Consider the following 54,192-nt stretch of genomic DNA (forward strand, 5'->3'; position numbering starts at 1 on the left):
CTTCATACGGACGAAATGTACTTACATTTTGGAAGCAAACCATGAATGATTCGAGAATGATTTTTGGTATCGAGGATTTTTATGATATGTTTAAGATCCAAAAAAAGAAGCTAGATGCGATCTATCAAAATTGCGATATTATCATAACTCATGTCAATCCGTCGATAGACGACAAAGATACACCACCCAGCAAAAGAGACGACAAAATGAACGCATTTTACTCTTTTTGCGGCGATGAATGGCTTGATAATACAACCGCTAAGTATTGGATATATGGGCATAATCACGTTAATTATGAATACAAAAGAGATGGGGTCAGCGTAATTTGTAACGCGTTGGGCTATACTGAACAATTAAAAGATTTTAAGATAAGAACAGTTGAAATTTAGTAATACTCTCACTATTGATGTCTTCTTGAAATTCGCTATGATTTTAACATCTACAAAAAAGTCAGAGTAATTGTAATAGAGTATCGTTTCCTATGCCAGCTTTTTGTTGGGCCAAGAGACTGAGTGGGTTATATACCAATATTCCAGTCTCTTTTTAAATAGTTAACTTCAAGCATCTGCACACTCCTCACATCTTGTTTTAATCCATCCCTTGCTTTTTTGTGGTACAGCGGGTTTTCCACAATTTTCACAAATATTTTCACTCTCTTCTTCTGCTTTTTCTATGAGAGCGTCGATTTCTCGTCCCGTATCGCCGTGGGCATAAAACCTAAGACTGCCATACTTTTCTTTGACCTGCACGACCCGAATATTAAGCTCTGGATCACTGTCAAGTATCTTTTGGATGTCTTCCGACAATTTTGCAATAAGAGGAAACCATCCTCTACCGACTTCAAATCCAAAAGATAACAGCGACTTCATCGGGTCGTATGGTGGGGTTCCATATATTTGAGGATACTTTTTGATGATATCAATCGTTCTATATCCAAAAAGCTCAAGGCTGGCTTCATCTGCCTTGTCACTTAAATCTACAATGCAGTCAATATGTTCCAGCTCATCAACATCTGTGATGAGGCCTTGTTTTTGTTTTTCATCGAGATATTCTGCCAATCTTAGCGGATTTATAAATTCTTGTATCTCTTGAGCTATTTTTTCGCTTGAAGATATGCAATAAGTTCCAAAATACTTAATAAGCTCTTGGATCTCTTCTGAACCTTGATCTGTTTTTGCATTGATAATTTTTGTGATTTTCATTTTAAATTCCTTTTTTGTCTGTATGAACTTCGTGAAGTTTTGTCAAAAACTCTGATATGATAGAGATATACATTTTGATATACTAGTCTCTCTTCGAAATATCTCAATCTATGTCTCAATTCTATGCTGTTTTCATTAATCGACTATATCAGTTTATTCTAAATGTCGTTGTAAGAAATACTCTTTAAATATTATTTCTTGTAGGTATTCTGGTCTTCTTTTCGAACTAAATGAGGTCTTGCAGTCATTACAAAAATATCTCTTTATTCCTCTTCTTGAGCCTTTGGAAATAACATTTTTTGACTTGCAATTTATGCATATTTTAGAGCTTTTTTACAGCCATTTGTAAATAAACCTTTGTTTATTCCTACTATAGCATAGTTTGAGAGGTGTTTTAAGCACCCATATTTACTATTAAGTCACCTGTCATAAGATGATGTTTCGTTTGGATCAGTCTATCGTAAGCGTCTTTGATAGTAAAATTTTATTGTTTGGTTTTTACGCCTACTTTCTTTTTAATAGGTTTGCCGTTCTCGTCTCTGTAATTGATATAAAAAGCAGTATTACCGTTTTTAAGTTCGTTTATCCAAACGCCCTCATATCTTCCGCCTGCTGGTTTTAATGCCATTTATATACCTTTTAATATTATTGTTTTTTTGATATAATGCTTACTAAGAAACAAAAGAGGTGGAAATACGGGCATCCACGAGCCTTGCATCCTAGTTTGGGGCGTTACCGGTGCAGGATAAATGAGGGGAGTTGTCCTCCCTCCTTTTGTTTTATATAAAATCTTCAAAAATCTTCCTCTTCTTACTATTTAAAAATTGAATATGATTGTCACACTGCTTTAACAGTTTTCTTTTGTCAGTTTTAAAAAAAGTCCCTATATAGTTAAAATGGTTATTTGTAGATATTGAATATAAAAAGATATCATTGCTTACTATTGAAACAAAGTTATAAATAGAATCATCATGTTTATATGAGCATACACCTATCGTGCTATCTAAGATTATTTGAAAATTATTGTCATAAAGATAAAAAATGACCTGCTCATGTTTTTGTTCTATTTTTTTTAGCTTTGCTTTTGTGATATGAAGTTCTTTAGAGTCAAATACATTTCTGAGTTTATGCAAAATAAGATTTGTTAACATTGCTAAAAGTATTCTGTTTTTACTGCCCAAATCAAAACTGCCTATATGTTTAAGTTTTCATATTATACATTTTTTACTACATTTTTTACTACAGTTTTTACTACAACTTTTAAAAAAGAATGGATTATTATAAAAGAATATAAAAGGGGGAGAGGCTTTTTAAAGCCCGTAAAATAGAGGGTTTTAGGAGAGTTTATCATATTTTAATAAACTATAAAAATACCCGTTTTACTGACTGAAAATCACTGTGTCCTTGGTTCGATTCCGAGATTGGCCACCACCTCTTTTTTTAAAACTTCAATACAACACTTGTTAAACCGTTTTCTATAGAATTTACCTCTATGCCTATCTTATATCTTTTACAAACTCTCTTTACAATATCAAGCCCTATGCCAAATCCGCCCTCGTACTCATTTGCTCTGTAAAACCTCTCAAAGATCCTGTTTTGCTGCTCTTTTTTTATGCCTGCTCCGCTGTTGGAGATGCTAAACTCCTCTGCCGTGAGCTTTAGCTCCATCTTGCCGCCGTGCTTGTTGTACTTGATGGCATTGGAGATCAGATTGCCAAAGAGTCTCTGGGCACTTACCTCATCCATACTAAAAAATGCATCATCTAGCTCTTTATAGATAGAGATTGATTTTTTAAGCGCCAAATCTTCGTAGAGAGTGAGTTCATTCTCTACGATCTCTCTTAGATTGTTCTGTTTTAAATTCTGATTTTCACTCTCAAGCAACAGATATGTCAGATCTGAGTAGATCTTTTGCACTCTTTTTGCACTGATATCCACCCTTTTTAAGATCTTCTCATCGATATTCTCTTTTTTGAGTCTCTCAATACTCATAAGTATTGCAGTTATGGGAGTGTTAAGTTCATGCGTTGAGTCTTTTATAAATTTGTCTAGTTTTACTCTCTCGTTTTGAATAGGTTTTAAAAACATCTTTGAGAGAAAATAGCCCACAACAGCAACGACTAGAACCGAGAACATAGCTGTAAAGAGTATGCTTTGCAACAGCTTTTGCGCCTCTTGATCCTTTTTTTTGCTCTTAAGTACCAGATATTTAACGCCGTGGTGCATCTGCGGGCTCAAGTCTACAAAATAATCAAATCTTTTGTCTTTATAAAAGCCCTGTTCAAAGATGATATCTTCGGCTTCTTGGCCGTAAATCGGAATCTGATGCTCATCGTAAAGTGCTACTTCATACCCCTCTGGATTTTCAATATGCAGAGGCTCTGAACGCATGTAAGATGAGATGATCTTAGAAGAGAGGCTAAGCGCGATGTTTTGCATCTTCTCTTTTTTCATAGAGATAATGTTAGAGGATTCATAGCGATAAAAACTAACAGCTATAAAAAGAATCAGAAAGATTGACGAACTAAGATAAAGTCCTAAAAAGCCCCAAAAAGACTTTTTTTCACTGGATGTTAACTCTATAGCCGACTCCTTTTATGGTAGTTATAAAATCTTTGCCAAGGTGTGCTCTGATATTTTTTATATATGTTCTAAGCGTCGCATCACTCGGCACTTCGCTCTCAAACCAGATGTTTGCAATAAGCTGTGCATGTGATACGACACTCCCTTTTTGCGATAAAAAATACCGGGTTATCTCAAAATCTTTTTTAGAGAGTTTTACTCTATTACCGTTTTTGACAAGCTCGTAAGTCGTCTTGTCAAGATAGTTTTGTTCGTCGATCTTTATCTGTGAACTTTCTAAATTATTTACTTTTACAAGATGCTCTATTCTTGCGTCAAGCTCTAAAAGTTCAAAAGGTTTTTTGAGATAGTCATCACACCCCAAATCAAAACCTTTTTTTAATTCATGTGCAGAATCAAGCGAAGTGATAAAGATAGTGGGGATATTTACATACTGCTCTTTTAGAAGTTTTAAGAGCTCGAAACCGCTTAAAAGCGGTACGTTGACATCAAGAAGCATCAGATCATACCGTTTTTTGAGTATCATCTCATAAGCCTCTTCCCCGTCATAAACAGACGACACAAAGTAGCCTTTTTCGCTCAAATGCTCGTTAAGTATCTCCGATAGGATTACATCATCTTCAAGTAGTAAAATATTCATTTGAGTATTTTACTAGAACTCATCTTAGAAATCCGCGTACTTATTTTGCTTTGTGATTGTACAAATCATATATAATCATATTTAAGTTCTATATTATTTCTCTTAATATGCTCTAAAGTAAAATGGCTACTATGAATGAAATAAGATTTTTTAGCACCTATTTCATCCAAAACAAGAGTTGCTTCTTCATAGTTTAGGTGATTACCGTTTGAAAAGTTTGGTGCTAAACAAGCGTCAATATAGCACTCATCTATGGTACAGGAGAGCAAAAACTCCATCGATTTTTCTGATATTCCTGCACAGTCTGTTAAATAAGCTATAGTTTTATTTTTGGTTTGTATCAAATATCCCGTAGTGTTTTTAGAGTGCTTTAATGGAATTGGAGTAAATTTGAATTCATTTACTTCGATTGGATTAAAAGGGATGTTTTCCATGAAGTCTAAAGCTTTTGGATGCTTAAACAAATCTGCAAAACCATCTTTGTCTTTTGGGTGATAGCAAACTATTTTATCACTGCTATATCTGAGTCTTAAAAGACCTAAAGCATGGTCAGGATGAAAATGAGTTAAAAATATAGCTGCGATTTTCCCCCCATCGAAAATAGAAGCAATATCTTCTATACCTGCATCTAGTAAGATAATCTCGTCATTTTCACACTCTATATAGGCACTTGTAGCTAAGTTTTTTTTACCTTTTCGCCTATACTCTTCACAAATACTGCAATCACAATTATGTGATGGGATTCCTCCACTATCAGCAGTACCTAAAAATTTTAATTTCATGTCAAATTCCTTAACAATTCTAAAAATGTACTTTTTGATTCTTCTAAGGGCTTAGAATTATCAAAATAGGTATGATTTTTTGCTTTTATTTTTTGTTCACTTCTTTGGATTCTTTTTTTAATTGCCTCTTCATTCTCCCTGTCTCTTGATTTAAGTCTCTCATAGAGCATCTGTTTTGGTATCCCAATTTCTATAGTTGCAACATCTTCAAAAGTATTTTCAAAATCTTTGATAGCCTCTCTTGATATAGAGATAATATTAAGTCCATCTTTTATGGAAAGTTTTGATATACCGTAGATATTTCCATGAGCTTCCCATGAAGAGATAAAAAAATCACTTTTTATTAAATACAAAAAATCATCTTTGCCTATGTAATGATTTGATTCGTTGTTATCAGGAATTCTTGTAATATATCTAGTTACAAAATTCGCTTTTATATCATTTTGTATTGACTTAAGCAGAGTATCTTTACCAACTCCGCTTGCTCCTACTATTAAGACTATTTTTACCATCATTAGAACCTAAAGTTTTTTATTGCATTATATACAACTTCACCGTCTTTAAAAGTCATAACCACTTTTGGGATATGGGTCTCATCGATAATTACTATATCTGCTAGGTATCCTTCTTTGATTTCCCCTCTATTTTCAAGTCCAGCGAGTTTAGCAGGAGTAGAGCTAATCATAGCAAATCCCTCTTCAAGACTTAAATCTATATCTTTTTGAAGTTTATAAGGACTAAGAAGCATAGAAGCAGGATGATAATCACTACATAAATAATCACATACACCATTTTTGATGAGTTCTACAGCGGCAATATTTCCACTTTGAGATCCACCTCTTACAATATTTGGTGCACCCATACCTGTTTTTATACCCATCTCTTTTGCCACTTTAGCAACCTCAAGTGAAAGTGGAAATTCTGAAAAACTCACCCCTAAAGCTTTAAGAGTATTGAGTTTTTCCAAGCAATCATCATCGTGACTGAGAACCGGCAAACGATGGCTAATTGAAAAAGCCACTAAATCTTCCACGACTGATTTTTTATCTTTTGATGCTTTTTTTTCCAGATACTCTTGTACTTCATCTTCATTAATAGCGTAGGTTTTTAAAAAGTATTTTTTCCAAGCTTCAAGTGTTTTAAATTGCCCTTGCCCAGGGGAATGATCCATTATAGATAATAGATTAATTTTTTTTGCAATAATGAGTTCTTTAAGTGTTTCAAGCGAACTTTCACTTGTAATCTCAAATCTCGCATGGATAAGATTATCAACTCCTAAGTGTTGCGTATTAGCTTGATAGATCTCTTCTATTAGCTCACGAGACTGTTGTGTTCCTCTTCCTTTGCTTAGCTCTTGATCATTAAACCCAACTGCATGAAACATAGTAGTAATTCCTGCCATTGAGAGTTTTTTATCAAGTTCTACTACTGCCATAGAAGTTGGAAATCTGGCCCCAGGGCGAGGTTCTATCTCTTTTTCTATCGCATCACCGTGCAAATCCACAAATCCTGCTACCACTCTTTTATCTGCGAAATCTATAGCAACATCTAAGCTTTTGTAAGGGGCTATTTGAGAGATAGTATCTTTTTTAATAACAATATCAGCACTTTGAAATTTTCCATCTATGAGTATATTTGTACTTCTAATGACTGTCTGCATATCTTTTTTCCTTTATATCAAAAACTTTATCGCTAATAGCTTCCATTGCTTCTAAATCATGAAATATCCCGATCATAGCAACACCATCAGCTTTGATTTTTTGAAGTCTTTGTATCACTTTCATAGTATTGCTGTGATCTAGTGAAGCGGTCGGTTCATCAAGCAAAAGTACCGATTTTGGAGCGATGATTCCTTTTGCTATATTGACCCGTTGTTGCTCTCCGCCGCTAAAGGTAAGAGGAGAAACATTAAAAAGTTCCTCTTTGATACCCAAATAACTAAGCAACTCTTTGGCTGCCTCTTTGGCACTTTTTTCATCTTCGCCTTTATCTATCAAAGGCTGAGCGACAACATCAACTGCACCAATTCGTGGCAACACTTTTAAAAACTGCGACACATACCCAATCTCATTTTTTCGCAAATCGAGCATCGTACTTTCATCACAAGTTGCGATATTGATACTGTCGCCATTTTCTTTTGTAAAAATAATATCTCCGCTAGTAGTAGTATAGGTTCTATAAAGTGCTTTTAAAACAGATGATTTTCCCATCCCACTAGGTCCATAAAGAGATAAAAACTCCCCCTTTTTGACTTCAAAATTGATATTTTGATACCCTTGTATTTTGATACCGCCTCTTGTGTGTACCGTAAACTCTTTTGATAAATTTCTAACTTTTAATTTTTCCATAACCACTCCTACAATACACTTGAAACGAGCACTTGAGTATATGGGTGTTGCGGGTCTTCTAAAATCTGATCCGTTAATCCATACTCAACTATTTTGCCGTTTTTCATCACGATACAAATATCCGTTAAATGTTTTATTACACCCAAATCGTGCGAAACGATAACCATCGCAAACCCTATCTCTTTTTGCAACTCTTTTATTAAGTCTAAGATTTTGGCTTGAACCGATAGATCAAGTCCTGTTGTAGGCTCATCAAGAAGTAAAATTTTTGGATTGCTTGAGAGTGCTTTTGATATCTGAATTCTTTGTTGTTGCCCACCACTAAAACAATCAGGATAATCATCTATCCTCTGCACTGGAATTTCTGTTTTTTCTAAAAAATACAAAGCTCTAGCTCTTATCTCTTCATATTTTTTTGTTCCACTCATAATCACTTTTTCGGCGATATTTCCACCTGCACTAAATTGATAGTTCAGTCCAAGGCGAGGATTTTGATAGATCATAGACATCAACTCATCTCTTAAATATCCAAGCTCGTTTGCATTAGCTTCAAGGACATTTTTATATCCACCAAGAGCATCTACAAAAGTATCCATATGGATGATTCCGCTACTCGCTTTTTGGTCTTGATAGATGAGTTGTAAAAGTGTTGATTTGCCACTGCCGCTCTCTCCTACAATCCCTAGAATTTCTCCACGCTTAAGATGCAAATTGATACTGTTTACAGCAACGACACTTCCACAATGAGGACAAATAGAGCTTTCAAATTCTGCACCCGTACTCTCCAAGCACTTATCGCAAAATCTTCCATACACTTTATTGACATTTTTAAGGTCTAATATCATAGTTTCCCCTCTAAATTCTTATCACAATATGCCGTATCATTACAATAATATTTCACTTCGCCATCATTGGTATGCACTTCATCCATAAATACACCGCTTGCCCCACATCTTGTACACTTTTTATCAGCAAAGCTTTCAACTTTAAACTCTTTGTCTTCAAACTTCAAAGGCTCTACTTTTGTGTAAGGTGGTATTGCATAGATTTTTTTCTCTCTTCCTGCCCCTAAAAGTATGAGTGCTTTATTGTTATTTAATTTTTGAGTGTCATATTTTGGTATGGGACTAGGATCCATTGCATATCTATCATGTACCATTACAGGGTATCTATGCCCGATTCTACTATCTCCAAATTGAGCCGTATCTTCATATAAAAGCACCCACAATTTCGCATAGTCACTATTTGCATGCATCACTTTTTGTCTGTAACTGTCGGCTTCAACATTGGTTAAAACCTCAGGATAAGGGACTTGTAAAACTAGTGTTTGCCCCTCTCTCATAGGTTCTTCCGGGATTCTGTGACGACTTTGGATAATATCGGCTTCAAGGGTATCTAAAGTTGTTTGGTTGTCTGTAACTGAAACGATAAAGTTTCTGATATTAACAGCATTCACACTTCCATCACACCCTTGGTCTATCACTTTTAAGCAATCTTCTTCATTGATGATAGCTAGTGTCATTTGCAGTCCACCAGTTCCCCAACCTCTGGCAATAGGAAGTTCACGACTCGCAAAAGATACCTGATACCCTGGGATTGCTATAGCTTTGAGTGTAGCTCTTCTTATCTCTTTTTTTGCATCTTCATCTAAAAAACCGTATCTCATCTATTTTTTCTCCTCTTGATTAGAGTATTTTTTTGCATTTTCATATACTTGTAAATCTGCTTGAAATGTTACATAATGTGGGAGTTTATAGTGATTGGTAAAACCTTGTGATTCTATACCATCTATATGATGTACTATCATTTCAAAATTATCAGCAATTCCACCTTGGCCTATAGTGTGTGATTTGTTATAAAGAGTTGTATCGAGGATGCTCATGCTGATTGCTTTTGTTTCATTAAAACCAAAACAACATCCAAACCCTGTTGTAAGTTTCGTGCTTCCATCACTTTGTTTTTCAAAAGTAGCAGCTGCTTCACAAGCAGTGATATCGATCTCGCCGATTTTTACCTCATTTTTAGTAAAAGGGTGAGTAAATCTTACTTCACTCCTCCCAAGTCTAAGGTCGCCGATAGTAGGATGGACATCCCCATATCCTCTCATAGAGGTATAAGCAAAAGCCAACATCGAGCCACTCTCACCCCTTGCCATGATTTGCATTACGGCGCTTCGTGGATAGGGAGCAGATGGGAAAACTCTTGTGATGTCACTTATTTTTTCGTCTTTTGGCAAAGTTTTTATCATATTGGCATCTCTTAGAGGCTTTAGAGCAGACTCTACAAAAATATCATCATTTTTATAGTCATCCCAAACAGTTTTATCAACCGCTTTTTTCAAGATAAGTTTTACTTCATAATCGCTTGATGGTCCTAAAATCTGACCCCCTTTAATATCTTTAAAAGCTGAAGAGATTCTTCGTACCACTCTCATCTCATCTGTACAAATTGTTTTTGCGATGCCTGCTCTAGCACAAGAACTTCTATGAGCTCTTAGGAAAAAAGATGCATTAAGCAAATCTCCGCCTGCTTTTAGTATAGCCTGTGCGGAGAGTTTTTTAGAATACAAACTTCCCTCACTCATCACTTTGTCAACTCCATATCTTAAAGTATTTTCTATTGCCAGAGGATCAATCTTTTGGCTTAAATTTATCTCTTCTTCGTAAAAAGCTAAAGAGTTTCTGATGGCCTCTTCCCCGCCCTTAATTGCTACAAATCCCATTATCGCACCTCCACTTTGGTTGTTCGGCTAAGAGCTATTAGCTCACCAATACTATTAATGAAAAAAATCTCAATACCTAAAGGGTAGTCACTGTTTTTTTGCATCAAAATATCTATAAACTCTTTATTACAAGGTAAATTCACCTCTTTTTTTCCATCAATTCCGGGACCGCTTAAAAAGTATGTACAATTATTGAAATCTTCACATTTCAAAATCAAGGTTGCCGAAAAGTCAGGGTTGAGATAATCTCCCCTTTTTGCCTCATTTATTAGGCGAGTATCAATCACATCGCTTAAAATATAATCAGCCTCTTGCATGGTGGTTGCTTTTGGATTTGTGATGGCTTCTATTAAAGTAATGTCTTCATCACCGCTGTAATAATAAGTTACTTCATTAAAGAAAAGTACATTTGCAACTCCAAGTAAATACGAATCAAACACACTCTTTATTTGGGTAATTTTTCCAGGCATCGCCAACGCATCACTTAAGCTTTTAAAATTTTGTCTGTTTAATTGTTCTAAATCTACATTTTCCATCTTTTACCCTTGAGCCATAAGGTCAAAATTTACCCTTGTGGCATTGATTTTTTTATTGAGCTCTTTTTGTATTGTTTGTATATTTTGTACTGTTTTGGCAACCAAAGTTTCAATCTCTTCTTTGAAAAAACCGGCACCAAAACACCCATCACAAACGGCAATATAAAGGGAGAGCTTTTCGTTGTCGTCTTGCACCATTGCCCATCCTTTGCTTGATGAATCATTCCCCACTTGTATAATTGCAGTTGTGACCAGTAATTCTCCGGCATAAAACTCTCCTTTGCTGATTGGATCATAAATAGGCTGCAATAGTGTTTGTTGCACAGGAGATTGAAGCACTACTACCTCTAATTCATTTTTTATTTTGTTATACAGTTCTTCAAGTGCGCTAAATTCAGCCTTTTGAAGGATAAAGTTTAAATCTTCTCTTCTCATATCTTTAACTCCTATACTAATTTTTTTCTAAAGTATGATGAAACTTTAGAGATGATTGAAACAACGATGATGATAAGTAAAATAATCGTTGCCGTTTGTTGGTACTCAAAAAGCTTGATACTCATCACAAGTTCAAAACCAATCCCGCCAGCCCCCACAAGTCCCATTGTAGTAGACGCTCTTACATTTCTATCAAGCATATAAAGATTGTAGCTATGAAACAGAGGGACTATCTGTTTAAAATATCCGTGATAGAGTATGTGCAGTTTTGAAGAACCTGTTGAAGTCAATGCTTCGATTGGTTTTTCATCTATACTTTCTATAGTTTCTGCATAAAACTTTGCTAAAAATCCTGTTACATGTAAGGCGATCGCAAGAACTCCGGCAAATGGACTAAGACCAATAATAGATACTAAAATAATCGCAAAAAGCAGATCAGGCATTGCTCGTAAAAAATTGATAAACTCCCCCACAATAACCCTTGTCGGAATATTTACATTGATATTTTTTGCCAATACAAATCCAAGAGGCAGCGAAAAAACTATAGCTATAACGGTAGCGGCTATTGCCATTGCAATGGTTTCTAGCATTAAAAGTCCAAACTCTTCGATTCTTCCTAAATCAAGCGGGAAAAAACCTGCAAGTGTTTCATAGACTCTAGGAAGTCCAGTTATAAGCGAACCAAGCTCTAACGGTTTATATATAATCGCTACAACGCCAAGGGCGATAAACAAAATAGCGACAAATGTTTTTTTAAAGTACTCTTTATTATGTTTGCTTGAATGCAAGATGATTTCTCTTGCATAATTTGAAACTCTATCGATTAAGCTAAGTATGACAAGGATGCAAATCAGCATAGCAGCTACTTTGTCATAACTAAAATATCGAAGCTCACCGTAAAGCTCCATGCCAATCCCACCTGCTCCAACAAGTCCTAAAACCATAGCGATTCTTATGTTGTGATCTAGTAAATAAAGCGTATAGTTGCTAATAAGCGGGAGCGCTTGTTCAAAAATACCGTGTCGAAGCATATAGACATAACCGCTTCCCGTTGATCTTATAGCTTCAATCGGTTTCATGTCAATACTCTCAAAACTCTCAATATAAAACTTCGTCAAAAGCCCGATAGTTGCAAATACAATAGCAAGTATCCCTGCCAAACTCCCAACAGCAACAGAAACGACAAAAACAAGCGCATATACTATATCAGGGATTGAGCGTAAAATATTTGTTAACTCATTGATTAGAACATATACAATTTTATTTGGGGTTAGATTTCTAGCACCTAAAAAACCAAGCGGCAAAGATATAATTGTTCCGATTATCGTCCCCCATACGCCCATAGCTACAGTTTCACCCAAAAGCTCGACTATAGTGTCAAAGTTTTTAAAATTGGGCGGGAACATCTCTTTGACTAAATCTACACCGTATTGATACCCGTCCATCAGCGCAGTTATGCTTACTTGTGAGATTTGAAACGACCAAATAATTACAAAAAAAGCTATTGCCCAAAGGGCATATTCAACTCTTTTATTCATCGCCAAACTCTTCATCGTCTTCACTTGATTCCAAATCACCGTAAATAGAAGTCAAAATCTCATGTGTTAGTTCATCGGGATGACCGTCAAAAATAAGTTTTCCATTAGAGAGACCTACAACTCTATCAAAATACTTTTCACTAATAAGCTCTAACTGATGGATAACCGTAATAGTCGTAGTATGCTCTTTTTCATTAATCTTAGAAAAAAGTTTGAGTATTTTTTTACCAGTTTTTATATCAAGATTTGCCGTCGGTTCATCTGCTAGTAATATTTTAGGCTCTTGCATCAAAGCCCTTGCAATCGCCACTCTCTGTTTTTGTCCACCGCTTAGACTATCAACTCTTTCATCGTGTTTATCGGCTAGTTTTACAAACTCTAAGATATCTTTTGCTTTTTTCTTATCGCTTTTTTTGAAAAAACCTATGCCTACGGCTACGCTCTCCGACAAAACTCTTTTTTTTCCCAAAGTGCCGGTTAACACATTGTGTAAAACCGTAGTTCTCTCGATCAGATTAAAGAGTTGATAGACCATGGCAACTTTAGCTCTTAGCTCTTTTACCTCTTTTTTTGATCTATAATCTATTTTTTTGCCATCTACGATTATCTCCCCGTTATCAGGGGTTACAAAACCGTTGATACTTCTCATCAAAGTTGTTTTTCCAGAACCGCTAAGTCCAATAAAAGCTACTTTTTGACCTTGCTTAATGGTTAAATTTATATCATCTAAAACTTTTTGTTCACCAAATTTTTTAGATAAATTCCTAATTTCTATTTTCATTTTCTACCTTTGATTATGGACTGCATAAGCAGCCCAGTTTTACATTGTGATTATTTCACTTCATCAATTACTTTTTTCATATCTTTGATGATGTCAAACTCTTTATCATCTACTATTTTGTAGCCGGTTATTTTTCCATAACCCGTAACTATATTTTTTGGCACTTTTACAATAGCGTTTTTGATTTTTTCTTTTATATCACTATCCAGACTCCCTCTATAAGCCAATGGTGAGCCGGGAAGCGGAGATGATTCCCATATAACGATATTTGTCTCTTTTGAAATTTTGCCACTCTCTAGCATTTTTGGATACGAGATGTCGTTATCTGCCACAATATCCATGATCTTATTTTTTATAACGAGTTCAGCGGCATCATGAGTTCCTGTAAAAGATACTTTTTTAAATGTTTTTTTAGGATCAATTCCAGCTTTATGCATAAAATATCTTGGAGCAGCATATCCTGAAGTCGATGCAACATCGGTAAATGCCATTAGATATTTTCCGTTGTGTGGAGTCAATTTTGCATTAAGCTGTTTCATCCCATCAAGACCGACTAACGGCGTAGTTATATCCAAGGCTTTTGCAACTTCAGGCGTCGCTACAAGGTATGCTTTATAAGTTGTAGTGCCCTTGCTGTCCATACCGACTGCAAATGCTTCTGCACCGGCTCTCTGGGCCGCCATTGCATAGGAAAACGGACCAAACCAAGCGATATCTACTTTTTTTGCTCTCATGGCTTCGATAACACCCGTATAATCGGTTGAAGCTTTAAGCTCTATACATTGACCCGTCTCTTTCTCAAGCCACTGTGCCATCGGCTTATACTGTTCAAGCATTGCTTTTGGATCTTCCGCAGGGATAAGTCCCAGTGTCAAACACTCTTTTGCAACTGCCGCACTGCTTAATACCGATAACCCGATTAGTGTTGTGATTACAATTTTTTTCATTTTTTTCTCCTGTTTTAAAGTTTAATTTGGAAAGCTAAATTGATAAAATTTTGCGTAGGATGCGCTTCTTGCTCAACTTTTGGCTCAAATCTTTCATACGCAAGCTGAATTTTTGCATTGTGTCCCTTTAGGTAATAGTTTAACCCTGCCTGTAGTGTGTTGTAATCACCTTTTGCGTCGTCAGCTTTCCAATTTACATAACGGATAGAAGGCTGAAAATTACCCTTGCCTACTTTTTTGTTAATAAAATAACCGGTTTCAAGGTTATAGCCGCTTCCTTCAAACTCAGGTGCAAGCCCGCCTAAGTCAACAGCCATATATTCCGCTCGAAGAGTGGTTGAACCAAAACTATCCGGCAATTCGGCAAAAGCATCCAACTCATATTCATTGTAATCATAAGAAGCTTTAGAGATATCGGCAACTGCTACTTCAGCCTGCGCGTCGTACGATGCACCGATTCCCACTGTTTTTTTATTGCCCATGTATGTTGCACCTTGCTCATAGCCGTTCTCAGCATCCATAAAGTTCAATTGCACTCTTGCGCTGTATCGCATATTATTGTTTGGATTGATAGTATAAGCTAACTGCTCTAACGGTGCACTCGCCAATGGATTTGCAGCTCTTTTACCAGATTCTACCCCTGTGTGTACGCCAAAATAGTATTTACCGTGAAGATTATCATCAAAATCATGACTTCCCCATAATGTAATACCCATATCGACTTCATCGGCACGCGTAAATCCGCTGCTGTTGAGAACAGCTGCATCTTTAAATTTCATTCTGTTAAATCCATAGCGTGTCGCCAATCCTGAATTCATTGATGTTGATTGAAGACCGGAGCGATCTATCATCAACTGATCAAATGTTCCGTCTAGCAGTGTTCTATTGGATGGAGGAACATTGAGTCCTACGCGCATTTGAAGTTCTTGCTCCATTTTGTAGCCCAAAAAGCCTTCAATCAAATATGCACTATCTTTAAATTTATAGCCTTCGGGATTTTGATGTTTATCTTCTCCGATACCGCCATCATGAAGTTGTGCGCGAAATGTAACGGTATCATCTAATATACCTCCGGCAAGAAGTAAACGAAAACGACGGATAAAAAAATCGTTTTGTCCCCCTCCCTCCAAACCGCTGTTGCTAAATGACTCTCCCCATACCTGCAATCTCGGACTAAATGCCATCCAGCTTCCATCATCACTTTTTATTTTAAATTCAGCACTGGCATCGGTTACAAATAGTGCTAAAAATGCAGCAGCTACCACACTTGTTTTAAATCTCAACATTGGATTTCCTTTGTTTTTAATTTTTAGTTATAATCAGAATGAGTTTTAACTCAAAAACTAAAGCCGTCTATTTAGGTATTTGTCATGTTTAGATAGATGGCGGCTCTTCCTTTCTCTTTAGCTTAATTTGATGAGTTTTTTTGGATTTTTGCCTCCTTTGCCCGATTAAAATCAATAGAAATTTTTACTAAATCACTTCTAAAAAATGATTCGACATACTCTATGATTTTTCCACTCGTTTTATCTATTGAAGTGCTTGCAATTTTTATAAGCGGCAGAGTGTTTTGTATCTGAAGCATTTGTATATATTTTTCATCGCTGGGTATTATTTCAAGTTCAGAGTGATTTCTTGTTGGATTTAGCCCATATTCTTTAAAGGTTTTTGTAAATGAGGTGGTTGAAACTATTTTTAAATCGATATCGGGAGTTAATGTTGTATTAAGATAGCTATATCCAAGAAGAATAGGGATATCATCTGCCATTCTAACGAGTGTGACTTTCAATATGCTTTGATTTTCTTTGATATTAAATTTTTCCAAAAGAAAATTATTTGGGCTTATAGTCTCTATATCCAATATTTTAATGCTTGGAGTTTTGCCAAGCTTTAATATCTCGTTTGAGAAAGTTGTATTTTTTGAGAGCGTGTAGTTTATCTTTTGGGGAGCAATATAATTGCCTCCTCCCTGTTTGGAATATACAAGACCCTCATTTTTCAGTCTTGCTATTCCCTGTCTAACGGTAGTTCTTGTTAAATTAAAAAGTTTACAAAGTTCATTTTCAGAAGGAATTTTTTCATTCGGACTTAAATCGTTTTTAATCTTATCTTTCAAATATTCATAAATGATTTCATAATCAAATTTTTTTGTCATTTTTCATCCATTTTAAGTTGTATATACAAGTTTATGGTGAAATTCTACTGGCGATATATTACGAATAGGTTACACTTGTATAGATAAGTTAAACTCATCTTAAAAAGGAGGTGTTAACGGAGGAGTTAAATTCGGCAGATTTTCTTAAAAAATCTCTCAAGCATAAAGATAAATAAGTTAGCTTTTCCTTAGAGAGTATAAAACAGGTATGATAAGCAGCGTCAGAATCGCCGAGGTTACTAGGCCTCCTATCATTGGCGCTGCAATCCTCTGCATAACTTCGCTTCCCACTCCGTCTATATACATAATCGGAATAAGTCCGCCGAGAGTGGCAAAAACGGTCATTAGTTTCGGTCTTAAGCGTCCTGCCGCACCTTTGATGATAGCTTCTTCATGTGATGTGCCCTTCTCCCCCAGAGCTTCATCAAGATAGATGACCATGACTATAGCCGTCTCAGCCGCAATGCCAAGCAGTGCTAAAAAGCCCGCAATTACGGCGACGGAGAGGTTAAACCCTAAAAAATCAATATAGAGTAATCCGCCCAAAACGGCAAAAGGCAGAGTGAAAAATACGATAAGCGAATTTTTAACATCTCCAAGTGCGAAATAGATAAGTACAAAAATGCTTATAATCACTATAGGAACGATAAAACCGAGTCTCTTTTTTGCAGATTCCAAATACTCGCTCTGCCCAGCAAACTCGTAGTAGTAACCTTTTGGAAGTTCTATCTTCTCAAGAAGAGCAGCCGCCTCTTTTTTATACTCATCCACGCTTACACCGCTTTTGGGCGTGATGTAGACAAAAGAGACTTTCATCCCCTTTTCGCTCTTTATAACGCTCGCCCCCTCCGTATATTTTATATCCGCAAACATACGAAGCGGCAAAAATCCTGATTTTGTTTTGACTTTTAACTCTTTGATTTTATCTATATCGTCTCTTTGGTCAGCATCCACCCTCACTGAGATTGGGTGACGCTTAAGTCCGTCTATAAAGGTGCTCACACCAAGTCCGCCTACACCAAACGAGACGGTGTCAAGTATCTCCTGTTTTGAGATGCCATATCTTGAGAGAGCATCTTGTTTTATCTCTATATCGAGATAATAGCCGCTGTTTGATTTGTCGGCAGAGACACTGAGCGTAAGAGGTGTGGTTTTTAGCCTCTGCTCTATTTTAGATGCGACATCTTCCAAAACCTTGTTGTCGTCGCCGTAAAGTTTAATCCCCAAAGGTGTGCGGATACCAGTTAAAAGCATATCTATTCTGCCTCGTATCGGATATGTCCATGAGTTTATGAGTCCTTTTATTTTAAGCGCATTTTCCATCTCTGCCATAAGTCTCTCATACGTCATGCCCTCTCTCCAAAGAGATTCATCCTTAAATGTGATGATGGTCTCTATCATGGCAAGAGGGGCGGGGTCTGTCGCCGTGTTTGCGCGTCCGGCTTTTGCAAAAACGGTATCTACTTCAGGAAAGCTTTTTATGATCTTGTTTGTCTCATGAGAGAGCTCGTATGCAAGCTCAATGCTGATTCCGTAGGGCGTAACGGGCATATACATAAAATCCTGCTCGTTAAGCTGCGGCATAAACTCCCATTTTTGGCTGTTGTAAAGGGGATAGATATACGCTATGGCAGCTATAGACAAGACAATAACAAGATATTTCAGTTTTAAAAACAGTTTCAGCACAGGAGTGTATAAAAATGCAAAAAAGCGGTTTATGGGATTGCTCTCTTCTTTTTTTATCTCTCCTTTTATAAAAAGTATCATCAAAACAGGTACCAGTGTGATAGAGAGAACAGCACCAATAAGCATTGCAAACGTTTTTGTATAAGCAAGCGGCGAAAAGAGTCTGGCTTCCTGCCCCTCTAGTGCAAAAATAGGTAAAAAAGAGACAACTATAAGCATAAGAGCAAAGAAGATAGGACGCCCCACCTGCTTTGAAGAGTCTATGATTATCTCTACTCTGCTCTTTGAACCGTCGCTTTTAGCGAGGTGTTTATGCGCGTTCTCTATCATAACGATAGAAGCGTCCACCATAGCACCTATCGCAATGGCAATGCCTCCCAAACTCATAATATTTGAGCCTATGTCAAAGAGCGTCATCAGCCAAAAACTAAGCAGCACCGTCAAAGGAAGCACTATCACGACGACAAGTGCGCTTCTAAAATGAAAAAGAAAAAGAGCCGTGATGATGATAACGATGATGGACTCTTCAATCAACGTACTTTTGAGAGTATCTATGGCTCTGTCTATGAGTTTTGTTCTGTCATACGCCGTAACTATCTCTACATCTTCGCTCTTTAGAGAGTCGATTTTGGCTTTAATCTTCTGCAATACCTCATAAGTGTTCTCTTTGTAACGCACCAAAACTATACCGCCGACAACTTCTCCCTCTCCGTTAAACTCCGCAACTCCGCGTCTTGGCGTAGGAGACAAAGAGAGAGAACCTATATCGCTGAGTTTAAGAGGAACTACTCCGTTTACCTTGATGGTTATATTTTCTATATCCTCCACACTTGTGGCATATCCGCGTGCTTGAATGATATTTTCATATCCGTTTTGCAAAAGCACACCGCCGCCTCTGTCTTGATTATTCTTTTTAAGAGCAGCTGTTATTTCGCCGATTCCGACATTGTATTTGACCATCTTATCCTGATCGATGAGGAGTTGATAGTTCTTTACAAATCCGCCCACAGCCGCTACTTCGCTCACGCCGTCAACGCCCAAAAGACCATATTTTAAGTAGTAATCCTGATAATCTCTAAGCTCCGCAAGATTGAGTTTGTCTGATTTTAAAATATATTGATACGCCCAGCCTACACCAGTTGCATCGGGTCCCATGCTCACTTTTGCATTTGAGGGCAGAGTCGGCAGGATGGAAGAGAGCTGTTCTAAAATCCTGCTTCTGGCATCATATATATCCGTATCATCTTTAAAGATTATATAAACAAGTCCGTTTTCAAAACTGCTCATGGCTCTTACGGTATTTATGCCCGGTAGTGACATCAAAGAGCTTATAAGCGGGTACGAAACCTGCTCCTCTATGATTTTTGGAGACTGCCCCGGATATGAGATTTGAAGAATCACCTGAGGCGGCGAGAGATCAGGCAGCGCGTCAAGCGAGATATTTTTAAGACTAAAAAGACTCAGAGCCGTCAAGATTACGGAGGCGATAAGAACCAAAAATATATTTTTTGCACTTAAGCTTATGATTCTCTCAATCATCTCACTACCACTCTTCGCTCATGTATGAGCCGTTTGTCACCGCATCGCTATCAAGCAAAAAGAGTGCGTTTTGTGCCACTTCGCTGCTCTCATCTATACCTGATAGTATGCGATAGTATCCGCCGATATACTCTACCTCTATCTCTTTGGGTTCATATTCGCTCTGTGAGATTTTAGTAAAGACATAGAACTTATCTCCTCTTTTTATAACCGCATCTTTTGGAAGTGTGAGTGCTGCGCTGAGATTTTTGCTAAAACTCACTTTTGCAAACATGTCGGGAAATATTTTAGAGTTTGGGTTTTTGACATCCATCCTGACATTAAAAGTCAGATCCTCTTTGTTTATTTTTGGATAGATCTTGCCCACCTTTGCGACTATCGGCTCGCTTAAGCCCTCTACGTCTATAAGCGCGTTCATGCCCTTACTTACAAACTCAATATCTTTTTGATACACTTTAGCGATTACCCACATAGAGGAGTCGTCGACTATCTTTAAAAGCACTCCACCCGCTTTGGCATAAGAGCCTTCATAAATATTTTTTTGGATGATTTTACCGCTGTATTTGCTGAAGTGGGGAACTGCCGCAGCTTTAGAGTCGATCGCTCTTTTGTCCAGTTCATAGAGACTCAGCTTCTCTAAAATAGTTTCGTTTAATATTTGAAGATTTTTTGTAGACTCAAGCTCTTTTTTGAGAGTATATATCTCTTTGGAGTAGATGTCAAAAAGCCTCTCTCCTTTTTTAACACTCTTATAAAGCTCGTTTGCTTCCAAGTTTTCAATATTTCCATCAAAGCGCAATACAATCTCATATATCTTTTTTTCATCATAGGAGGTTATCGCATAGTAGCTTTTGGTGATTTTTTTCATCTGCATCTTTGGTTTTATAGTTTGGATATTAAAGGCTTGTTCAAACGTTTTTGCTTCAACAAAAGCAAAACTCAAAAGAACTAAAAGTAGCGTTTTCATTATATACTCTCTTTCGTGATATAAAAAAGCTCCAGCTTGGCGGCTTTTATCTCTAGTTTGTATTTTAATCTCTCTATCTCCAGATCAAAAAGCAGATTCTCATCCTCTATGCTTCTCTCAAGCGTGACACTGTTTCTTATGTTGGACTTCTCATAACTACTGAGCGCTCTGTATTTCTCTAAAATCACATCAAGATTTTCAACCCTTTTACTGAAATAGTCTGCTTTTTTATGGTTATTTTGAAAAATCATTGTTGCATTTTGCAGATAGTTCTGCGCGTTTTGTATGCTCTCTTGTTTTAAGTAGCGTGTTTTTTTTGCTTTTGCATCTTCGCTGCCGTAAATCGGGAGAGCGAAGGATGTTGCTACAGATAGATAATCATCAAAATTTTGACGGTGATTGTAGCTTAGAGAGAGGTTTATGTTTGAGTATTTTTTTCTCTCTTCAAGCTTTGCGGCAATCTCCAACTGTCTGCTGCGCAACTCAAAAATTTTATATTTCGGTGCTTTTTTTATCTCTTCTTCTATAAACTCTTCGCCGATTTGTGCTCTTTGCATCGGGATAAACTCTTGATTTGTAAGGTATTTAAACTCATTTTTGGCTCTTTGAACACTCTCTTGAAGCTCTAAGATTTTGTCCTCAATAGCAAATATCTTTTTTTGAAGTTCGACGCTTTTTCTAAAACCGCTCTCAACGCTTATGCTCTTTTCATAGTAATCTGTCAATATCTCCAAGTTTACTTTTTTTCTCTCTAAAAGCTCCAAAAGATTTGAAAATGTAGTTATCTTCTCAACAATGAGTGCAGTTTTTTTGTACAAATCAAGCTTCAAATCTTCCAGTTCATACTCTAAAACAAGGGTACCCGTTCGAAGTATTGCCTCTTTGAGATCAAGTTTGCCGAATGTTTCAAACTCTTGGGTTATTCCTATAAAGTTCGTCTGCATAGGCTCGATATCTCTTTTTAAAAAGTTCTCATTTAAAAGCAGATCATTCGCACCTATGGAGATGACCGGGTTTTTATATACCGCTTCGCCTTTTATAGCCTCATGTGAAGCTAAAATCTTTTCATGTTTTGCACGCAAAAGAGGCGAACTTAGAGCCGCTTTTTCAAAAACCTCTCTAAACTCCGCACTAAAACATACAAAAGGAATCATAAAAAGAGTCAGCATCTTCATGACAAACTCCTAGTGACGATGCGCTGAAGAAGCTTGACCCAGATTGACACTCCCTTTGTGTTTATAATCCTTGCCCTGCTCATCTTTTACAAAGAGCTGATACTGCCATGTTCCGCCCATAGGGAAATTGACGTTACACTCAAAAAAGTTCTCTATTTTTTTACAGATATCTTTTGACTCCATATAAGGCATTCCGGGCATCTGAGGCATAAAAAACTTAACTCTTACATCCTTTGCATCGACAACTTTACCGCCGTGACCGCCTCTGTTTAGTTCTATCTTGATTCTGTTCTGCCCCTCGCTTAGGACTCGCTCACTTGAGAGCATTACATGCAGATCACCGCTCATGCCCATATCCATAAACCCGCCCGCAAAAGAGAGGGTCGCTAAAACTGCTATTGATGAAAAAATCTTTTTCATTTTAATACTCCTATATTTTATTTTAGAGTATATAGTTTTTAACGTGTAGTGATCGTGTAAGAATTGTAATATTTTGTGAAATTCTTTTACTTTTTATTTACAATATTTATGTTACAATTCTACTCATGGGGCTGACCTGGTTTCGACGGGATCAAGTAGCTTCTAATTGCATGTCGGACTGAGCATTTCCGTTACGCGGCTCAACTTGCTTAAACGCAAACAATACAAATTACCGCCCAGCTTACGCAGTAGCATAAGTTTTACCCCCTCGCAAGAGGACGGGCTGCTTCACCTGTTGACTCTAGATAGGCAGGATTCGAAGTATAACCCTTATGTAGATATATTTTATGTACGCCTCGAACATAAAATGAACCCTAGAGGCTCGTCTTGCGTAGCTTTGCAAGTTGTGTGAAGCAAGATTAAACCTAAACGACTTTACTAAACATGTAGACGTTAGGAGTAGCGTGGTTTCGGACTGGAGTTCGATCCTCCACAGCTCCACCAACACATAAAAAATTAAATCCTATAAATTCTTACATTAAACCCAATAATCAAGAGCTTTATTGATATTTTTGATAAAGCGAGGCCGAGCTTTTATAGAATATATTCAAAATCTAATATGCTATAATTACTTTATTAACAAACTAAAAAAGGTTTCTTTGTGACAAAGTCTAATATTATTGACTATCTTAAACAACACTACAATGAATTTCATTCAAAATATAATGTCGAAAAAATTGGTCTATTTGGAAGTTATGCCAGAGATGAAGCAACAGAGGATAGCGATATAGACATTGCAGTATCTATGAGTCCTAAGCTTTTTGATATGATGTCTATTAAAGAGCAAATTGAGAATGATCTCCATAAAAAAGTTGACATAGTTAGATTAAGACCAAAAATGAATACATACCTAAAAGAGCGCATATTAAAGGACGGTTTGTTTGTTTGATAAAACCTTAGTATTGGACATACTAAATCAGATCATAAGCGCTATAGAAACAATTGAAGAAAGATGTGCTTTTGCTAAAACGCAAGATGATTTTTGTGATACAAAAGAAGGACAAGAAAAATTAGATGGCATCTGCATGAAGCTTATAGCAGTAGGTGAGAGTTTAAAAAATATAGACAAAATCAGTGATAAAAAACTACTAGAACAATATCCTTCTATAGAATGGAAAAAAATTAAAGGTATTAGGGATTTTATATCTCATCACTATTTTGATTTGGACTCAGAAGTTATATTTGATATTTGTCAAAATGAAATATCAAAGTTACTCTCGGTACTAAAACAGATAAAAAAAGACTTGTCTAAATAATTTTATTTGTACAACTTTGAGTACAACTTAGATATATTTTAAAAATAAAGGGGGTGTTAGAAATCTTCTCTAAATCACCCTTTTCCAATGTTAAATATCTCTTTGATAAAGTAGTACAAAAGAAATAAAAAAGCTAACGGCAGAAGCATTGTCTGAAATATAAATACGGTTATAAGATCGACCACATACTCACTGGAATTGTCGGCTGCATTTTTATACTCCTCTATTTTTTTATTGTAGTAATTTGAGTCAAACTTCTCAACCACTTTATCAAAAAAAGAGCTCTCTTCCTTTTGCGCAATAGTCTCATTTGTCACTCTGCTTATCTCATCTTTTGTCTTGATTATATGTTGATTTAGTCTCTCTATATTATATTGGGGCTTTACAAAGTTATCATACGCCAGCTCGTTTACAAATCCCATAAGCGGTATTGCAAATCTCAGAAATATCAAAACTATCGTTATCTTGAAGAAGAGAGATCTTGCTCTCTCATCCTTTTTAAATCTAAAAAAAAGCCAGATATTTAAAACGACAAGAGAGATGGCCAAGATTATATTGTAAAGTTTGCTTATCACCACTCCCATCAATATTTTTTGAATACCCAAAGATGTCATACTTGCAAGCATAACAAGGGAGAACTGCTCGACAAGATCGTTGATGGGGTCTAATATCTCACCGATTGCTACCGTCAAAAAAGGGAGGTTTACCTCTGTTCCCTGAGCAAGTGATATGACTGCATTTAGGGCTTTCGCGCTCCCAAATACAATGATCGCCTGAGCCAGAGACTCATCTATAAGCTCTTTTGCTTTTATATCTACGGCAAAAGTAAAGGCCAGAATGATGATTACAGCGGAAAATGCAACGATAACGATCTTATTCCAATCTTTGCTAAATGAAATCATACTCTCACTTTAAAATTATATTTATCTTTATTGTACCACAGAAAAAATGATTGTCTCTCCTCCGAGAGTGGAGGAGAATAGAAGGAGGAAGAAGTAGTTGTTGCTTTGTATATGATGAATTACATCATACCTGGCATACCACCCATGCCGCTCATATCAGGCATTTCAGGTTTTTCTTCAGGCAGTTCATATATTGCCGCTTCCGTAGTTAAAAGAAGGCTTGAGATAGAAGTAGCATTTGTGAGAGCTACACGTCCGACTTTAAAAGGGTCAATGATTCCTGCTTCAAACATGTCTACATATTCGCCTGTTGCAGCGTTAAAACCGATGTTTTCATTTGTCGCACTCTCAACAGCATTTACTACTACACCTGCGTCATAACCTGCGTTTGTAGCAATCTGCTTTAGTGGAGCTTTGATTGCGCGAAGGATTATTTCACAACCAATCTTTTGATCACCCGTTAGGTCTAGTTTTACTTTTGCGCCTGCACGAACGAGAGCAGCTCCGCCGCCGATTACTATTCCCTCTTCAACTGCCGCTTTAGTAGCTGAGAGTGCATCATCAACACGGTCTTTTTTCTCTTTCATCTCAGTCTCGCTTGCCGCACCGACCTTAATGACTGCAACACCGCCGCTAAGTTTCGCCAAACGCTCTTGAAGTTTCTCTTTATCATATTCGCTAGAAGTCGCATCTATCTGAACTTTGATCTCAGCGATTCTTTTTTGTACGTTCTCAGCTTTTCCGGCACCGTTTACTATAACAGTGTTGTCTTTGTCTATCACGACGCGAGAAGCTTGCCCTAGGTGCTCTAAAGTAGCCCCGCTAAGAGTGTGACCCGTCTCTTCAGAGATAACTGTTCCTGCAGTAAGTACCGCTATATCTTGAAGCATCGCTTTTCTTCTGTCGCCAAAGCCCGGAGCTTTAACGGCAGAGATATTTAAAACACCGCGAAGTTTATTTACAACCAGTGTTGAGAGTGCTTCACCCTCTACATCTTCTGCAATTATAAGAAGCGGGCGTGAAGTCTTTTGAACCTGCTCTAAAACAGGCAGAAGATCTTTTAATGAAGTGATTTTGCTATCAGCCAGTAAAATCCAAGGATTTTCGATCTCAGCCGTCATCTTCTCAGTATTTGTGATGAAGTACGGGCTCAAAAATCCGCGGTCAAACTGCATACCCTCGACAACATCAAGCTCATCAACGATACCTTTAGCTTCTTCAACTGTAATAACGCCGTCTTGACCTACCTTTTCCATAGCTTCAGCGATCATATTTCCGATCTGCTCATCAGAGTTTGCAGAGATGGTAGCAACCTGAGCAATATCTTTTTTACCGTTTACAACTTTGCTAGATGCTTTTAGGTTTGCCAAAATAGCTTCGCAAGCCTTGTCCATACCGCGTTTTACTTCGATAGGATTCGCACCCGCCGTGATGTTTCTAAGACCCTCAGAGAAGATAGCATTTGCCAAAACGGTCGCAGTCGTTGTTCCGTCTCCCGCCTCATCGGCAGTTTTTGAAGCAACATCTTTTACAAGCGTAGCACCCATATTTTCTAGTTTATCTTTTAGCTCTATCTCTCTTGCAACGGAAACACCGTCTTTCGTTATAACAGGGTTACCGTAACTCTTTTGAATAAGTACGTTACGTCCGCGAGGACCCATTGTAACCTTTACTGCATCTGTTAGTTTCGCAACACCGCGAGCTAACGCATTTCTTGCATTGTCTGAAAAAATTATCTCTTTTGCCATTTTGTATTCCTTATCTTAGTTTATTTTTTTATGATTCCAAAAATATCTTCAGTCTCTATTACTAGAAACTTCTCGCCATCAAGCGAAATCTCACTACCGGAAAACTTTCCAAAAACGACCAAGTCCCCACACTTAACTTCGCTCACTTCGGAGCTAACAGCGACTACTTCACCACGTGAGGGCTTCTCTTGTGCATTATCAGGAATAATGATACCACTGCTAGTAGTATTTGCCTCTTCTACTCTTTTTACTAGGACTCTTTTGCCTAATGGTTGAAAATTCATTTAAACTCCTTAAATAATATGATTTACGAGCGAAATAGTACCCCAAAATGGTAACAAAGTCAATACTCTTAGTCTACAAGACTAAACTATCTTTATACCTAGTGGGCAGATATCTTGATACAAACTATTAGTTTTATATTTAATTATATAAATTATTAATATTCTTGAATTTTTCTCTTCTTAGCTTATTTAAAGTTTTAAAGAAGTATAATTCTGCCTCTTAAAAGATGTCAGGGTAGCTCAGCTGGTTAGAGCACTGGTCTCATAAGCCGGGGGTCGCGAGTTCAAGTCTCGCCTTTGACACCATTTTTAAGATTCCGGATTAGCTCAGCGGTAGAGTAGGTGACTGTTAATCACTTGGCCACTGGTTCGAATCCAGTATCCGGAGCCACTACATTTAAAACCCCAAAAATACTAACTTTTAAGAACCTGTAATCTTCAAATTTAAATATACTTAGTTGATGACTTTCAAATGCTTCACAACTGCATCAACAATGATCTCATACCCTTTTTCATTAGGATGAATATAGTCGATCTTCAGCTCGTTTTTTGACAGCACTTTTGAGAGGACATCCTCTTCAAAAAAGACCTCTGTCTCTTTAGCGACCTCAGCATATATGGAGTGTGTATTAAATCCCAAAATACCGAAGTTTGGAACTCCGACAAGCAGAACCTTTGCTCCGCTTGCCTTTATGGTCTCTATCATCTGGGTGAGGTTGGCTTTTAACTTCTCATCTGAACGCTTGCGGATAATATCATTTCCGCCGTGGCATAGTATTACCAAGTCCGGTTTTTGTTCTAAAAGTTTGGGAAGGCGCTCTAAAGCCTCAGATGACTCTTCACCTGAAACGCCGCCGTTTATGACACGAACGCCTACTCTTTTTTGAAGCTGTGCGGGGTAACTCTCTTCCTCTGCAACGCCGAAGCCGTAAGTGATACTGTCACCAAAGGCAAGTATCGTCGCATCACTCTGTAGCTCGATTTGTGAGGAGCCTGAGTCTCTCTCTTTTGTAATTATTGTAAATAGCATAATTGCGCCAAGCAGAACAGTTATGACTTTTATCTTATTCATTTAACTGTCCGTAAAATAGTTACGCGCTAAACATCATCTTTGCCAAAACTACTATGAAAAATCCCAAGACAAGAACGACTTTGTGAAAATGCTCTTGCATAAAGTGAGGTTTTTTACGACCGGTAAATTTTGTAAAAAGATTAAACAGAACTCCAAGCGCGATGATAAGTGCGAGAACGATTTTAATAACTAGCAATTTTTGCAGATCCGTCTCAAAAAAGCCTGCATTTGAGTTGATGTATCTTGACATCATCATGCCGCCCGTTAAAACTATAATAAGCAGTGAAATAGGGAAGATCTTAAAGCTTTTAGAGCCTAAAGTCTGGTTGATCTTCTCATCCGTCTCTTTGCCGAACTTGTTTTTGAGTGCAGAGATCATAAATACGTCGGTAAAGACATAACCTAAAAATATGATAGCTAAAACTAAGTGGATTATATGTGCATATGGATAGACTGCTTCCATTGTTGCTCCTGTGTGAAATTAGCGTAATTATATCAAAGATGCCAGTTGAAAAACTTGCATATTGAGTTAAAGCTCTCATCTAAAGGCGCTTTAATAATAAGCATCTCATCGGTGTGTGGATGTTTTATTTGTAGTGTGATTGCGTGCAGAAGCATTCTGTGGCAGTTAAACTCACTGCGTATCAACTTGTTATGCTCCCCTCTTCCATACTTTGTATCGCCCAAGATATGGTGAGAGATATGTTTCATATGGCGGCGGAGCTGATGTTTTCGCCCTGTTTGCGGCTCTAGCTGTACAAGAGAGTATCTGCTCTTGTCATATTTTCCCACACTGTAAGGAACCTCAACCGTTGCAAGCCTCTTATAGTAGGTTGTCGCATCTTGAGCCTCTTTATCCTCAGAGCTGTCCTTATCTGCGATCTTATCAAGCTTTACGCTAAGAGCGTGCTCGATCACTCCGCTCTCATCTACATAACCGCGAACAACCGCAATATAGCTCTTTTTTGTCTCTCTTGACATAAACTGCTTGCCCATTAGCTTTGCGCTCTCTTTATCAAGCGCAAAAAGCAAAACTCCGGATGTCGGCTTATCTAATCGGTGAACGGGGTAGACGAACTGCCCTATCTGATCTCGAAGTATCTGCACGGCAAACTCTGTCTCATGTCTGTCAATTGGGGAGCGATGAACCAAAAGACCTGATGGCTTGTTTATTGCCACCAGATACTCATCTCTGTATAAGATCTCAAGCAATATGGATTAACCGCGCTTTGTCGTTTTTCTTTTTTTTGTAGTTACGGGCTTTTTATAGCTCTCGCCTTTTTCGCTCTTTTGGACTTTTTGAGGTTTTTTGTAAGGTTTTTTAGCTCTTTTAGTCTCTGCTTTTTTATGCTCGCTCTTTAGATTTAGCTCATCCTGGTCTTTTCTTCTAATGGTCGGATCAGGCTCAAAACCCTCCACCGTCTCTTGCGGTATCTTCATCCCGATCAGCTTCTCTATGGCTTTAATATCATACTTCTCATAGATGTCGATTAAACTTATCGCCATCCCCTCACGTCCTGCACGACCTGTTCGCCCTACTCTGTGGACATAGTCTTCTGGGATTGACGGGAGTTCATAGTTTATAACAAAAGGGAGCTCCTCTATGTCAAGTCCTCTTGAAGCGATGTCGGTCGCGACCAGAACTTTGGTTTTTCCCTCTTTAAAGTCATTTAAAGTCTTTAATCGGTTTGCCTGAGTTTTATCTCCGTGAATTATTCCACACTTAAGACCATCTTTTTTAAGCTCTATTACAAGCTCATCGGCACTCGCTTTTGTTCTTGTAAAGACAAGTACCTGTCTAAAGTTTCTAGAGCCGATCACATAAGCCAAAAGTTGGGCTTTTTTGTCGGTGTCTACCAGATAAGCTACCTGATTTATGGTATCGACGGTTGAGTTCTTCTTTGAAGCCTCTATAAATGCAGGCTTTGTAAGAATAAGTTTTGAGAGTTTTCTAACCTTCTCGCTGTAAGTAGCAGAGAAAAGAAGAGTCTGATGTCTCTTTGGCAAAAGAGGATGGATCCTTTTTATCTCTTTTACAAATCCCATATCCAGCATTCTGTCCGCTTCATCAAGCACAAATATCTCTACATTTGAGACATCCAGACCCTTATCGATATGCTCCAGCACTCTTCCCGGTGTTGCAATAATTATATCGACACCCTCTTTTAGAACTCTCTTTTGATAATCCAGATCTTTTCCGCCCACCAAAACGGCAATATTGAGAGGCATCTTTTTCGCAAAGCCCTGCATGTCATCGTAAATCTGCAAAGAGAGCTCTCTTGTGGGAGAGAGGATAATTCCTCTGAGCACTCTGTTCTCGTCAGCCGATGTTTTTCTTAGTCTTTGGATCATAGGAAGTCCAAAAGCTGCGGTCTTGCCCGTTCCTGTCTGAGCGGTTGCAAAAACATCGCTTTTTGCCAAAACCAGAGGAATCGCTCTTGTTTGGATACTTGTAGGTTGTTTGTAGCCCAGATCTTCTATGGCGCTAAGAAGTTGCTTTATAACTCCCAGTTTTTCGAATGACATCGCTTACCTACTTTCATATTAATAGTGCAATTTTAGCACATTATTAAAAAAATAAGTTTTTTATGGCTATAATCACCACAGATTTCAAAACGGCATAACAAAATGATTAGAAAAACATTTAAAAATTTAAGCGCAAGTGAAAAATTCAAAACTTTTATTCATAAATATAAAGTGCCTACCGAATATTTATCCGCTAATAGAAAGATGGTCTCAAAGGCAATTTTTATAGGGCTTTTTATTGCCTTTATCCCTATGCCTATGCAGATGCTCGCAGTTCTTGCTTTTATACCTTTTACAAGGTTTAACGTCCCCATCGCTCTGGCAATGTGCTGGCTAAGCAACCCTTTTACGATGCCTTTTATGTACTATTTGGAGTATCAAACCGGAAGTTTTCTGCTTGGGATGGAGACTACGCCTGCCCAGATGACCTTAGAGTGGTTTAGCGACAATATAGGAAATATTTTTATTCCGCTTTATGTAGGGACTGCTTTTTACTCGATCTCGGTCTCATCTATTGCCTATTATCTTATTAACCATCTCTGGAGAAGCTCGGTTAAAAAAGACCAAGATTCACGCAAAAACGGCACTTACAAAAGATGGACAACCAAAGAAGATAAAGCTTCTGAGCAAGAAGAGCCTAAAGCTTAACGCTTCTTTTTTTAAAATATACCCACGCAATAACACCCAGCAGACTCATAGCCAGGCTCATAACCTGCCCTTGTGTTATGAAGTTGCAGCAGACGTAACCTATCTGAACATCTGGTGCGCGCCAGATCTCTGCTATCGCTCTGAATGCCCCGTAGCTTATACCGTAGATCAAGATAAGCTCTCCGCTATAGCTCTGGAGCCTTCTAAAGAGATAGACCACTATAAAAACACCAAACCCCTCTAATATCGCCTCATAGAGCTGTGAGGGATGGCGAAGGAGACCATCTACCAATATCCCCCAAGGCACATCCGTCTCACGACCAATAAGCTCTTTGTTTAAAAAGTTTCCTATACGTCCGAAGACAAATGCAAGAGGTACGCTTATAGCCACCAAGTCCATTATCTTGCCGATCTTTATTTTATGCTTTTTGGAGTAGAGATATGTCGCAATTAAAAAGCCGAGCACGGCTCCGTGATAGCTCATACCTCTTATGCCTACAAATTCATCCCCGACAAACGGGTTGAATATCTGCCAGGGATGAGATAGATAATAGAGCGTTTGAGGATCGTAAAACAGTATATAACCGAGTCTGGCTCCTAAAATAACACCTATCTCTACATAGATAAAATAGATATCTATGCCTTGTTTGCCAAAATCAAGGCCATCTTTTTTTATAAAATATTTACCGATATAAAGAGCACTTAAAAGTGCCAAAACATACATAATTCCATACCAATGTACGGGAATTGAAAATATATGAAACGCTACGGGATCAAACGTCTCGTATATGTTATTCCATGCCGACATTACTCTTTTAATGCCTCTGCAATTAGCTCTATAGGGTTTTTAAAGACCGTTTTAGTATCGGTATAGCCGAGTGAAGCGTTTATCTGCATTCTGCACGCGCTGCACTCTGAACTTACCACATCCGCTTTTGTCTCATTTATCATGGCAGCTTTAGGCGCTCCGGCAGCTTTTGCAAAGTGGTACTTCTCGCTCTGCATCGTTACACCGCCAAAACCGCAGCAGCTGTTAGGGTCGCTCATCTCAACTATGTCGTAGTTCTTACCTATGAGCTTTCTAGGCTCTTCATAAATACCCTGCATCTTTCTTGCGTGGCAAGGGTCATGGTAGGTCACTATTTTTGGATCTTTTTTCTTGGATGCTAGTATCTTGCTAAGCTCGGTATGCTGTTCAAGCCACTCCGTAGCCATAAATATCTTCTCTCTAAGCGCAACAGCTCTTGCCTTCCACTCAGGCTGGTCATGGAAGAAGTGCTCATAGTCGATCTTTATCATCGCCGAACATGTTGCCTCTGGAATAATTATAGCCTCGACATCTTTGCTAAAACTCTCAAAGTACTCTATGTTGAATTTTGCATTGTGATCGACCGTATAAAAATCGCCCGTAAAATAAGCGGGTGCTCCGCAGCACTTCTGATCTTTTGCCAAAAATGCGTCAATCTCCAAATACTCCAAAATCTCCAAAAGCGAGTTTCCGACATTTACATAGTTGTAGTTGCCCAGACACCCTATAAAAACAGCAACTTTTCTTTTGCCACCGTTGTCTATGTTCTCTTTATGGGAGTTTAAAAACGACACTTTTTTAAGGCTCGGAAGAATCCTGTCAGCCTTTAACATAGGCAGATTGAAACGCGAGGTCATAGAGTCCTTGTTTGCCTGGATCTTGAACGAACATGTCTGAAATACCCAGCCGAGCTTAAAAGCCAAGTCGTTAAGCCAGCGATGGCGAAGAAGCAAAAAGAAAGCTCTCTTATACCATGCAATACCGAACTTCTCGCCTATGTCTGCGCGCACCTGCTCTATGACCATATCTGTAGGAAGCGACTTTGGACACACCTCAACACAAGCCGTACATAAAAAACAGCTCTCAAAAATATCTTTTGCATTTTTATCCAGCTCTAAATTGCCGCGCTGATAAGCACCCAAAAGGTCCAAAAATCCTCTTGGAGAGGTGACTTCATCTGCATTTACGTTATGAATTGTACAGACCGGAATACATTTTCCACACTTTATACACTCATCGGTCGTAGCGCCAAAGTTAAAGATTTCTTGCGCAGTTTTGCTCATTGCTAAACCGTTTTAGAGAATGTTTTAGAGCTTGCCGCATGTTTTTTCATATAAGCGTCAAACGGCATTGCAATATTTCTAATAAGAAGAGTTCCCGTCTCGGAGCACTCTATAAAATCATCATTTATCGTTAATAGACCATCTTCTTCAAAAGGTTTAAGTGCTTCAATTGCGTCTGCAAAATACTCTTTAAAGCTAGTGTTAAAGAGCTTCTCAAATCTCTTGATATCAAGTTTAAAGTTGCTCATAAGCTCCATGATCACATACTGTCTGATCTGGTCATCATCGTTTAGGACAATACCTCTCTCAAACGGCAATTTTCCGGCATCTATAGCCTCTTCATAATCTCTCATCTCTTTGAAATTTTGAGCATAGTGTGCAACTCCTTCACCGATAGAGGTAAGGCCTACTCCTATAAGATCAGCGCCGCCTTTTGTAGTGTAACCCTGGAAGTTTCTATGTAACTCACCTTTTTTTATAGCTTTGAAAAGCTCATCTTCAGGCTTGGCAAAGTGGTCCATTCCTATCATCTTGTAACCATTCGAGGTAAGAAAATTGATGGTCTCTTGCATAATGCGCAGTTTCTCATCAGGAAGAGGAAGCGTTGTCTCATCGATCTTACGCATTGTTTTTTTCATCCAAGGCACGTGGGCATAATTAAAGACCGCAAATCTATCCGGGTCCAGTGTGATGGCAAGGGCGAGCGTCTCTTTAAAAGTCTCAAGAGATTGATACGGAAGCCCATAGATTAGGTCAACGTTTACCGAGACCATATTGTATTTTCTAGCCAAATCCATGGCATTTTTTGTGATCTCGTAAGGCTGTATCCTGTGGATGGCGTGTTGAACTTTTTCATTGAAGTCCTGAATACCGAAACTTACACGGTTAAATCCGTTCTCAGCCAGAACTCTCATCTGATCTTCGTCAATATGGCGCGGATCTATCTCACAGCTGACCTCTGCATCTTTTACAAAGTTAGGAAAAAAAGATTTTATCTCTTTGATGACCTCTTCAAGCTGCGCTGCGCTGAAAAATGTCGGAGTCCCGCCGCCAAAGTGCATCTGGATCACTTCTCTATTGCAGTTTACATGTGAAGAGAGAATTTTAAGCTCTCTTTTGAGATAGTCGATGTAGCGAAGCATCTTGTCCTCTTTGGAAGTAAAGACAACGTTACATCCGCAAAAATAGCAAGCATTCTTGCAAAAAGGAAGGTGAAAATATAAACTCAAAGGACGAGAAGAATCTTGCTGTTCAAGCTTTTGTATATACTCATCATAACCAAAAGAGTCGCTAAACTCCAATGCCGTCGGATAGCTCGTATAGCGAGGTCCCGGTTTTGAGTACTTTGTGAATTTTGCAAAATCTAGCATATGCGTCCTTATTACTATTGTTTATATTTAAAAATAGAGCGATTATCTCTAAAAAGTGTTGAAATTCTCATTAATTTAACTCTCAAAGCGCCCTGCCAACTTCTGGTAGACATCGCTGCTCTCTAAAAGTTCAGCGTGGTTTCCGCTTGCGATTATCTTGCCTTTTTGCATTACCAAGATCTTATCTGCGCTCTCAATTGTGCTGAGTCTGTGAGCGATCGTTATAGTGATCTTATCTTTTGTATACTCGTGCAGAGCGTTTTGGATCCTCTTTTCGCTCTCATTGTCCAAAGCAGAAGTCGCCTCGTCAAAAAGCAGAAGCGAGGCATGTTTGTAGATGGCTCTTGCAATCGCTATACGCTGTCTTTGACCGCCTGAAAGATTTGAGCCGTACTCCTCCATTTTTGTATATATTCCATTCTCCAAAGAAGCTGCAAACTCATATGCATCCGCAAGTTTTAAGGCTTCTATGACTTTTGCTTCGTCAATCTCTTCCTGTCCGTAAGCCACATTTGCCGCAAGAGTGTCTTGAAAAATATAGATTCTCTGTGTTACAAGCGAGATGTGATGCTTAAGAGAATCCTGCGAAAACTCTTTTATATTAGTTCCGTTTACCAAAACTTCGCCGCTATCAGGGTCATAAAAACGCAAAAGCATATTTATAAATGTACTCTTTCCGCCTCCGCTGTCTCCGACAAGCGCTATATTTTCGCCCTGTTTTATATCTATGCTAACATCGTCAAGCGCATAAGAGTCGTCATACTTCAGCTTTACATGCTTGAACTCTATGTGTGTGATGTCCTCTTCTAAAACTTTTATTCCGTCAATAATCCTGTTTTCTCTATCAAGAAGCTCAAAAACTCTCTCACTTGCGGCCACTGCATCCTGAATTTTTGAGTATATAGAACTAATGCGGCGAATCGGCTGAAAGACAAGTCCCACGGCGGTAATAAATGCCGTAAACTCACCCACACTCATTCTGCCATCATAGACCTCTTTTCCCCCTACAAAAATAACCGCTGCCAGTCCCAGCGCTCCGACGATCTCCATCATCGGTGAGACTATGTCTCCGACATAAACCGACTTCATATTTATTTTAAAAAACTGCCAGTTCTGAACACTGAATCTACCCAGTTCAAACCTTTGTGTAGCGTTTGCTTTTATGATCTCGCTGTTGTTAAAAACTTCGGTAAGACGGCTTACGACATCGGCATTTTTCTCCTGAGAGCGCAGAGAGTACTTTTTAAGTTTTTTTCCTATTAAAATAATCGGATAAACCACGACAGGGAGCACGACTAGAGAGTAGAAAGCTAAAAGCGGATTCAAGTATATAACGTAGCCTATAAGAGCTATAACTGTCAGAGACTCCCTGAAAAGCTCAGGAAGCATATTTGATACGAAATACCTTATGCGCTCTATATCGTTCGTGACCCTTGAGATGAGCTCGCCGCTTCGGTTAATATACAAAAACGTCATGTCAAGATTGATAATTTTTTCTAAAAGTATCTCTCTAAATCTGGTAATAATATGCTGTCCGATGTAGTTCATAAAGACCGACTGTATGTATCTTCCGGCTGATTTGAAAAAGTATATGACCACAAGCCCCAGAGGGATGTAGTAGAGCATCTCCTCTTTCTTCTCTATGAACATCTCATCCATCAAAGGCTTCATTATATGCGCTGTTGCGGTTGTTGCACTGACTGTAAAAATTATACCTACGAGTACCAGAAAATACTCAAATTTGTACTCTTTTATATAGGGCCAATAACGTTTTAAAATTTTTTTCAATAACTCTTCTTTAAACTCTAAACTACTATTTTTCGGAGAAATTTTATCCAAAAAACAAAAACAAGCACTGAATAATCTAAATTTCATTATACTTTATGTAAAATCCAACATTACAATTAATTAACGGGTTTTAATGAAAAACAAAGATATGACTATTGCTGAAATTTGCTTAAATGATGCGTTGGGAGGGCTAGAACTCACTGCCGCAAACTGTTTTGAGTATTTTAAAAATAAAACAAACTGCTATGCCATAGTAGCTCCTGATACGAAATTAGACAAACTTATAGATAATAAAAATAAATTTACTGTTAAACGAAATAAAATACTCCCGTTAATACCGGCTTTCAAGTTGGCAAAACTCATAGACAACAATAATATTGATATTTTACATTTTCACTTAGGAAAGGACATAATACCAATAGTTTTAGCAAAAATTATAAGTAAAAAAAAGCCAATAATAATCTACTCTAGACACATGAATATGACAAGATTTAAAAATGACATATATCACAGATGGCTCTATAAAAATATAAACATGCTCCATGCAGTCTCAAGACAGGTAAAAGAGCAGCTTGAAAAATATATTCCAAGCAGTGCAAGGCCACCGATCGAACTTGTTTATCTTGGTACAAAAGAGAGCAGTATCGATGAGAACAAAATTGAAACTCTAAAATCAAAATACAATCTTGAGAACACATTTGTTGTCGGCATGATTGGAAGAATTGAAGATGAAAAGGGACAGCACATCCTCATAGAAGCCATCTCGAAGTTAAACAATCCAAATGTTAAAGCTCTAATCATAGGGAGTGCTCCTCGTGAGGAGTATATGAAAAAACTCAAAGAGATGGTTAAATCTTTAAATATTGAAGACAAGGTAATATTTACTGGATTTACAAAAGAGGTAAATGAGCATATGAAACTTTGTGATGCGTCTGTTTTAGCTACAAAGAAAGAGACATTCGGTCTTGTTGTAATAGAGTCTATGAGAAACAAAGTCTGTACTATTGCTACAAATAACGGTGGTCCATTAGAGATAATAGATGACAATATAAACGGGCTCCTATTTGATAGAACTCCACAAGATTTGGCTTCTAAAATAGAGTATCTTTACAACAATCCTGATATAAAAAATTCTCTTGCCAGTTCTGGGTATGAAAAAGCAAAAAGAGAGTTTGACTATGAAACTCAAATGCAAAAACTTTACAATGCCATACAAAGCGTATAGATGAAAATATGCATAGTAAAACTCTCGGCAATGGGTGATATCATACACGCAATGGTGGCACTCCAGTTTATAAAAGAAGAGCTTCCCTCTTCTCAGGTGGACTGGGTAGTCGAGAGTGCCTTTAAAGGTGTACTAGAAAATAATCCGCATATAGACAATATTTTAGAGGTAGATCTAAAATCCGTCAAAAAGAAAAAAAGCGAAATTTTCACTCAGTATAAAATTTTAAGAGAGTACTCAAAAAACAACTATGACATCGTTATAGATGCACAAGGGCTTCTGAAGTCTGCGATAGTATCCAGAATCATAGGGGCAAAGGTCATAGCAGGTTTTGACAAAACCTCGATCCGAGAGGGCATCGCATCTTTTTTTTACAACAAAAAAGTAAGTATTGCTTATGATGCAAACACAATAGACAGAAATGCGACCGTTATCTGTGAACCGCTCGGTATTAAAGTTACAAGTGAAAAGATCATAAATAAAGAGAAGTTTCTGTTCTGCGCCTCGTATGAAGAAAATCTGCCTGAGATTTTTAACATTTTTGTTATCGGCTCAACATGGGAGAGCAGGAACTATCCAAAAGAGAAGTTCGTAGAGATAGCGAAGGCTTTAAAAACTCCAACCTATATAGTCTGGGGAAGCGAAGATGAGCACCAAAAGGCACTCTGGATGCAGGAACAGTCAGAGTTTTTACATATACTGCCTCGCGGCTCTTTGGATGAATTAAAGTATGTCATCTCCAAATGCTCTCTTCTTATAGGAAACGATACGGGACCTACTCATATGGCTTGGGGACTAAACGTGCCATCCATTACCATTTTCGGACCTACTCCTACAAATCGTGTCTATGTCACGCCGATAAACAAGGTAGTAAAATCAAAAAGTGAAGTTAACCACTATAAGCTTGATAAAAACGATTTCTCTATACGAGAGATTAATGCGGAAGAAATTATACAAATATCAAAGGAACTTTAAATTGAACTTACTTATACTTGCTTCAACAGATACAACCTACAACAGTGTAAGACCTGAGGCTGAAATATATATTTCTCTTGCAAAATTGGGATATAACTTGACAGTCATGACCGCAAAAAATAGTGTGTATTCGAATATATTTATGCAGCAAGGCATCAATATCATAGATGCCAAATTTAATAAAAAAATAAATATTAAACTCATATCTTTAATAAGAAAGACTATAAAAGAAAAGAAGATAGATTTCATATATGGAACAAATTCTAGGGCTATATCAAATGCCATCATAGCTTCTTTTGGTTTACCTTCAAAGTTAATAATATATCGAGGAACAACGGGCGGGCTATACAGACATGACCCAAGTTCATATTTAAATGCTCTTAATCCTAGGGTCGATGGTGTAATTTGTGTATCTGAAGCTGTCACAAAACATGTAAAAAAACAGGTATTTGACAAATCAAAAAAAATTGAGACTATATATAAAGGTCACGATGTTTCATGGTATAACCAGCAGCCTATAAACCTTGAAGAGTTTGGTACAAACAAAAATAACTTTAATATCGCTTTTATTGCAAATATACGACCTCATAAAGGGCTCATATATGTTCTACAAGCTGCTCATATGCTGGCTGACATTAAGGATTTACACATTCTTCTTATTGGTGACAAAGTTTCAAAAGAACCATATTTATCTCAGATTAAAAACAGCGGTATGCAAGAGAGAATTCATGTAACCGGCTATCGCAATGATGTAACAAACATCATTACTGCATGCGATGTCTTAGTTCACGCTTCAACCAGAAAAGAGGGGCTGCCAAGGGTTATTTTAGAGTCTTTGGCAAGCGGGACTCCTGTTATAGCATCTGCAAACGAGAGCTCTTTAGAGATAATAGAAGATGGTGTAAACGGCTTTATAGTCCCAATAAAAGACGCAAAAGCGATAGCACAAAAGATAAGAGAGTTGCACGACTCTCCTCAGACTCTGCAAAAGTTAAAAGAACATGCCAAAGATGTCATAAAAAACAAACTATCCCACACTCAAACAGTTAAAAAGTTTGATGAGTACTTTAAATCATTTAAAAAGATATCTTAGGGCACCTTTTATAAACTTTGGATGATACCAGGAGCTAGGCAAAGCTTTGGTCATATATTTTTTTGCCAACTCTTTTTTATTTGCTTTTACTAGTTGTACAAAAGAGTAAAGATAGTGTCTATTGATGGCTTTTTTGTACATTGGTTCATCTGAATAGTCATTTAACATTTTCTCCATCTCTTCAACCATAAACTCTGAGTTTTTACTCATATTACTATCGTGATCTCTGTAATATACTAAATCTTCATTTAAATATAAAATTTTATATTTTTTGCTTATTTTTAGCCACATCGGATGATCTTCTATTTTGTACTTTGTTTCATGACCTCCTATCTCATTCAAAACGCTTTTTTTTATAAAAACAGTTGGTCCTGTTATAAAATTTCTAAATAGAAGATCATTAAATATATAACCTGACTTATTGTACTTGGTCGTTACTCTGCCTAATATATTTGACTTATTGTCAACTCTTATCATATTGCCGTAACACATTGCATGCTCATAGTTTTTTTCTAGAGCTTCTACTTGCTTTTCTATTTTTGTGGGTGCATAAAAATCATCTGATGCTAATCCTGTTATATAATAACCTTTTGCAAGTTGCTCAATTTCTTTAATTGTTGTAATCAATCCTCTGTTTTCTCGACTAATATACTCAAATCTCTTAAATCTATTTTTGCATTCATCATAAAGTTCCATTATTTTTTCATGCGTTTTATCTGGAGAGCCATCATTGATAATTATCAACTCTATATTTTTATATGTCTGATTTATAACACTATTTATAGCTTCATGAATATATTGTTCATGGTTGTATGCAGGTATCCAGACAGTTACCAATTTATCTAAACTCATTCAAAACCTTTACTATTGTTTTAGTGTCTTCAAAGCTTTGAATACCGCTTATTGGTAGACTTAAAACTTCATTATGAATTTGTTCACTTACCGGATAGATTTCATTATTCCATTCTTTATAGGCATTTTGTTTATGCGGTGGTATTGGATAGTGGATAAGTGTTTGGATACCTTTATCTAAAAGGTATTTTTGTAGTTCATCTCTTTTATTTGTTCTTATAACAAACAGATGCCACACATGATTATTTTCAGCTCTTAGGGTTGGTAAAATGATATTTTCATTTTTAATAGTTTTTAGATAATAATTTGCTATCTCTCTTCTTTTATCAATCTCATTATCTAAATATCTAAGCTTCACTCTTAGCATCGAAGCTTGCATTTCATCAAGCCTGCTATTTACACCTTTGTAAAGATTTTCATATTTTTTGTGGCTTCCGTAGTTCCCTAGTGCTTTGATAGTATTTGCCAGCTCTTCATCATTTGTAGTAACTGCTCCACCATCACCTAAAGCACCAAGATTTTTCCCAGGATAAAAGCTAAATCCACTTGCATCTCCCAAGTTTCCACTTCTTTTATCTTTGTAGTAAGAACCGTGTGATTGGGCTGAGTCTTCTATAACTTTTAAATTATATTTTTTAGCTATTTCATTTATCTTTTCCATATCACAAGTTTGCCCGTAAAGATGTACTGGTAAAATAGCTTTTGTTTTGGAAGTGATTTTTTCTTCTATTTTAGATGGGTCTATAAGATATGTATTTATATCTGGCTCCACTAAAATAGGCACGAAATTGTTTTGAGAAATTGCAAGTATTGAAGCTATATAGGTATTTGAAGGTACTATAACTTCATCTCCATCTTTCATAAAATCTAGTTCTTTATAAGCTCTAAGTATCAAAATAAGCGCATCAAGACCATTTGCTACCCCTATGGCATACTTTACACCACAATACTCTGCAAACTCTTTGTCAAACTCTTTACATTCATTTCCTTGAATATACCAACCACTGTCTACTACTCTTGTACAAGCTTCTATTAATTCAGCTTTATATTGAGCATTTATGCCTTTTAAATCTAAAAATGGAATCATTTTATCTCCAATTCATAAAAATCTTGGACAACTGCCCTTGCTCCAAAACCTTCTTTTTGAGCGATTAAACCAGTATTTAAAAATCTACCGGCATCTTCATTTGATATTCCAAAATCAAAATATTTTTTATTTTTATAAACATCTTTTATCAAATAATCTATCAATAAATCCAATGCTCCAAGCTCTCTTCCCTCTTCACTATTTGCTAAATACTGAGTATGTACAATATTTTGATTCTCATAAATTAAAGCACCTGAAACTACTTTTTCATCTTTTTTTGCTAAAAAAAGTTTAATATTTTTTGGAAATAAACTAGCCAATTTCCTCATCTCTTCTAATGTATGTACTGGCTTTGCTTCATGATTTGATTCTAAAACTCCTGTTAAAAGTTCCCAAAAGGCTTTATAATCATTAGATTCAAAGGCTTCTATCGGTTCTTTTTTAGCTTTATTTATAGTCCATTTTCTACCCTTAGAATATCTAACTTGTTCGGTCAAATCTATAGTTGAAGTCACATCTCTTCGTATTAACTTTGCATTATTTCTAAAGAGAGCATATCTATCTTCTTCTGATGGTTTTATGTGATATATATATGGAATACATTTGTAAATAATCTTTTTTATATTTTGCTTTTTTGCATAATCTTTTAAAAATTGAAAAATTTCTAACATTGTTTCTGTTTTCATTTTATCATCTACTAAAAACCCGCCAAAAGTAAGCCCATGATGAGAATATAAAAAATTTTCTTTTATATTTGCAGGTAAAATAGCAATCAATTTATCCGTATCATCAAAAATCATAAGTGAAAAATCTTCAAATCTATCATTATGATATTCCATATAATCTCTGTCAAAAAAGAAATGACTGTTTTTTGAATTCTTTACAAATTCATTCCATAAATTTTTATACTCTGCTCTATATTTGATTATATTCATTTATTCCTCGATTAATTCTGCATAACCAAAACCATCTTCTCCCATATTATTACCATTATAAAACATATATGTTTTATCCTTTGTCTTTACGATAGATGGGTAGCTTAAATGGATACTATCCCAGCCTTCTTTAGATAATTCTATTCCTAAATTTTTATCATCTCTTTCCCACTTTATACCATCAAATGAAACTGCATGTCCTGCAATATATCTCCCATCTGTTGTACCATAAGTAAAATTCATAATATATAAGTTATTCTTTTTATATGTTCTTGGTCTACCTATTCTGTACTCAAAATTGTTTTTATTATTTTCTATACATTTAATTCCATTTTCTTTAAAATGAATTCCATCATACGATTCGATATAATTTATATCGTACTGAGGATAATCCACTCCATTTATAGTTTCCCAACCGCTACCTGTTGCATACCAAAACTTAAACTTTTTATCTTCATATATTACAGAATGTATAGCTCTAATATATAAAGCTTCATCTTCTCTATCCATAATTGGAGTATGTTTATATCTTGTAAAAGTTTCTCCATTATCTTCACTAATTGCTAAACCACTATATGCTAAAAACTTCGACTTTTTAACTAATTGAAATCCTACATAATACATATGAATTTTATTATCTACTCTAATTAAGTCCCCTAAAATCACACCATTATCATCAAACATACCATCTTTACCAATATCCAATACGGGTTTATCAGATATTTTCAATATATTTGAAGGATTATTAGCATCTACATCAACATATCCGATTCTCCCAACACCTTGAGAATCCCTAAAGCTCACATAAATTCTTATTGTCTTTTCGTCTAATAAAAAAGCTGTTGGTGTTAATGCGGAATTATCTCTCCAGCTATTATCTTTTGGAGGTTGATAAATTAGTCCTTTCTTTTCCCATTTCATCAATCTTCCTTTATTCTAAACAATCTATGAGTATTTACTTTTGATAATTCTGTTTGTTTTAATTGATAAAATTCTTTTTCATTAGTATCTTTTTGTATTAAAGCACCAGCACCTATAAAATTATCTTTAGCTAGTTTGGTATTGTCCTCAATAGTACAGTTAACACCTAAAAAAGAGTTTTCGCCAACTTCACAAAATCCTGAAATAACACAGTGCGAAGATATAAAACAATTATCTCTTATAATTGTATTATGTCCTATATGATTTCCACTCCATAGAGTTACATTATTTCCTATTTTTACAAAAGGCTGAAGTGTATTGTCTTCAAATATAAAGCAATTTTCACCAATCTCTACATTTCTCCATACAAAAGCTTTTGAACTGATATAAGTTGCACACTTGTACCCTTTTGCTTTTACTTCACTATAAACTTTTGTTCTATTTCTATTTAGTTTCCCTGAACTTATTGCAACATATACCTCATATTTATTTGGATTATATTTTTCTTCTAAAGTTTCAAATGGAATTACTGGTAAATCATTAACAATTGTTTCAGTAATATACTGTTCATTCACACTGAATGCCACAACTTCATATGCTGAGTCGAATTGAAAATATTCATAAGCTATTAAACCTGTTTCTCCACTTCCTACGATGATTAGTTTTTTAGTTTTTTCCATTTTCAACTTCCTTTATAAATTTATCATAATCTCTAATATAATCTCTTTCATCATAATGTTCACTTGCTAGCACAACCAAAACACAGTCTTGACTAAAATCTTTCATCTCTCTCCAAATGAGTCCTTCTATAAAAAGTCCTTGGTTTGGATTATCAAGCTTTACTTCTTCTCTTTTTTTCCCATCATCAAGTACAAAAGTACAAGCGCCTTTTACGGCAATGGCAATTTGTTTAAGGTTTATGTGAGCATGAAAACCTCTCTTAACCCCTTCTTTTGTATCAAAAATATAATAAACCCTTTTTATTTCAAATGGTGCATTGTACCCTTGTTCTATTGCTATTAAAGAGCCTCTTTCATCACCTAATGTTTTAAAATTTACTAATTTATAACTACTCATTTGATTATTCAATACTTTTCCAAATACCACTCAATTGTTTTAACGATTCCGCTCTCAAAGTTCTCATCTGCTCTCCAGAGAAGTTCATTTTCCAGTTTTGTTGCATCTATAGCATAGCGGCGGTCATGTCCGGCTCTATCCTCTACAAATGTAATGAGCTCTTTATATGATTTTTCTTTTGGAACTTGTTGGTCAAGAATAGTACAAATTCTATCTACTATTTGAAGATTTGTTCTCTCGTTTCTTCCGCCTATATTATAAACTTCTCCAGTTTTACCTGTGTGATAAACAATGTCTATTCCTTTACAGTGGTCAAGCACATAAAGCCAGTCACGAATATTTTTACCATCTCCGTAGATTGGAATTGGATTGCCTTGTAAAGCATTTCTGATAATAGTCGGAATAAGTTTTTCATCATGCTGTTTTGGTCCGTAGTTGTTTGAACAGTTTGTAATCACACAATCCATCCCGTAAGTCTCTACATAGCTTCGCACTATCATATCACTGCTTGCTTTGCTTGCACTATAGGGTGAGTTTGGAGCGTATGGCGTAGTCTCACGAAATAACTCTTTTGGGTCATCGCTTAATGTTCCATAGACTTCATCGGTGCTTATATGATGAAATCTGCAATTTTGATATGCCTCTTTTTTAGTAAAGGGCTTTTGCATCCACTGCTTGTATGCAACATCTAAAAGGGTAAAAGTTCCGTTCACATTTGTCTGCACAAATACTCCCGGGTTTTTAATGGAGTTGTCCACATGACTCTCCGACGCAAAGTGTATCACTCCGTGTATGTCGTATTCGTTAAAAATAAACTCTACTAGCTCACGGTTGCATATATCGCCTTTTATGAACTTGTATCTTTCATTTCCTTCACATTCACTGAGGTTTTCTAGGTTACCTGCGTACGTGAGTAAATCTAAATTTACAATATTATAATTTTCATACTTTTCTAAAAAATATGGTACGAAATTTGAGCCGATAAAACCTGCACATCCTGTAACCAGTACGGTTTTATTTGTATTGTTAAACATTCTCCTCCTTTACAAGATCATAAAGATATTGTCCATATCCATTTTTAGAAAGTGGTTTTGCAATTTCTAGTATTTTTTCTTTCTCTATCCATCCATTTTTATATGCTATCTCTTCAAGACACGCTATTTTGTATCCTTGCCTATGTTCTATAGTCTGTACAAATTGACCTGCCTCGATGAGACTGTCATGAGTTCCGGTGTCTAACCATGCAAACCCTCTTCCTAAAAGTTCAACTTTAAGTTTTCCTTTTTTAAGGTATTCCTGATTTACTGTTGTTATTTCAAGCTCTCCACGATGAGATGGTTTTACATTTTTCGCTATCTCAATAACATCATTATCATAAAAATAGAGCCCAGTTACTGCAAAGTTTGATTTTGGTTTTGTTGGTTTTTCTTCTATGCTTATTGCGCTTTTGTCTTTATCAAACTCTACCACACCAAACCTCTCTGGATCTTTTACTTGGTAACCAAATACTACAGCACCATCTTTAATTGAAGCTGCGCTTTTGAGTAGTGGCGTAAACCCTTGACCATAAAAAATATTATCTCCAAGAATTAAACAAACACTCTCTTTTCCTATAAACTCTTCTCCTAAGATAAATGCTTGAGTCAATCCGTCTGGGCTTGGCTGTATTTTATACTCTAAGCTTATGCCCCAATCACTTCCATCACCCAAAAGTTCTTCAAATTTGCCTATGTCTTGAGGAGTTGATATTATAAGTATCTCTTTTATCCCTGCAAGCATTAAAACTGAAAGTGGGTAATATATCATCGGTTTGTCATAAATCGGAAGTAACTGTTTACTGATGCTTCTTGTTACTGGATAAAGTCTTGTACCACTTCTACCAGCCAAAATGATTCCTTTCATTTGTTACGCACCTCATTTATTAATTAAAGAATTATATCTAATATTGACTAAAAACTAAATTTCAAACAATTAAGCATATTTAAGATAAAATCAACAAAAAATTATGGGTACAATAATGATGAATACTAATAACAAAGAAGCTGTTATAAATGATTATAAAATTGCTTTTTTTTGTATTTATCCCTCAGAGCGGAATAAACATGAACTTTAATTATATTGATAAAGAATATATTAATTTACTAAAAAATATACAAAATTATTTTTATGCTTCACAAAACTCAATTCATAAAGCAAGAAACGAGATAAAAATCATCGATTTTAACGGTGAGAGTCTTGTAGTAAAATCTTTTAAGACTCCAAATATTATAAACAAAATAATCTACACTTTTTTTAGAGACTCTAAAGCAAAAAAATCCTATGAAAACAGCATGAAAATTTTTGATTTTGTACCAAAACCGATAGGTTATATAGAGTTTCATAAATTTGGACTAATCGATGATAGCTACTTTGTAAGTGAAAAATTTGATTATGATTTTACAATTAGAGAGCCATTAAGAGACTATAATTTTGAAAACAAAAAAGAAATTTTTGAAGCTTTTGCACAATTTACATTTGAGTTGCATGAAAATAACATTTTTCATCTTGATTATTCACTTGGAAATATATTAATAAAAAAAGATGATGGTTCTTACATATTTAAAGTAGTTGACATTAACAGAATGGAGTTTAAAAAATTAAGCGTTGATGAGAGACTTAAAAACTTCTCAAAGCTTTGGGCAAAAGATGCAGATCTAAAAGTAATTATAAATGAGTATGCGAAACTCATTAAAAGCGATACTGATTATTGTGTTAAAATTGCATTAAAATATTCACAAGCTCACAAAGATAGAAAGAATTTAAAAAAGAGATTAAGGGGTCAGCAAGTTGTTGATTAGCCAATGATCAAAGCCCTGAAACAAAGGATAACAAGTAGTGAAAATTAGTATAATCGGCACGGGATATGTAGGCCTAGTAAGTGGAACATGCTTTGCAGAAATGGGCAATAGCGTAATTTGCGTGGATGTTGATGAACAAAAAATAAAAAAGCTAAAACAAGGAATTATCCCCATATTTGAGCCTGGTCTTGAAAATATGGTTCTTGAAAACTTCAATAAAGGAACTCTGATTTTCAATACTGATATTAAAGAAGCTTTAAAAACTTCAGAGATTTGTTTTATAGCAGTCGGAACTCCGATGGGCGAAGATGGAAGCGCTGATCTAAAATACGTTCTAGATGTTGCAAAAAGTATTGGTAAACATATGACTCATCATATGTATGTTGTTGACAAAAGTACGGTTCCAGTCGGAACGGCAGATAAAGTTAAAAATACTATCCAGAAAGAGCTAGATAAGAGGAGCTCTAATCTTACCTTTGATGTTATCAGCAATCCAGAATTTTTAAAAGAGGGAGCGGCTATTGAAGATTTTATGAAACCTGACAGGGTCGTGATCGGAGCTGACAATAAAAAAGCTTTTGACGTAATGCATGAACTCTATGAACCTTTTCTTCATAAGACAGACAGGTTTATAACAATGGACATAAAGAGTGCAGAAATGACAAAATATGCAGCAAATGCAATGCTTGCAACCAAGATATCTTTTATGAACGAAATAAGCCAGATATGCGAAATAGTTGGTGCAGATATTAATAAAGTAAGAAACGGTATAGGAAGTGACAGCAGAATAGGCTATAGTTTTATTTATCCTGGATGTGGATATGGCGGAAGCTGTTTTCCAAAAGATGTCCAAGCTTTGGCAAAGACTGCAAAAGACTTTGGTTATACTCCTAAAATACTTGATGCCGTAGAAGATGTAAATAACGCACAAAAAAAAGTTATCGCTACAAAAGTTATTAAAAGATTTGGCGAAGATTTAAGCGGCAAAACATTTGCTGTGTGGGGACTCAGCTTTAAACCTGAAACAGATGACATGAGGGAAGCAAGTTCTATAACAATAATAAATGAACTGACCTCAAGAGGAGCAAAGGTAAAAGCCTATGACCCTAAAGCCAGACATGAAGCAGAAACATTTTATCTGAAGGATAATCAAAACGTAGAGTATGTTGACTCGAAATATTCGGCACTTACAAATGCAGATGCAATGATATTGGTAACAGAATGGAAAGAGTTTAGAAGCCCGGATTTTGATGAAATGGCTATTAGGCTGAATAATAAAATAATTTTTGACGGAAGAAATCAGTATAAAAAAGAAAAACTAGAAGCAATCGGCTTCGAATACCACCAAATTGGAGTAAAATCATAATGAAGAAAAAAATATTAGTAACCGGTGGTGCAGGATTTGTGGGAAGCCACCTTTGTGAAAAGCTCTCACAAAACAAAGACTATGATGTTTACAGTCTAGACAACTACTTTACCGGCAGCAAAGAGAATCATGTTCCAAATGTAACATACATAGAAGGAGACACCGTAGATATCGCGAAACTCGTTACTTTTTATCCTGATATGGTTTACCATTTAGGAGAATATTCTAGAGTTGAACAGAGTTTTGATGATATAGAAAAAGTTTGGAAATACAATAAGGACGGCATTTTTGCTGTTCTAGAGTTTGTAAGACGGGCGGGCTGTAAAATACTATATGCAGGAAGTTCTACAAAATTCGGTGATGGGGGCCTTGGAAGAAGTGCCTCCCCATATGCCTGGACAAAAGCAAGCAATACTGAACTAGTGGAAAATTACGGCACATGGTATAACGTACCTTATGCTGTCACATATTTTTATAATGTATATGGGCCGAGGGAGATACAAAGCGGAAAGTACGCGACTCTGATTGCTCTTTTTAAAGAAAAAATGAAAAAAGGAGATGTTTTAACTGTTGTAAGTCCTGGAACTCAAAAAAGAAATTTTACCCACATAGACGATATTATCGATGGTCTTGTTTTAGTTGGTGAAAACGGCTATGGAGATGAATTTGGCATTGGAAGCCCAGAATCTTACAGCATACTTGAAATAGCCCAAATGTTCGGCGGTAAAATAGAGATGCTGCCTGAAAGAAAGGGCAATAGAATGAGCGCAGATGTCGTAACAGCTAAAACCGAAGCTTTAGGCTGGAATCCAAAGAAAAACATAAAAGATTACATAGAAAAATTAAGAAAAAACAACTGGGAGCATGAGTAGATTACTTCTGCTCATTTTCCTGCATCTCTATCATAATTACATACTTCATATAACTATTATAAGCAGAAGCAAAGGCAACATGCCACTCCTGAATCCCTCCGAATATTCCGCCTTTTAAAATAAGACCTTTAAAAAAAGCTGCCGCACCATGAACAAATGGATCGTACCAAGAAGCTCTCTTGCCCTCCGCGTATCGTACTTTTGCAAGATTTACGGCGAATCTGTCTGCTTTGGATACAAGCACACCAAAATTATCAAAAGAGTAATGAAGCATATCAACGTCTAAATTTTTATAATTTTTACACTCTACATATCCATGCTCACCCATGGTGTTGTATCCACACTTGGATTTATTGTAGAGTCTTACCACTCTATCCGGATACCACTGCTTTATAAACTTTTTTCCTATAAAGCTTTTGCGACGCAAAGAGTAAGCGTCAAACTTTTCATTTTCCAGATCAAGATTTTTTAGGTAATCTATGGCTTCATCTTCAAGTCTCTCATCAGCATCGATACTTAGTATCCACTCATTTGTAGCGAATTGTTCACAAAAAGCTTTTTGACCGCCGTCTCCAAGATATTTTTGCTTAATTACCCTTGCACCTAGACTCTCGGCTATTTCGCATGTTTCATCAGAACTAAAAGAGTCTACTACTATAACTTCACTGCATATTTTTTGAACATTTTGTATAACATCTCTAATATGCTTTTTTTCATTTAATGTTATAATCGTAGCTGTAATTTTTATTTGCATGGGCACTCTATTTTTTACGAAATTTTATCATAAATAAAAGGCACTGTATGAATCAACTAACATTTTTACAAAAAATAAGAAATAAAATTAGAGTTTATGGCAGAGATAATAAAATTTTTCTTGATAAAAAAAATAAAATAAAAATCTCCAAAACAAAAATAGTCATCAAAGGCTCAAACAACACTCTGCATATAAACAGCGGCGTAAAGATAAACGGTTCTTTTATAGAGATCGTTGGGAACAACTGCCGAATCACCATAGGCAAAAACTCTATTATCGGAGACGGATGCTATCTAAGCGCAAAAGATGAAAGTATCCATTTAATAATTGGCGATGAGTGTATGTTAAGCAGAAACGCAAAGCTTATGACCTCAGACGGACATCCAATATATCAAAACGGAGAAATTATAAATAGTGCTAAAGATATTACACTTGGAGATAAGGTCTGGATAGCAGACGATGTTACAATATTAAAAGGTGTAGAGGTGGGAGCGAACTCCGTTATTGGAATAGGTTCAGTGCTCACAAAATCTGTTCCCGCCGGCTCCATCGCAGTCGGAAATCCTGCAAAAGTTGTAAAAGAAAGCATAAGCTGGACGCACTAGAGCTCTAGCAGTTCTCTCTTTACCTCATCAATCAACTTTGCCCTTTTCTCTGTGTCACCCGGCAAACTAAAGTGCATTTGCAGCCCTTCATCCCCAACACTCTTCCATCTTTTAGAACTTGCAAAGAGGTTATCGGCGAAGAAGGTCATTGTCGGCGTTCCTACCAGTGAAGCGACATGATACGTACCCGTTGAAGTAGAGACAAAAAGCTTGAAATTACTTACAAGTTTTGCAAAATAGACAAGCCCTTCAAGCGAGAGATAAAAAACTATATTTACATCATAAAGCCTGTTTTGCATCTCTTCATAAAGCTCTTTCTCATCAGGTCCAAACGTAAGAACGACTTGATATTTGCCCTCTTTTATAACTTCACGGATTAAAATCTCATACTCATCAAGTGTGAAGTTTGCATCGCTTGAACCGCCAAAACCGACATGAAAAGCCACTACCTCTTTATCTATGTCATTATTTATACAAAAAACATCATAGATTTTCTTAGCATCCTCAAACTCTAAAAGCGGTTTTTTATACTCTAGATTTATACTGCTAAAAAGAGCCTTTGTGAGTTCTAAGTTGTACTCAAACTCTGCCATCTTCACTTCACTTCGTCTCTGAACTACTCTCTTTGTATAAAAGATCTGAGCGATTTTAGTCGCAGGTGCTATTCTCGTTGGAATTCGTGCCAAAAACTGAGCCATTGCTACGCGCGTATTTGAAAAAAGAGTTATGGAAGCGTCTATCTTTGCCTTTTTTAGTTTTGAAACCAGTTCAAAGAGACTTCCGCTATCATCTACTATCACCTCATCTATAAAGTCGCAAGACTGGGCAAGGGTTTTGTTAAGCGGGGCAACACATGCAATAATCCTGTTTTTTGGATCATGCTGTTTTAACACATACATAGCAGGAAGAGCAGTTATAAAATCACCTAGTTTATCTGTACGGACTACGAGAATATTCAAAAAAATTCCTAAATTAAAATTTAAAACAGTAGATCAAGAAAAACACTTGCCCAGACAATGACAAATAAAAAAATGCTCAAAAAAACTATAGAGCTTCCTACATCTTTTGCCCTGCCAGCCATCTCATGGTGTTCAAGTGTCACCAGATCCACAACTCTCTCTATCGCACTGTTTACCGCCTCTGCTATTAGCATAAACATCAAAGAGACAAACATTAACAACTTATTTGAAAGTGTGGTCTCAACAAATATCACTACAGGAATTAAAACTATAAAAACTACAAGCTCTATCCTAAACGATGATTCTGTCTTTATTAGATCCAAAAGCCCTTTAAGAGCATAATTAGTGTTTTTAAAAAAATTATATTTCGGCTGATTTCTCAACAATTATCCCTATTTCTCAATTTATGTTACTTAATAAAATTTTTAGAAGCAAGTGGCTGATTTTATCTTAAAAAGGCTATAATTCGCCTTATGAAAGAACCGTACAAGTGGGATAACTATTCCGATCAGCCATATCCGCTACAAGACAAAAACTACAAAAAGCAGATGCGAAAAAGCCAGATAGGCTCGCTGCTTAAAACTTTTTTGATCTCTATTGCAGTAATCCCGTTTTCACTGCTAATGACTCCGTTCGTGAAGAGAAAAAAGATAATCTCCAGCGAATTTTTCTGCCTTGGTGTCAATTTTGAACGCAATCCTAAAGAGACTCTTGAGATGATAGAAGAGCTAGGCGTAGAGAGAATTCTGTTGCGCATAAAACTTTGGGAGATGCAAAAACTTCCGCTTCTAAAAGATTTTATCCTAAAAACAAAAGATAAAAAAATAACGCTTAAAATACTTCAAGACAGAGAGCATATAGAAGATTTGAAGCTTCTAAAAAAAGATCTGGAGACAATTTTTAGTGCATTAGGTCAATATGTAGATATCTTTGAGATCGGTTCAACCATCAACAGAGCAAAATGGGGATTTTTCAGCGTTGATGAGTATAGCCGCTTCTTTCAAGTCGCTTATGACCTCAAGCTTGAAAAATTTCAAAATATAAAACTTATAGGAAGCGGTGTCATAGACTTTGAGTATCACTTTACTGCGCACACGCTCTTCAATACCAAAAAGTACCGTTATAACGGAGTCTCTTCACTTCTTTATGTAGATAGACGCGGTGCGCCTGAAAATATGCAGATGGGCTTTACTCTTCAGGACAAAATATCTCTTCTTAGCACAATGGTCTGGCTAAGTCCAAAAAGCAGTCATGAGCTTCACATCACGGAGACAAACTGGCCGATCAGCGGCACTGCTCCATACGCTCCGACAAGCGAATATGAGTGTGTGAGTGAAGAGTTATACGCAGACTACATGTTAAGATACTATCTGCTTGCTTTTGCCTCACAACAGGTTGACTCCGTATCGTGGCATCAGCTGATTGCTCCAGGGTATGGGCTTGTTGACAACAGAGAGGGCATTAAAAAACGCTCCGCATATAAAACATATAAATTTATGGTTAAAAATCTAAAAAATGCGCAGTTTTTAAGACTTGATATAAAACGAGGCTACTACATTCTTCAATTTTTAGTAGATAATAAGCTTCTTCAAATCCACTGGTCGCTAAAGACGACAACACTCAAAAAAGAAGATTTTTTTACACCATATTCGCGCGATGGAGAGAAGATAGAAGGCGAAACCCTATACATAGGTTCATCTCCAACCTACATATTTATCAAAGATGAAATAAAACCATCCTATAAAGAATAGCTTAAACCAATAGCTATTTTTTATAGACATAGATAATGTGTTTCATTATTTGAGTATTTAAAAAGTATAAATGCTCAGATGATCAAATACAAAGATATAACCACTATTTTAAAGGTTATGTTTTTTGGTCAGTGTTCATTAAAAACTCATTGTTTTCACAAGTGTTAAAACTAACCGTTTTAATATCATTTAGAGATTAAAACTCTTTTAGAGTTGTATGGTGTGTTGTATTTAAAAATTGAGTAGATAATTGTTGCTAGCTTTTTAGAAATAATTATCAAAGCTTCTTTTTTGCTTTTGCCGGCAGATACCTTATCTCGGAATACTTTTCTGAGTTCATCATTATGAAGCACAGAAGATACAGCTGCCATGTAAAGAGCATGCTTGGCTATGGGTATGCCTCTTTTGGCAAGCTTTCCGACAGATAGAGAGTTTCCTGATTGATACTGAGTAGGATAAAGTCCAAGGTAGCCTATAAAAGCCTTAGCAGATGAGAATCTTGTTAAATCTCCGCACTCTCCAAGTATCGCTGCAATAGTTTTATCGGCTACACCGGGGATAGATTTAAGATTTTCAATCGGAGCATCTAGCTTTTGAGATATACCAGATTCAATTAATTCATTTATTTTAGCTTCAATTTCAAGTTTTTCTTGACTTAAAAGCTCTAATATCTTAATATTAG

The 54,192-nt window shown here is 36.5% G+C and carries 59 protein-coding genes, 2 tRNA genes and 1 other RNA gene (1 of these 62 running past the window's edge); 15 read left to right on the forward strand and 47 right to left on the reverse strand.

Annotated elements, in window-relative coordinates; all coding sequences use genetic code 11:
* Positions 1–389 carry the 3' portion of a metallophosphoesterase family protein gene (locus FCU45_RS07595; protein WP_137013927.1) on the forward strand. It extends 421 nt beyond the left edge of the window, so the window shows 389 of its 810 coding nt (coding positions 422–810); its start codon lies beyond the left edge, outside the window; it ends in the stop codon at positions 387–389.
* A gap of 168 nt (positions 390–557) precedes the next feature.
* Here FCU45_RS07595 and FCU45_RS07600 read toward each other — a convergent pair whose 3' ends face one another.
* The 24 genes from FCU45_RS07600 to FCU45_RS07705 all read right to left on the reverse strand — a co-directional run bounded on the left by FCU45_RS07600 (position 558) and on the right by FCU45_RS07705 (position 22,456).
* A complete protein-coding gene (locus tag FCU45_RS07600) occupies positions 558–1,202 on the reverse strand; it encodes a hypothetical protein (protein ID WP_137013928.1) in 645 nt (214 codons plus the stop codon).
* Positions 1,203–1,355: 153 nt separating this feature from the next.
* The gene (locus tag FCU45_RS11900) at positions 1,356–1,523 is read right to left on the reverse strand and encodes a transposase-like zinc-binding domain-containing protein (protein ID WP_425471118.1); all 168 of its coding nucleotides are present in this window, start codon (positions 1,521–1,523) and stop codon (positions 1,356–1,358) included.
* Positions 1,524–1,686: 163 nt separating this feature from the next.
* Complete coding sequence (locus FCU45_RS11590; RefSeq protein ID WP_170175839.1) at positions 1,687–1,830, reverse strand: hypothetical protein; 144 nt, start codon at positions 1,828–1,830, stop codon at positions 1,687–1,689.
* Positions 1,831–1,981: 151 nt separating this feature from the next.
* Positions 1,982–2,383, reverse strand: a complete 402-nt coding sequence (locus FCU45_RS07605) for a hypothetical protein (protein WP_137013930.1) — start codon at positions 2,381–2,383, stop codon at positions 1,982–1,984.
* Positions 2,384–2,642: 259 nt separating this feature from the next.
* Entirely contained in the window at positions 2,643–3,656 is a 1,014-nt protein-coding gene (locus FCU45_RS07610; RefSeq protein ID WP_137013932.1) for a sensor histidine kinase, read from the reverse strand.
* A gap of 109 nt (positions 3,657–3,765) precedes the next feature.
* On the reverse strand, positions 3,766–4,425 hold the full coding sequence (locus FCU45_RS07615; protein ID WP_137013934.1) for a response regulator transcription factor: 660 nt from the start codon (positions 4,423–4,425) through the stop codon (positions 3,766–3,768).
* A gap of 65 nt (positions 4,426–4,490) precedes the next feature.
* Complete coding sequence (locus FCU45_RS07620) at positions 4,491–5,207, reverse strand: MBL fold metallo-hydrolase (protein WP_137013936.1); 717 nt, start codon at positions 5,205–5,207, stop codon at positions 4,491–4,493.
* Positions 5,204–5,719, reverse strand: a complete 516-nt coding sequence (locus FCU45_RS07625; protein ID WP_170175840.1) for a hypothetical protein — start codon at positions 5,717–5,719, stop codon at positions 5,204–5,206. Before FCU45_RS07625 ends, FCU45_RS07620 begins: the two co-directional genes overlap by 4 nt.
* A 2-nt stretch (positions 5,720–5,721) precedes the next feature.
* Positions 5,722–6,867, reverse strand: coding sequence for an alpha-D-ribose 1-methylphosphonate 5-triphosphate diphosphatase (locus FCU45_RS07630; RefSeq protein WP_137013940.1), 1,146 nt, complete (start codon positions 6,865–6,867; stop codon positions 5,722–5,724).
* Positions 6,851–7,555, reverse strand: a complete 705-nt coding sequence (gene phnL / locus FCU45_RS07635) for a phosphonate C-P lyase system protein PhnL (protein WP_137013942.1) — start codon at positions 7,553–7,555, stop codon at positions 6,851–6,853. The genes FCU45_RS07630 and phnL overlap by 17 nt, the downstream gene beginning before the upstream one ends.
* Positions 7,556–7,563: 8 nt before the next feature.
* On the reverse strand, positions 7,564–8,400 hold the full coding sequence (locus tag FCU45_RS07640) for an ATP-binding cassette domain-containing protein (protein WP_137013944.1): 837 nt from the start codon (positions 8,398–8,400) through the stop codon (positions 7,564–7,566).
* Positions 8,397–9,221 (reverse strand): alpha-D-ribose 1-methylphosphonate 5-phosphate C-P-lyase PhnJ, encoded by an 825-nt coding sequence (locus FCU45_RS07645; protein ID WP_137013946.1) that lies wholly within the window; start codon positions 9,219–9,221, stop codon positions 8,397–8,399. Before FCU45_RS07645 ends, FCU45_RS07640 begins: the two co-directional genes overlap by 4 nt.
* Entirely contained in the window at positions 9,222–10,277 is a 1,056-nt protein-coding gene (locus tag FCU45_RS07650; protein WP_137013948.1) for a carbon-phosphorus lyase complex subunit PhnI, read from the reverse strand.
* Positions 10,277–10,813, reverse strand: a complete 537-nt coding sequence (gene phnH / locus FCU45_RS07655; RefSeq protein WP_137013950.1) for a phosphonate C-P lyase system protein PhnH — start codon at positions 10,811–10,813, stop codon at positions 10,277–10,279. Before phnH ends, FCU45_RS07650 begins: the two co-directional genes overlap by 1 nt.
* A gap of 3 nt (positions 10,814–10,816) precedes the next feature.
* Positions 10,817–11,248 carry a phosphonate C-P lyase system protein PhnG gene (locus FCU45_RS07660; RefSeq protein ID WP_137013952.1) on the reverse strand — a complete coding sequence of 144 codons (432 nt, stop codon included), beginning with the start codon at positions 11,246–11,248 and terminating at the stop codon, positions 10,817–10,819.
* An 11-nt stretch (positions 11,249–11,259) separates the two neighbouring features.
* Positions 11,260–12,786, reverse strand: a complete 1,527-nt coding sequence (gene phnE / locus FCU45_RS07665; protein ID WP_170175841.1) for a phosphonate ABC transporter, permease protein PhnE — start codon at positions 12,784–12,786, stop codon at positions 11,260–11,262.
* Positions 12,779–13,567, reverse strand: a complete 789-nt coding sequence (gene phnC / locus FCU45_RS07670; RefSeq protein WP_137013956.1) for a phosphonate ABC transporter ATP-binding protein — start codon at positions 13,565–13,567, stop codon at positions 12,779–12,781. Before phnC ends, phnE begins: the two co-directional genes overlap by 8 nt.
* Positions 13,568–13,617: 50 nt before the next feature.
* Entirely contained in the window at positions 13,618–14,514 is an 897-nt protein-coding gene (gene phnD, locus FCU45_RS07675; protein ID WP_137013958.1) for a phosphate/phosphite/phosphonate ABC transporter substrate-binding protein, read from the reverse strand.
* 14 nt (positions 14,515–14,528) lie between these two features.
* Entirely contained in the window at positions 14,529–15,800 is a 1,272-nt protein-coding gene (locus FCU45_RS07680) for a hypothetical protein (protein WP_137013960.1), read from the reverse strand.
* Between the two features lie 122 nt (positions 15,801–15,922).
* Positions 15,923–16,669 carry a GntR family transcriptional regulator gene (locus FCU45_RS07685; protein ID WP_137013962.1) on the reverse strand — a complete coding sequence of 249 codons (747 nt, stop codon included), beginning with the start codon at positions 16,667–16,669 and terminating at the stop codon, positions 15,923–15,925.
* A gap of 177 nt (positions 16,670–16,846) precedes the next feature.
* Positions 16,847–19,894, reverse strand: a complete 3,048-nt coding sequence (locus FCU45_RS07690; RefSeq protein WP_137013964.1) for an efflux RND transporter permease subunit — start codon at positions 19,892–19,894, stop codon at positions 16,847–16,849.
* A gap of 4 nt (positions 19,895–19,898) precedes the next feature.
* The gene (locus FCU45_RS07695) at positions 19,899–20,861 is read right to left on the reverse strand and encodes an efflux RND transporter periplasmic adaptor subunit (protein ID WP_137013966.1); all 963 of its coding nucleotides are present in this window, start codon (positions 20,859–20,861) and stop codon (positions 19,899–19,901) included.
* Positions 20,861–22,036: a TolC family protein gene (locus FCU45_RS07700; RefSeq protein ID WP_137013968.1), complete on the reverse strand. Its 1,176-nt coding sequence runs from the start codon at positions 22,034–22,036 to the stop codon at positions 20,861–20,863. The genes FCU45_RS07695 and FCU45_RS07700 overlap by 1 nt, the downstream gene beginning before the upstream one ends.
* A 9-nt stretch (positions 22,037–22,045) precedes the next feature.
* Positions 22,046–22,456, reverse strand: a complete 411-nt coding sequence (locus FCU45_RS07705) for a FixH family protein (RefSeq protein ID WP_137013970.1) — start codon at positions 22,454–22,456, stop codon at positions 22,046–22,048.
* A 127-nt stretch (positions 22,457–22,583) separates the two neighbouring features.
* Between FCU45_RS07705 and ssrA the strand changes: the two genes are divergently transcribed.
* From ssrA to FCU45_RS07720, 3 genes are all read left to right on the forward strand, one after another.
* Positions 22,584–22,960, forward strand: a transfer-messenger RNA (tmRNA) gene (ssrA, locus tag FCU45_RS07710).
* A 157-nt stretch (positions 22,961–23,117) separates the two neighbouring features.
* The gene (mntA, locus tag FCU45_RS07715; protein WP_137013971.1) at positions 23,118–23,405 is read left to right on the forward strand and encodes a type VII toxin-antitoxin system MntA family adenylyltransferase antitoxin; all 288 of its coding nucleotides are present in this window, start codon (positions 23,118–23,120) and stop codon (positions 23,403–23,405) included.
* Entirely contained in the window at positions 23,398–23,772 is a 375-nt protein-coding gene (locus FCU45_RS07720) for a HepT-like ribonuclease domain-containing protein (RefSeq protein ID WP_137013972.1), read from the forward strand. Before mntA ends, FCU45_RS07720 begins: the two co-directional genes overlap by 8 nt.
* Positions 23,773–23,846: 74 nt before the next feature.
* Here the strand turns inward: FCU45_RS07720 and FCU45_RS07725 are convergent, their stop codons facing one another.
* The 3 genes from FCU45_RS07725 to groES form a co-directional block, all read right to left on the reverse strand.
* Positions 23,847–24,674 carry a hypothetical protein gene (locus tag FCU45_RS07725; protein ID WP_137013973.1) on the reverse strand — a complete coding sequence of 276 codons (828 nt, stop codon included), beginning with the start codon at positions 24,672–24,674 and terminating at the stop codon, positions 23,847–23,849.
* Positions 24,675–24,793: 119 nt separating this feature from the next.
* Complete coding sequence (groL, locus tag FCU45_RS07730; protein WP_137013975.1) at positions 24,794–26,422, reverse strand: chaperonin GroEL; 1,629 nt, start codon at positions 26,420–26,422, stop codon at positions 24,794–24,796.
* A gap of 20 nt (positions 26,423–26,442) precedes the next feature.
* Entirely contained in the window at positions 26,443–26,706 is a 264-nt protein-coding gene (gene groES / locus FCU45_RS07735) for a co-chaperone GroES (RefSeq protein WP_137013977.1), read from the reverse strand.
* A gap of 229 nt (positions 26,707–26,935) precedes the next feature.
* Between groES and FCU45_RS07740 the strand changes: the two genes are divergently transcribed.
* Both FCU45_RS07740 and FCU45_RS07745 read left to right on the forward strand, forming a co-directional pair.
* Positions 26,936–27,012: transfer RNA gene (locus FCU45_RS07740), tRNA-Met, on the forward strand.
* A 10-nt stretch (positions 27,013–27,022) separates the two neighbouring features.
* Positions 27,023–27,097, forward strand: a tRNA-Asn gene (locus FCU45_RS07745).
* 63 nt (positions 27,098–27,160) lie between these two features.
* On the opposite strand, the gene FCU45_RS07750 is transcribed toward FCU45_RS07745, so the two are convergent.
* The 4 genes from FCU45_RS07750 to FCU45_RS07765 are packed head-to-tail and all read right to left on the reverse strand — an operon-like array spanning position 27,161 to position 30,304.
* Complete coding sequence (locus FCU45_RS07750; RefSeq protein ID WP_246032270.1) at positions 27,161–27,778, reverse strand: arylesterase; 618 nt, start codon at positions 27,776–27,778, stop codon at positions 27,161–27,163.
* Between the two features lie 19 nt (positions 27,779–27,797).
* The gene (locus FCU45_RS07755; RefSeq protein ID WP_137013979.1) at positions 27,798–28,241 is read right to left on the reverse strand and encodes a hypothetical protein; all 444 of its coding nucleotides are present in this window, start codon (positions 28,239–28,241) and stop codon (positions 27,798–27,800) included.
* Positions 28,242–28,273: 32 nt separating this feature from the next.
* The gene (gene truC / locus FCU45_RS07760) at positions 28,274–28,990 is read right to left on the reverse strand and encodes a tRNA pseudouridine(65) synthase TruC (protein WP_188109219.1); all 717 of its coding nucleotides are present in this window, start codon (positions 28,988–28,990) and stop codon (positions 28,274–28,276) included.
* 6 nt (positions 28,991–28,996) lie between these two features.
* A complete protein-coding gene (locus tag FCU45_RS07765) occupies positions 28,997–30,304 on the reverse strand; it encodes a DEAD/DEAH box helicase (protein ID WP_137013983.1) in 1,308 nt (435 codons plus the stop codon).
* 102 nt (positions 30,305–30,406) lie between these two features.
* Between FCU45_RS07765 and FCU45_RS07770 the strand changes: the two genes are divergently transcribed.
* On the forward strand, positions 30,407–30,952 hold the full coding sequence (locus FCU45_RS07770) for a DUF2062 domain-containing protein (RefSeq protein WP_137013985.1): 546 nt from the start codon (positions 30,407–30,409) through the stop codon (positions 30,950–30,952).
* Here the strand turns inward: FCU45_RS07770 and lgt are convergent.
* From lgt to FCU45_RS07790, 4 genes are all read right to left on the reverse strand, one after another.
* Positions 30,942–31,760: a prolipoprotein diacylglyceryl transferase gene (gene lgt, locus FCU45_RS07775; protein ID WP_137013987.1), complete on the reverse strand. Its 819-nt coding sequence runs from the start codon at positions 31,758–31,760 to the stop codon at positions 30,942–30,944. The genes FCU45_RS07770 and lgt overlap by 11 nt on opposite strands.
* Complete coding sequence (locus tag FCU45_RS07780) at positions 31,760–33,043, reverse strand: (Fe-S)-binding protein (RefSeq protein ID WP_137013989.1); 1,284 nt, start codon at positions 33,041–33,043, stop codon at positions 31,760–31,762. The genes lgt and FCU45_RS07780 overlap by 1 nt, the downstream gene beginning before the upstream one ends.
* 2 nt (positions 33,044–33,045) lie before the next feature.
* Positions 33,046–34,413 (reverse strand): oxygen-independent coproporphyrinogen III oxidase, encoded by a 1,368-nt coding sequence (hemN, locus tag FCU45_RS07785; RefSeq protein ID WP_137013991.1) that lies wholly within the window; start codon positions 34,411–34,413, stop codon positions 33,046–33,048.
* A gap of 75 nt (positions 34,414–34,488) precedes the next feature.
* Complete coding sequence (locus FCU45_RS07790; protein ID WP_246032271.1) at positions 34,489–36,201, reverse strand: ABC transporter ATP-binding protein; 1,713 nt, start codon at positions 36,199–36,201, stop codon at positions 34,489–34,491.
* Between the two features lie 148 nt (positions 36,202–36,349).
* On the opposite strand from FCU45_RS07790, the gene FCU45_RS07795 reads away from it, so the two are divergent.
* From FCU45_RS07795 to FCU45_RS07805, 3 genes are read left to right on the forward strand one after another with little or no spacing between them, the layout of a single operon-like run.
* Complete coding sequence (locus tag FCU45_RS07795; RefSeq protein WP_246032273.1) at positions 36,350–37,426, forward strand: glycosyltransferase family 4 protein; 1,077 nt, start codon at positions 36,350–36,352, stop codon at positions 37,424–37,426.
* Entirely contained in the window at positions 37,427–38,401 is a 975-nt protein-coding gene (gene waaC, locus FCU45_RS07800; RefSeq protein ID WP_137013997.1) for a lipopolysaccharide heptosyltransferase I, read from the forward strand. It begins immediately after the preceding gene.
* 1 nt (position 38,402) lies between these two features.
* Positions 38,403–39,494 carry a glycosyltransferase family 4 protein gene (locus FCU45_RS07805; protein WP_137013999.1) on the forward strand — a complete coding sequence of 364 codons (1,092 nt, stop codon included), beginning with the start codon at positions 38,403–38,405 and terminating at the stop codon, positions 39,492–39,494.
* Here FCU45_RS07805 and FCU45_RS07810 read toward each other — a convergent pair.
* Genes FCU45_RS07810 through rfbA form a run of 8 tightly spaced genes read right to left on the reverse strand, consistent with a single transcriptional unit; the run spans position 39,474 to position 46,268 of the window.
* The gene (locus tag FCU45_RS07810; protein ID WP_137014001.1) at positions 39,474–40,346 is read right to left on the reverse strand and encodes a glycosyltransferase family 2 protein; all 873 of its coding nucleotides are present in this window, start codon (positions 40,344–40,346) and stop codon (positions 39,474–39,476) included. The two genes, FCU45_RS07805 and FCU45_RS07810, sit on opposite strands and share 21 nt — an antisense overlap.
* Complete coding sequence (locus FCU45_RS07815) at positions 40,333–41,433, reverse strand: DegT/DnrJ/EryC1/StrS family aminotransferase (protein WP_137014003.1); 1,101 nt, start codon at positions 41,431–41,433, stop codon at positions 40,333–40,335. The genes FCU45_RS07810 and FCU45_RS07815 overlap by 14 nt, the downstream gene beginning before the upstream one ends.
* Positions 41,430–42,368 carry a GNAT family N-acetyltransferase gene (locus FCU45_RS07820; RefSeq protein ID WP_137014005.1) on the reverse strand — a complete coding sequence of 313 codons (939 nt, stop codon included), beginning with the start codon at positions 42,366–42,368 and terminating at the stop codon, positions 41,430–41,432. Before FCU45_RS07820 ends, FCU45_RS07815 begins: the two co-directional genes overlap by 4 nt.
* Entirely contained in the window at positions 42,369–43,289 is a 921-nt protein-coding gene (locus FCU45_RS07825) for a glycoside hydrolase family protein (protein ID WP_137014007.1), read from the reverse strand.
* Positions 43,289–43,969: an acetyltransferase gene (locus FCU45_RS07830; RefSeq protein ID WP_137014009.1), complete on the reverse strand. Its 681-nt coding sequence runs from the start codon at positions 43,967–43,969 to the stop codon at positions 43,289–43,291. Before FCU45_RS07830 ends, FCU45_RS07825 begins: the two co-directional genes overlap by 1 nt.
* Complete coding sequence (locus FCU45_RS07835) at positions 43,956–44,378, reverse strand: sugar 3,4-ketoisomerase (RefSeq protein WP_342776142.1); 423 nt, start codon at positions 44,376–44,378, stop codon at positions 43,956–43,958. The genes FCU45_RS07830 and FCU45_RS07835 overlap by 14 nt, the downstream gene beginning before the upstream one ends.
* Positions 44,375–45,400: a dTDP-glucose 4,6-dehydratase gene (gene rfbB / locus FCU45_RS07840; RefSeq protein ID WP_137014011.1), complete on the reverse strand. Its 1,026-nt coding sequence runs from the start codon at positions 45,398–45,400 to the stop codon at positions 44,375–44,377. Before rfbB ends, FCU45_RS07835 begins: the two co-directional genes overlap by 4 nt.
* A complete protein-coding gene (rfbA, locus tag FCU45_RS07845; RefSeq protein WP_137014013.1) occupies positions 45,393–46,268 on the reverse strand; it encodes a glucose-1-phosphate thymidylyltransferase RfbA in 876 nt (291 codons plus the stop codon). The genes rfbB and rfbA overlap by 8 nt, the downstream gene beginning before the upstream one ends.
* Positions 46,269–46,468: 200 nt before the next feature.
* On the opposite strand from rfbA, the gene FCU45_RS07850 reads away from it, so the two are divergent.
* The 3 genes from FCU45_RS07850 to FCU45_RS07860 are packed head-to-tail and all read left to right on the forward strand — an operon-like array spanning position 46,469 to position 49,441.
* Positions 46,469–47,203 carry an RIO2 family protein gene (locus tag FCU45_RS07850; RefSeq protein WP_137014015.1) on the forward strand — a complete coding sequence of 245 codons (735 nt, stop codon included), beginning with the start codon at positions 46,469–46,471 and terminating at the stop codon, positions 47,201–47,203.
* 37 nt (positions 47,204–47,240) lie between these two features.
* A complete protein-coding gene (locus FCU45_RS07855; RefSeq protein WP_137014017.1) occupies positions 47,241–48,569 on the forward strand; it encodes a UDP-glucose dehydrogenase family protein in 1,329 nt (442 codons plus the stop codon).
* Positions 48,569–49,441 (forward strand): NAD-dependent epimerase/dehydratase family protein, encoded by an 873-nt coding sequence (locus FCU45_RS07860; RefSeq protein ID WP_137014019.1) that lies wholly within the window; start codon positions 48,569–48,571, stop codon positions 49,439–49,441. The genes FCU45_RS07855 and FCU45_RS07860 overlap by 1 nt, the downstream gene beginning before the upstream one ends.
* A 1-nt stretch (position 49,442) precedes the next feature.
* Here FCU45_RS07860 and FCU45_RS07865 read toward each other — a convergent pair whose 3' ends face one another.
* On the reverse strand, positions 49,443–50,195 hold the full coding sequence (locus FCU45_RS07865) for a glycosyltransferase family 2 protein (RefSeq protein ID WP_137014021.1): 753 nt from the start codon (positions 50,193–50,195) through the stop codon (positions 49,443–49,445).
* Positions 50,196–50,242: 47 nt separating this feature from the next.
* On the opposite strand from FCU45_RS07865, the gene FCU45_RS07870 reads away from it, so the two are divergent.
* A complete protein-coding gene (locus FCU45_RS07870) occupies positions 50,243–50,800 on the forward strand; it encodes an acyltransferase (protein WP_137014023.1) in 558 nt (185 codons plus the stop codon).
* Here the strand turns inward: FCU45_RS07870 and FCU45_RS07875 are convergent.
* Positions 50,797–51,759 carry a glycosyltransferase family 9 protein gene (locus FCU45_RS07875; RefSeq protein ID WP_137014025.1) on the reverse strand — a complete coding sequence of 321 codons (963 nt, stop codon included), beginning with the start codon at positions 51,757–51,759 and terminating at the stop codon, positions 50,797–50,799. The genes FCU45_RS07870 and FCU45_RS07875 overlap by 4 nt on opposite strands.
* Before the next feature lie 20 nt (positions 51,760–51,779).
* Positions 51,780–52,142: a diacylglycerol kinase gene (locus FCU45_RS07880; protein ID WP_137014027.1), complete on the reverse strand. Its 363-nt coding sequence runs from the start codon at positions 52,140–52,142 to the stop codon at positions 51,780–51,782.
* Positions 52,143–52,232: 90 nt separating this feature from the next.
* On the opposite strand from FCU45_RS07880, the gene FCU45_RS07885 reads away from it, so the two are divergent.
* A complete protein-coding gene (locus tag FCU45_RS07885; protein ID WP_137014029.1) occupies positions 52,233–53,510 on the forward strand; it encodes a glycosyl hydrolase in 1,278 nt (425 codons plus the stop codon).
* 185 nt (positions 53,511–53,695) lie between these two features.
* On the opposite strand, the gene FCU45_RS07890 is transcribed toward FCU45_RS07885, so the two are convergent.
* A partial coding sequence (locus FCU45_RS07890) for a transposase (protein ID WP_137014031.1) occupies positions 53,696–54,192 on the reverse strand: 497 nt, incomplete at its 5' end.

The organism is Sulfurimonas crateris (assembly GCF_005217605.1).
Classification (GTDB): Bacteria; Campylobacterota; Campylobacteria; order Campylobacterales; family Sulfurimonadaceae; genus Sulfurimonas; species Sulfurimonas crateris.

Coding starts and splice junctions, on each gene's coding strand:
- FCU45_RS07600 (WP_137013928.1), bottom strand. CDS start 1,202: ATGAAAATCACAAAAATTATCAATGCAAAAACAGATCAAGGTTCAGAA.
- FCU45_RS11590 (WP_170175839.1), bottom strand. CDS start 1,830: ATGGCATTAAAACCAGCAGGCGGAAGATATGAGGGCGTTTGGATAAAC.
- FCU45_RS07610 (WP_137013932.1), bottom strand. CDS start 3,656: ATGAAAAAAGAGAAGATGCAAAACATCGCGCTTAGCCTCTCTTCTAAG.
- FCU45_RS07615 (WP_137013934.1), bottom strand. CDS start 4,425: ATGAATATTTTACTACTTGAAGATGATGTAATCCTATCGGAGATACTT.
- FCU45_RS07620 (WP_137013936.1), bottom strand. CDS start 5,207: ATGAAATTAAAATTTTTAGGTACTGCTGATAGTGGAGGAATCCCATCA.
- FCU45_RS07625 (WP_170175840.1), bottom strand. CDS start 5,719: ATGGTAAAAATAGTCTTAATAGTAGGAGCAAGCGGAGTTGGTAAAGAT.
- FCU45_RS07630 (WP_137013940.1), bottom strand. CDS start 6,867: ATGCAGACAGTCATTAGAAGTACAAATATACTCATAGATGGAAAATTT.
- phnL (WP_137013942.1), bottom strand. CDS start 7,555: ATGGAAAAATTAAAAGTTAGAAATTTATCAAAAGAGTTTACGGTACAC.
- FCU45_RS07640 (WP_137013944.1), bottom strand. CDS start 8,400: ATGATATTAGACCTTAAAAATGTCAATAAAGTGTATGGAAGATTTTGC.
- FCU45_RS07645 (WP_137013946.1), bottom strand. CDS start 9,221: ATGAGATACGGTTTTTTAGATGAAGATGCAAAAAAAGAGATAAGAAGA.
- FCU45_RS07650 (WP_137013948.1), bottom strand. CDS start 10,277: ATGGGATTTGTAGCAATTAAGGGCGGGGAAGAGGCCATCAGAAACTCT.
- phnH (WP_137013950.1), bottom strand. CDS start 10,813: ATGGAAAATGTAGATTTAGAACAATTAAACAGACAAAATTTTAAAAGC.
- FCU45_RS07660 (WP_137013952.1), bottom strand. CDS start 11,248: ATGAGAAGAGAAGATTTAAACTTTATCCTTCAAAAGGCTGAATTTAGC.
- phnE (WP_170175841.1), bottom strand. CDS start 12,786: ATGAATAAAAGAGTTGAATATGCCCTTTGGGCAATAGCTTTTTTTGTA.
- phnC (WP_137013956.1), bottom strand. CDS start 13,567: ATGAAAATAGAAATTAGGAATTTATCTAAAAAATTTGGTGAACAAAAA.
- phnD (WP_137013958.1), bottom strand. CDS start 14,514: ATGAAAAAAATTGTAATCACAACACTAATCGGGTTATCGGTATTAAGC.
- FCU45_RS07680 (WP_137013960.1), bottom strand. CDS start 15,800: ATGTTGAGATTTAAAACAAGTGTGGTAGCTGCTGCATTTTTAGCACTA.
- FCU45_RS07685 (WP_137013962.1), bottom strand. CDS start 16,669: ATGACAAAAAAATTTGATTATGAAATCATTTATGAATATTTGAAAGAT.
- FCU45_RS07690 (WP_137013964.1), bottom strand. CDS start 19,894: ATGATTGAGAGAATCATAAGCTTAAGTGCAAAAAATATATTTTTGGTT.
- FCU45_RS07695 (WP_137013966.1), bottom strand. CDS start 20,861: ATGAAAACGCTACTTTTAGTTCTTTTGAGTTTTGCTTTTGTTGAAGCA.
- FCU45_RS07700 (WP_137013968.1), bottom strand. CDS start 22,036: ATGAAGATGCTGACTCTTTTTATGATTCCTTTTGTATGTTTTAGTGCG.
- FCU45_RS07705 (WP_137013970.1), bottom strand. CDS start 22,456: ATGAAAAAGATTTTTTCATCAATAGCAGTTTTAGCGACCCTCTCTTTT.
- FCU45_RS07725 (WP_137013973.1), bottom strand. CDS start 24,674: ATGATTTCATTTAGCAAAGATTGGAATAAGATCGTTATCGTTGCATTT.
- groL (WP_137013975.1), bottom strand. CDS start 26,422: ATGGCAAAAGAGATAATTTTTTCAGACAATGCAAGAAATGCGTTAGCT.
- groES (WP_137013977.1), bottom strand. CDS start 26,706: ATGAATTTTCAACCATTAGGCAAAAGAGTCCTAGTAAAAAGAGTAGAA.
- FCU45_RS07750 (WP_246032270.1), bottom strand. CDS start 27,778: ATGAATAAGATAAAAGTCATAACTGTTCTGCTTGGCGCAATTATGCTA.
- FCU45_RS07755 (WP_137013979.1), bottom strand. CDS start 28,241: ATGGAAGCAGTCTATCCATATGCACATATAATCCACTTAGTTTTAGCT.
- FCU45_RS07765 (WP_137013983.1), bottom strand. CDS start 30,304: ATGTCATTCGAAAAACTGGGAGTTATAAAGCAACTTCTTAGCGCCATA.
- FCU45_RS07770 (WP_137013985.1), top strand. CDS start 30,407: ATGATTAGAAAAACATTTAAAAATTTAAGCGCAAGTGAAAAATTCAAA.
- lgt (WP_137013987.1), bottom strand. CDS start 31,760: ATGTCGGCATGGAATAACATATACGAGACGTTTGATCCCGTAGCGTTT.
- FCU45_RS07780 (WP_137013989.1), bottom strand. CDS start 33,043: ATGAGCAAAACTGCGCAAGAAATCTTTAACTTTGGCGCTACGACCGAT.
- hemN (WP_137013991.1), bottom strand. CDS start 34,413: ATGCTAGATTTTGCAAAATTCACAAAGTACTCAAAACCGGGACCTCGC.
- FCU45_RS07795 (WP_246032273.1), top strand. CDS start 36,350: ATGACTATTGCTGAAATTTGCTTAAATGATGCGTTGGGAGGGCTAGAA.
- waaC (WP_137013997.1), top strand. CDS start 37,427: ATGAAAATATGCATAGTAAAACTCTCGGCAATGGGTGATATCATACAC.
- FCU45_RS07810 (WP_137014001.1), bottom strand. CDS start 40,346: ATGAGTTTAGATAAATTGGTAACTGTCTGGATACCTGCATACAACCAT.
- FCU45_RS07815 (WP_137014003.1), bottom strand. CDS start 41,433: ATGATTCCATTTTTAGATTTAAAAGGCATAAATGCTCAATATAAAGCT.
- FCU45_RS07820 (WP_137014005.1), bottom strand. CDS start 42,368: ATGAATATAATCAAATATAGAGCAGAGTATAAAAATTTATGGAATGAA.
- FCU45_RS07825 (WP_137014007.1), bottom strand. CDS start 43,289: ATGAAATGGGAAAAGAAAGGACTAATTTATCAACCTCCAAAAGATAAT.
- FCU45_RS07830 (WP_137014009.1), bottom strand. CDS start 43,969: ATGGAAAAAACTAAAAAACTAATCATCGTAGGAAGTGGAGAAACAGGT.
- rfbB (WP_137014011.1), bottom strand. CDS start 45,400: ATGTTTAACAATACAAATAAAACCGTACTGGTTACAGGATGTGCAGGT.
- rfbA (WP_137014013.1), bottom strand. CDS start 46,268: ATGAAAGGAATCATTTTGGCTGGTAGAAGTGGTACAAGACTTTATCCA.
- FCU45_RS07850 (WP_137014015.1), top strand. CDS start 46,469: ATGAACTTTAATTATATTGATAAAGAATATATTAATTTACTAAAAAAT.
- FCU45_RS07860 (WP_137014019.1), top strand. CDS start 48,569: ATGAAGAAAAAAATATTAGTAACCGGTGGTGCAGGATTTGTGGGAAGC.
- FCU45_RS07865 (WP_137014021.1), bottom strand. CDS start 50,195: ATGCAAATAAAAATTACAGCTACGATTATAACATTAAATGAAAAAAAG.
- FCU45_RS07870 (WP_137014023.1), top strand. CDS start 50,243: ATGAATCAACTAACATTTTTACAAAAAATAAGAAATAAAATTAGAGTT.
- FCU45_RS07885 (WP_137014029.1), top strand. CDS start 52,233: ATGAAAGAACCGTACAAGTGGGATAACTATTCCGATCAGCCATATCCG.